General features: G+C 74.2%; 49 protein-coding genes and 3 pseudogenes (1 of these 52 running past the window's edge). 24 read left to right on the top strand and 28 right to left on the bottom strand.

Annotation, left to right across the window (positions count from 1 at the left end; all coding sequences use genetic code 11):
• On the bottom strand, positions 1-138 hold the 5' end (the start) of the coding sequence (locus AB0M18_RS19330) for a hypothetical protein (RefSeq protein WP_365759470.1). It extends 300 nt beyond the left edge of the window; 138 of the gene's 438 nt are visible here — the first part of the coding sequence; the start codon lies at positions 136-138; the stop codon falls past the left edge of the window.
• Positions 139-290: 152 nt separating this feature from the next.
• Here AB0M18_RS19330 and AB0M18_RS19325 point away from each other — a divergent pair, with 152 nt between their 5' ends.
• Positions 291-1,448, top strand: a complete 1,158-nt coding sequence (locus AB0M18_RS19325; RefSeq protein WP_365759468.1) for an ROK family transcriptional regulator — start codon at positions 291-293, stop codon at positions 1,446-1,448.
• 74 nt (positions 1,449-1,522) lie between these two features.
• On the opposite strand, the gene AB0M18_RS19320 is transcribed toward AB0M18_RS19325, so the two are convergent.
• A complete protein-coding gene (locus tag AB0M18_RS19320) occupies positions 1,523-2,263 on the bottom strand; it encodes a GntR family transcriptional regulator (RefSeq protein WP_365759466.1) in 741 nt (246 codons plus the stop codon).
• Positions 2,264-2,542: 279 nt separating this feature from the next.
• A complete protein-coding gene (gene sigJ / locus AB0M18_RS19315; RefSeq protein WP_365759741.1) occupies positions 2,543-3,424 on the bottom strand; it encodes an RNA polymerase sigma factor SigJ in 882 nt (293 codons plus the stop codon).
• A gap of 166 nt (positions 3,425-3,590) precedes the next feature.
• Here sigJ and AB0M18_RS19310 point away from each other — a divergent pair, with 166 nt between their 5' ends.
• Positions 3,591-4,433: an alpha/beta fold hydrolase gene (locus AB0M18_RS19310; protein WP_365759464.1), complete on the top strand. Its 843-nt coding sequence runs from the start codon at positions 3,591-3,593 to the stop codon at positions 4,431-4,433.
• A gap of 72 nt (positions 4,434-4,505) precedes the next feature.
• Here the strand turns inward: AB0M18_RS19310 and AB0M18_RS19305 are convergent.
• Positions 4,506-5,105, bottom strand: a pseudogene (locus AB0M18_RS19305) (EamA family transporter); the annotation flags it as partial.
• Positions 5,106-5,456: 351 nt separating this feature from the next.
• On the opposite strand from AB0M18_RS19305, the gene AB0M18_RS19300 reads away from it, so the two are divergent.
• From AB0M18_RS19300 to AB0M18_RS19280, 5 genes and pseudogenes are all read left to right on the top strand, one after another.
• Positions 5,457-6,869, top strand: a complete 1,413-nt coding sequence (locus AB0M18_RS19300) for a PLP-dependent aminotransferase family protein (protein ID WP_365759462.1) — start codon at positions 5,457-5,459, stop codon at positions 6,867-6,869.
• A 160-nt stretch (positions 6,870-7,029) separates the two neighbouring features.
• Positions 7,030-8,639, top strand: a pseudogene (locus AB0M18_RS19295) (alkaline phosphatase D family protein).
• Between the two features lie 120 nt (positions 8,640-8,759).
• Positions 8,760-10,160 (top strand): SWIM zinc finger family protein, encoded by a 1,401-nt coding sequence (locus AB0M18_RS19290; RefSeq protein WP_365759460.1) that lies wholly within the window; start codon positions 8,760-8,762, stop codon positions 10,158-10,160.
• Positions 10,161-10,189: 29 nt separating this feature from the next.
• Positions 10,190-12,874, top strand: coding sequence for a DUF6493 family protein (locus tag AB0M18_RS19285; protein ID WP_365759458.1), 2,685 nt, complete (start codon positions 10,190-10,192; stop codon positions 12,872-12,874).
• An 88-nt stretch (positions 12,875-12,962) separates the two neighbouring features.
• Positions 12,963-14,444: a GNAT family N-acetyltransferase gene (locus tag AB0M18_RS19280; protein ID WP_365759456.1), complete on the top strand. Its 1,482-nt coding sequence runs from the start codon at positions 12,963-12,965 to the stop codon at positions 14,442-14,444.
• Here AB0M18_RS19280 and AB0M18_RS19275 read toward each other — a convergent pair.
• Positions 14,380-15,591, bottom strand: coding sequence for a PLP-dependent transferase (locus AB0M18_RS19275; RefSeq protein ID WP_365759454.1), 1,212 nt, complete (start codon positions 15,589-15,591; stop codon positions 14,380-14,382). The genes AB0M18_RS19280 and AB0M18_RS19275 overlap by 65 nt on opposite strands.
• 66 nt (positions 15,592-15,657) lie before the next feature.
• Here AB0M18_RS19275 and AB0M18_RS19270 point away from each other — a divergent pair, with 66 nt between their 5' ends.
• From AB0M18_RS19270 to AB0M18_RS19260, 3 genes are all read left to right on the top strand, one after another.
• The gene (locus AB0M18_RS19270) at positions 15,658-16,155 is read left to right on the top strand and encodes an Lrp/AsnC family transcriptional regulator (RefSeq protein ID WP_365759452.1); all 498 of its coding nucleotides are present in this window, start codon (positions 15,658-15,660) and stop codon (positions 16,153-16,155) included.
• Between the two features lie 49 nt (positions 16,156-16,204).
• Positions 16,205-17,947 carry a DUF885 domain-containing protein gene (locus tag AB0M18_RS19265; RefSeq protein ID WP_365759450.1) on the top strand — a complete coding sequence of 581 codons (1,743 nt, stop codon included), beginning with the start codon at positions 16,205-16,207 and terminating at the stop codon, positions 17,945-17,947.
• Positions 17,948-18,031: 84 nt separating this feature from the next.
• Complete coding sequence (locus tag AB0M18_RS19260) at positions 18,032-18,481, top strand: Lrp/AsnC family transcriptional regulator (RefSeq protein ID WP_365759448.1); 450 nt, start codon at positions 18,032-18,034, stop codon at positions 18,479-18,481.
• Here the strand turns inward: AB0M18_RS19260 and AB0M18_RS19255 are convergent.
• The 3 genes from AB0M18_RS19255 to AB0M18_RS19245 form a co-directional block, all read right to left on the bottom strand.
• The gene (locus AB0M18_RS19255; protein WP_365759447.1) at positions 18,471-21,548 is read right to left on the bottom strand and encodes an SMC family ATPase; all 3,078 of its coding nucleotides are present in this window, start codon (positions 21,546-21,548) and stop codon (positions 18,471-18,473) included. The genes AB0M18_RS19260 and AB0M18_RS19255 overlap by 11 nt on opposite strands.
• A complete protein-coding gene (locus tag AB0M18_RS19250; protein WP_365759445.1) occupies positions 21,545-22,720 on the bottom strand; it encodes an exonuclease SbcCD subunit D in 1,176 nt (391 codons plus the stop codon). The genes AB0M18_RS19255 and AB0M18_RS19250 overlap by 4 nt, the downstream gene beginning before the upstream one ends.
• A 96-nt stretch (positions 22,721-22,816) precedes the next feature.
• Positions 22,817-23,443: a YigZ family protein gene (locus AB0M18_RS19245; protein WP_365759443.1), complete on the bottom strand. Its 627-nt coding sequence runs from the start codon at positions 23,441-23,443 to the stop codon at positions 22,817-22,819.
• A 155-nt stretch (positions 23,444-23,598) separates the two neighbouring features.
• Between AB0M18_RS19245 and AB0M18_RS19240 the strand changes: the two genes are divergently transcribed.
• Positions 23,599-24,006 carry a CoA-binding protein gene (locus tag AB0M18_RS19240; protein WP_365759739.1) on the top strand — a complete coding sequence of 136 codons (408 nt, stop codon included), beginning with the start codon at positions 23,599-23,601 and terminating at the stop codon, positions 24,004-24,006.
• A 70-nt stretch (positions 24,007-24,076) separates the two neighbouring features.
• Here AB0M18_RS19240 and AB0M18_RS19235 read toward each other — a convergent pair whose 3' ends face one another.
• Both AB0M18_RS19235 and AB0M18_RS19230 read right to left on the bottom strand, forming a co-directional pair.
• Positions 24,077-24,637 carry a YbaK/EbsC family protein gene (locus tag AB0M18_RS19235; RefSeq protein ID WP_365759441.1) on the bottom strand — a complete coding sequence of 187 codons (561 nt, stop codon included), beginning with the start codon at positions 24,635-24,637 and terminating at the stop codon, positions 24,077-24,079.
• 44 nt (positions 24,638-24,681) lie between these two features.
• Entirely contained in the window at positions 24,682-25,254 is a 573-nt protein-coding gene (locus AB0M18_RS19230; protein WP_365759439.1) for an XRE family transcriptional regulator, read from the bottom strand.
• A gap of 104 nt (positions 25,255-25,358) precedes the next feature.
• Here AB0M18_RS19230 and AB0M18_RS19225 point away from each other — a divergent pair, with 104 nt between their 5' ends.
• A complete protein-coding gene (locus tag AB0M18_RS19225) occupies positions 25,359-26,228 on the top strand; it encodes a DMT family transporter (RefSeq protein ID WP_365759737.1) in 870 nt (289 codons plus the stop codon).
• A gap of 146 nt (positions 26,229-26,374) precedes the next feature.
• Here the strand turns inward: AB0M18_RS19225 and AB0M18_RS19220 are convergent, their stop codons facing one another.
• Positions 26,375-27,142, bottom strand: a complete 768-nt coding sequence (locus AB0M18_RS19220) for an acyltransferase (RefSeq protein ID WP_365759437.1) — start codon at positions 27,140-27,142, stop codon at positions 26,375-26,377.
• 156 nt (positions 27,143-27,298) lie between these two features.
• On the opposite strand from AB0M18_RS19220, the gene AB0M18_RS19215 reads away from it, so the two are divergent.
• A complete protein-coding gene (locus AB0M18_RS19215) occupies positions 27,299-27,844 on the top strand; it encodes a gamma carbonic anhydrase family protein (protein ID WP_365759434.1) in 546 nt (181 codons plus the stop codon).
• A gap of 49 nt (positions 27,845-27,893) precedes the next feature.
• Here the strand turns inward: AB0M18_RS19215 and AB0M18_RS19210 are convergent, their stop codons facing one another.
• A complete protein-coding gene (locus AB0M18_RS19210) occupies positions 27,894-28,553 on the bottom strand; it encodes a DedA family protein (RefSeq protein ID WP_365759432.1) in 660 nt (219 codons plus the stop codon).
• A gap of 67 nt (positions 28,554-28,620) precedes the next feature.
• Complete coding sequence (locus AB0M18_RS19205; RefSeq protein ID WP_365759430.1) at positions 28,621-31,182, bottom strand: beta-glucosidase; 2,562 nt, start codon at positions 31,180-31,182, stop codon at positions 28,621-28,623.
• A 280-nt stretch (positions 31,183-31,462) separates the two neighbouring features.
• On the opposite strand from AB0M18_RS19205, the gene AB0M18_RS19200 reads away from it, so the two are divergent.
• Positions 31,463-32,416, top strand: coding sequence for a DUF4232 domain-containing protein (locus AB0M18_RS19200; RefSeq protein WP_365759428.1), 954 nt, complete (start codon positions 31,463-31,465; stop codon positions 32,414-32,416).
• A 120-nt stretch (positions 32,417-32,536) separates the two neighbouring features.
• Here the strand turns inward: AB0M18_RS19200 and AB0M18_RS19195 are convergent, their stop codons facing one another.
• A complete protein-coding gene (locus tag AB0M18_RS19195; RefSeq protein WP_365759426.1) occupies positions 32,537-32,998 on the bottom strand; it encodes a DUF4442 domain-containing protein in 462 nt (153 codons plus the stop codon).
• A gap of 94 nt (positions 32,999-33,092) precedes the next feature.
• Here AB0M18_RS19195 and AB0M18_RS19190 point away from each other — a divergent pair, with 94 nt between their 5' ends.
• Both AB0M18_RS19190 and AB0M18_RS19185 read left to right on the top strand, forming a co-directional pair.
• Positions 33,093-34,202, top strand: coding sequence for a hypothetical protein (locus AB0M18_RS19190; RefSeq protein ID WP_365759424.1), 1,110 nt, complete (start codon positions 33,093-33,095; stop codon positions 34,200-34,202).
• Entirely contained in the window at positions 34,199-35,551 is a 1,353-nt protein-coding gene (locus AB0M18_RS19185; RefSeq protein WP_365759422.1) for an MFS transporter, read from the top strand. The genes AB0M18_RS19190 and AB0M18_RS19185 overlap by 4 nt, the downstream gene beginning before the upstream one ends.
• Here the strand turns inward: AB0M18_RS19185 and AB0M18_RS19180 are convergent.
• From AB0M18_RS19180 to AB0M18_RS19165, 4 genes are all read right to left on the bottom strand, one after another.
• On the bottom strand, positions 35,513-36,358 hold the full coding sequence (locus AB0M18_RS19180; protein ID WP_365759420.1) for a fused MFS/spermidine synthase: 846 nt from the start codon (positions 36,356-36,358) through the stop codon (positions 35,513-35,515). The two genes, AB0M18_RS19185 and AB0M18_RS19180, sit on opposite strands and share 39 nt — an antisense overlap.
• Before the next feature lie 4 nt (positions 36,359-36,362).
• Entirely contained in the window at positions 36,363-37,235 is an 873-nt protein-coding gene (locus AB0M18_RS19175) for a patatin-like phospholipase family protein (RefSeq protein WP_365759418.1), read from the bottom strand.
• Positions 37,236-37,335: 100 nt separating this feature from the next.
• Complete coding sequence (gene tuf / locus AB0M18_RS19170) at positions 37,336-38,505, bottom strand: elongation factor Tu (RefSeq protein ID WP_365759416.1); 1,170 nt, start codon at positions 38,503-38,505, stop codon at positions 37,336-37,338.
• A 268-nt stretch (positions 38,506-38,773) separates the two neighbouring features.
• Entirely contained in the window at positions 38,774-39,475 is a 702-nt protein-coding gene (locus AB0M18_RS19165; protein WP_365759414.1) for a DNA alkylation repair protein, read from the bottom strand.
• 72 nt (positions 39,476-39,547) lie between these two features.
• Between AB0M18_RS19165 and AB0M18_RS19160 the strand changes: the two genes are divergently transcribed.
• Positions 39,548-40,288: a TVP38/TMEM64 family protein gene (locus AB0M18_RS19160; protein WP_365759412.1), complete on the top strand. Its 741-nt coding sequence runs from the start codon at positions 39,548-39,550 to the stop codon at positions 40,286-40,288.
• A 21-nt stretch (positions 40,289-40,309) separates the two neighbouring features.
• Here AB0M18_RS19160 and AB0M18_RS19155 read toward each other — a convergent pair.
• Positions 40,310-41,478 (bottom strand): annotated as a pseudogene (locus AB0M18_RS19155) (thiolase family protein).
• A gap of 130 nt (positions 41,479-41,608) precedes the next feature.
• Here AB0M18_RS19155 and AB0M18_RS19150 point away from each other — a divergent pair.
• From AB0M18_RS19150 to lnt, 4 genes are all read left to right on the top strand, one after another.
• Positions 41,609-42,070 (top strand): helix-turn-helix domain-containing protein, encoded by a 462-nt coding sequence (locus AB0M18_RS19150; protein ID WP_365759410.1) that lies wholly within the window; start codon positions 41,609-41,611, stop codon positions 42,068-42,070.
• A 122-nt stretch (positions 42,071-42,192) separates the two neighbouring features.
• Positions 42,193-43,068: an undecaprenyl-diphosphate phosphatase gene (locus AB0M18_RS19145; RefSeq protein ID WP_365759408.1), complete on the top strand. Its 876-nt coding sequence runs from the start codon at positions 42,193-42,195 to the stop codon at positions 43,066-43,068.
• A gap of 105 nt (positions 43,069-43,173) precedes the next feature.
• Entirely contained in the window at positions 43,174-43,611 is a 438-nt protein-coding gene (locus AB0M18_RS19140; protein ID WP_365759406.1) for a nuclear transport factor 2 family protein, read from the top strand.
• Between the two features lie 52 nt (positions 43,612-43,663).
• A complete protein-coding gene (gene lnt / locus AB0M18_RS19135) occupies positions 43,664-45,376 on the top strand; it encodes an apolipoprotein N-acyltransferase (RefSeq protein WP_365759404.1) in 1,713 nt (570 codons plus the stop codon).
• Here the strand turns inward: lnt and AB0M18_RS19130 are convergent.
• Entirely contained in the window at positions 45,300-46,205 is a 906-nt protein-coding gene (locus tag AB0M18_RS19130) for a Gfo/Idh/MocA family oxidoreductase (RefSeq protein WP_365759402.1), read from the bottom strand. The genes lnt and AB0M18_RS19130 overlap by 77 nt on opposite strands.
• Before the next feature lie 71 nt (positions 46,206-46,276).
• Entirely contained in the window at positions 46,277-47,575 is a 1,299-nt protein-coding gene (locus AB0M18_RS19125) for an FAD-dependent monooxygenase (RefSeq protein WP_365759400.1), read from the bottom strand.
• A 136-nt stretch (positions 47,576-47,711) separates the two neighbouring features.
• On the opposite strand from AB0M18_RS19125, the gene AB0M18_RS19120 reads away from it, so the two are divergent.
• From AB0M18_RS19120 to AB0M18_RS19110, 3 genes are all read left to right on the top strand, one after another.
• Entirely contained in the window at positions 47,712-48,335 is a 624-nt protein-coding gene (locus AB0M18_RS19120) for a TetR/AcrR family transcriptional regulator (RefSeq protein WP_365759398.1), read from the top strand.
• 41 nt (positions 48,336-48,376) lie between these two features.
• On the top strand, positions 48,377-48,907 hold the full coding sequence (locus tag AB0M18_RS19115) for a DinB family protein (protein WP_365759396.1): 531 nt from the start codon (positions 48,377-48,379) through the stop codon (positions 48,905-48,907).
• A 134-nt stretch (positions 48,908-49,041) separates the two neighbouring features.
• The gene (locus tag AB0M18_RS19110; protein WP_365759394.1) at positions 49,042-49,506 is read left to right on the top strand and encodes a hypothetical protein; all 465 of its coding nucleotides are present in this window, start codon (positions 49,042-49,044) and stop codon (positions 49,504-49,506) included.
• A 38-nt stretch (positions 49,507-49,544) separates the two neighbouring features.
• Here AB0M18_RS19110 and AB0M18_RS19105 read toward each other — a convergent pair whose 3' ends face one another.
• The 7 genes from AB0M18_RS19105 to AB0M18_RS19075 all read right to left on the bottom strand — a co-directional run bounded on the left by AB0M18_RS19105 (position 49,545) and on the right by AB0M18_RS19075 (position 55,699).
• The gene (locus AB0M18_RS19105) at positions 49,545-50,030 is read right to left on the bottom strand and encodes a hypothetical protein (RefSeq protein WP_365759392.1); all 486 of its coding nucleotides are present in this window, start codon (positions 50,028-50,030) and stop codon (positions 49,545-49,547) included.
• 95 nt (positions 50,031-50,125) lie between these two features.
• Entirely contained in the window at positions 50,126-50,809 is a 684-nt protein-coding gene (gene ung / locus AB0M18_RS19100; RefSeq protein ID WP_365759390.1) for a uracil-DNA glycosylase, read from the bottom strand.
• Positions 50,810-50,915: 106 nt separating this feature from the next.
• Entirely contained in the window at positions 50,916-52,496 is a 1,581-nt protein-coding gene (locus AB0M18_RS19095; protein ID WP_365759388.1) for an ABC transporter substrate-binding protein, read from the bottom strand.
• Positions 52,497-52,644: 148 nt separating this feature from the next.
• Positions 52,645-53,412 (bottom strand): SDR family oxidoreductase, encoded by a 768-nt coding sequence (locus AB0M18_RS19090; protein ID WP_365759386.1) that lies wholly within the window; start codon positions 53,410-53,412, stop codon positions 52,645-52,647.
• Between the two features lie 38 nt (positions 53,413-53,450).
• Complete coding sequence (fabG, locus tag AB0M18_RS19085) at positions 53,451-54,212, bottom strand: 3-oxoacyl-ACP reductase FabG (protein ID WP_365759384.1); 762 nt, start codon at positions 54,210-54,212, stop codon at positions 53,451-53,453.
• A gap of 267 nt (positions 54,213-54,479) precedes the next feature.
• Positions 54,480-54,863 (bottom strand): DUF3037 domain-containing protein, encoded by a 384-nt coding sequence (locus tag AB0M18_RS19080; RefSeq protein WP_365759382.1) that lies wholly within the window; start codon positions 54,861-54,863, stop codon positions 54,480-54,482.
• Positions 54,860-55,699, bottom strand: a complete 840-nt coding sequence (locus tag AB0M18_RS19075; protein WP_365759381.1) for a HipA family kinase — start codon at positions 55,697-55,699, stop codon at positions 54,860-54,862. Before AB0M18_RS19075 ends, AB0M18_RS19080 begins: the two co-directional genes overlap by 4 nt.
• Between the last annotated feature and the right edge of the window lie 314 nt (positions 55,700-56,013).

Here is a 56,013-nt window from a genome sequence, read left to right as displayed (position 1 = left end):
CCAGAACTCCTCGCTCGTGGCGAGCTCCACGAGGTGGTGGCCCGGGCCGCTGTCGCGGGACCCGGAACGCTCGGCGCGCGCCGGGAAGGCCCGGCCCACCAGCTCGTCGATCGCCACGAGGTGCTGTGCCCTGTCCATGAAGCCAGTAAAGCGCGCCCCACTGACAGTTGGCGGTCCGTCAGCCCGTCGTCGGCCGGCGACGCCCGGACCGGCCCGTGGTCGGCGCTCGCCGGGCCCCGGTCCATTGAGTACCATCCGGCCAAAGACGCGTACGAGCTGGGAGGACACGGGTGGGGCGGCTGACCGGCGGGGATCCGTCGCTGCTGCGGCGGATCAACTCCGCGGTGGTACTCCATGCGCTGCGGGGCTCCGACGCGCTCACGCTCACGGATCTGACCCGGATCACCGGTCTCTCCCGGCCCACGGTCGAGGGGGTGACCGAGGGGCTGATCGGGGCCGGTCTGGTCGTCGAGGCGGCGCCCGAGGAGGGCGAGACCCGGCGGCAGGGCCGGCCGGCCCGGAGGTTCCGCTTCCGGGCGGAGGCGGGACATCTCCTCGGCATCGAGATCGGTCCACACCGGGTCGCCGCGCTGATCTCCGGTCTCGACGGGCGGATCGTCGGCGCCGGCTCGCGCGAGGTGGCGGAGACCGCCCCCGAGGACGAGCGCCTGGACAAGGTGCGGGCCGTGGTGGCGGACGTGCTGCGCAGGACCGGGGTGCCCCGGTCCAATCTGCGGGCGGTGGGCGTCGGCACGCCGGGGATCGTCGAGGCGGACGGCACGGTCCGGCTCGGCACGGCGCTGCCGGGCTGGACGGGTCTCGCGCTGGGTGAGCGGCTGCGCCGCTCCTTCCGCTGCCCGGTGATCGTGGAGAACGACGCCAACGCGGCGGCGGTCGCCGAGCACTGGAAGGGCGCGGCCACCGACTCCGACGACATCGTGTTCGTGCTCGCGGGGCTGAGTCCGGGCGCCGGTTCGCTGATCGGCGGACGGCTGCACCGGGGTTACGGGGGCGCGGCCGGCGAGATCGGCGCGCTGCACCTGCTCGGCCGCGGCGTGACGCCGGAGCATCTGCTGTCGCTGACGGACGAGCCGCTGCACCCGCTGGACGAGCAGGCCGTGGCGGAGGTCTTCGCGCTCGCCCGGCACGGCGACGCGGCGGCGCAGGCGGCGGTCGAGCGGTTCATCCAGCGCCTGGTGCACGACGTGGCGGCGCTGGTGCTCGCGCTCGATCCGGAGCTGGTGGTGATCGGCGGCTGGGCGGCCGGTCTGGACGGGGTGCTGCAGCCGCTGCGCGAGGAGCTGGCCCGGTTCTGTCTGCGGCCGCCGCGCGTGGTGCTCTCGCTGCTCGGCGAGGCGGCGGTGGCCACGGGTGCGCTGCGGCGCGCCCTGGACCACGTGGAGGAGCAGCTGTTCGCGGTGGACGGCACGGTGTCCGCCCGGCGTTGAGACCGGCCTCACGCACAGACGAGGACGGCCCCGGGCGGTGCGCCCGGGGCCGTCCTCGTACGAGCGGGGGTTCGTCAGGAGGCCATGGCCAGGTCGCCGGAGTCGCCGAAGGTGAGGCGGCAGGTGTCGGCGCGGTAGGTGGCCACGGAGACGGCGGCGGTGCGGCCGCCGGAGAGGTAGCGGGTGGTGACGACGAGGACCGGGGAGCCGGGCAGGCGGTCCAGTTCCTTGGCGTCGTCGGCGCGGGCCGAGCCGAGTTCGACGGAGCGGTCCTGGCCGTCGAGGGCGAGCTGCCGCAGTTCGCGCAGCACGGCGCGGGCGTGGGCGGGTCCCTCGGGGGTGGCGCTCGCGTCGAGGCCGGGCACGGAACCGGCGGGCACGTAGAGGAGTTCGGCGGCGACGGGGGTCCCGTCGGTGACACGCAGCCGGCGAACGACGTGCACGGGCTCGCCGGGCTTGACGTCGAGGAGGCGCAGGACGGCGGCCGGTGCCGTGGCGGCGGCCGCGTCCACGGCCTGCCAGGTCTCCTCGCCGGCGCCGGGCCAGGCGTGCTGGGTGGTGGAGACGTCGACGCCGACGCGCGGCGGGGCGACGGTGGTGCCGACGCCGCGGCGGCGCTGCAGGCGGCCTTCGAGTTCGAGCTGCTCCAGGGCCTGCCGGAGGGTCGCGCGGGCGACGCCGAACCGGGCGGCCAGCTCGCGCTCGTTGGGCAGGATCTCACCGACCGCGAAGTCCGTGTCGAGGGCTTCGCTGATCACGGTCTTGAGGTGCCAGTACTTCGGCTCCGGTGCTGCTTCGAGCTGCGTGGTCCCCACCCTGATCCTCCGCACATTCGCCGTGTCCCGCGGCGTTTTCCGCGCCCTTGTTTATTAAAGGTTCCTGCACTAACTCTGCGACCATAAGACGCGGCACACCCTTGGTCAAGACCAATCCTCCGTCGGACGCCCCTGAATGTGACCCTCTGACCTAGATCGTTCACAGGACGTTCGCGTCCGCGTGAGGCCGGCGCAGCAAAGCACCCCGCCGCGGAACGTGAGGTTCCGGGGCGGGGCGGCCTCGTGGGCGGGTCGAGCGGGCAGCCGGACGACCGACTGTCAGTCGAGGGAGAGACCCTGGATTTTGTCCGGATTGCGCAGGATGTACATGCAGGCGATCCGGTCGTCCCTGACCTCCGTCTGGAGGATGGAGTCGACCTTGCCGCCGACGAGGGCGAGGAGCGCGGGCCCGCCGTTGATCTCCTCGAAGCGGAACTCGTAGGAGTCCCGCGCACCCTGGGCGACGGCGAGCAGGAAGCGCCCGACCTTGTCGGCGGTCTCGATGATCCGCAGCGGGCCCTTGGCCTTGCCGCCGCTGTCGCCGACCAGGCGCACGTCGGGCGCGAGCAGGGCGAGCAGTCCCTGAAGGTCGCCGTCGGCCGCGGCGGCGAGGAACCGCTCGGTGAGGTCACGGCGTTGCGCCGGGTCGACGTCGTAGCGCGGGCGGCCCTCGTCGACGTGTCTGCGGGCTCGGCCGGCGAGCTGGCGCACGGCGGCCTCGCTGCGGTCGAGGGTGGTGGCGATCTCGGCGAAGGGGAAGCCGAAGGCCTCGCGGAGCACGAACACCGCGCGCTCCAGCGGGGAGAGGGACTCCAGGACGACGAGCAGGGCGAGGGAGACGGAGTCGGCGAGCAGGGCGCGTTCGGCGGTGTCGGGCACGGCGGGCCCGAAGTCGGTGACGATCGGCTCGGGCAGCCAGGGGCCGACGTAGGACTCTCGGCGGGACTGGACGTGGCGGAGCCGGTCGATGGCGAGCCGGGTGGTGATCCGGACGAGGAAGGCGCGGGGTTCGCGGACCTGGGTGCGGTCGTCGGCGGTCCAGCGCAGCCAGGCCTCCTGCACCACGTCCTCGGCGTCGGCCGCGCGGCCTAGCATGCGGTAGGCGACGCCGGTGAGCACCGCGCGGTGCTCCTCGAAGACATCGGTGGGATCGGTCAGCATCTCGGTCGGCACGTCCCCATCCCAGCCCACGCCGTGTCGCGTGTCCAGTTCGGCCCGGTCCGGTCCGCCCGCGCCTCTTGAACTCGACTCTACTCACCGGTAATTCTTGCTGACAGGGAGTCTCGCAGATGTCCTGAGCAGAGTGTCGGTACGACAGGGAGCAGCCATGTCCGCACAGATCTCGTTCCCCGTGGAGTCCGCGGCCGGGCCGCGCACGGTCACCGTGACGTACGAGCGGCGGGGCACGGGCGAACCCCTGCTACTGCTCCACGGCATCGGCCATCTCTGGCAGGCCTGGGAGCCGGTCATCGACGTGCTCGCCACCGAGCGGGACGTGATCGCCGTCGACCTCCCGGGCTTCGGCGCCTCCCCGGCCCTGCCCGAGCCGCTCGCGTACGACCTGAGCACGGTGGTGCCGGTGCTCAACGCATTCTGCGCCGCGCTCGGGATCGAACGGCCGCACGTGGCGGGCAATTCGCTCGGCGGGCTGCTCGCCCTCGAGCTGGGCCGGGAGAAGCTGGTGCGGTCGGTCACGGCGCTCTCCCCCGCCGGCTTCTGGTCGGAGGCCGAGCGGCGCTACGCCTTCACCACGCTGCGCGCGATGCGGGGCGCCGCGCGGGCGATGCCGCTGCCGCTGATCGAGCGCCTGTCCCGCAGCGCGGCCGGCCGCACCGTCCTCACCAGCTCCATCTACGCCCGCCCGGCCCGGCTCTCACCCGAGTCGGCGGTCGCCGAGACGCTGTCCCTGCGCGCGGCCACCGGCTTCGAGCAGACCCTCGCGGCGGGCCGGTCCGTGCTGTTCCGCGAGGACGTCACCGCGCTGCCCGTCACGATCGCCTGGGGCAGCCGTGACCGGCTGCTGCTGCGCCGCCAGGGCGTCCGCGCCAAGCAGGTCATCCCGGGCGCCCGGCTGGTCCGGCTGCCCGGCTGCGGCCATGTGCCGATGAACGACGACCCCGCCCTGGTGGCCCGGGTGATCCTGGACGGCAGCGCCACCGCCGCGGCCTGACGCACCGTCGGTGCGGGCGGTGCGGTCGCTCCGCAGGCCCAGCCCGAAGAGTCCGGTGCCGAGCGCCGCCCCGGCCCCCACCAGGAGGCTGCCGACGGCCTGCGCCGGACCGAAGGTGCCCTCGCCGACGAGCACGGCGGTCAGCGCGGCCGCCACCGGGATGGCGCCGGTATAGAGAGTGGCGCGTTCCATACCGATCCGCTGGGCGCCCATGTAGAAGAGCACGAACCCGACGACGGTCGCGAGCACCGCCTGCCACACCAGCGCCCCGGCCTCCACGCCCGTCGGCATCCGCAGCGCCGCCGTGCCGTCGACGGCGAACCCGATCAGCGCGGCCTCGACGGCGCCGACCCCGCACACCACCGCCGTCAGGAGCTTGGGCCCGAGCAGCCGGAGGACCGGCACCGCGAGCACGGTGAAGCCCACCTCGCCCGCGAGGGCCGCCGCCGACCAGCCGAGCCCGGCCAGGTCCGTGCGGCCCCAGCCCTGCACCGTGAAGGCGCCGGCGGCGACGAGCACCGCCCCGTACAGCACCGGCCTGCTCGGCCGCCGGCCCTCGGTCAGCGGCACCAGGACGGCGACCACGACGGGCGCGCAGCCGACCAGGACGCCGGGGACGGCCGGCTCGGCGGTGCGCTCGGCGGCGAGGACCGCCAGATTGAAGCCGACCATGCCGACCGCCGCGAGCAGCGCGATCCGCAGCCACAGGCGCACGGTCAGGGCACGCAGCGGCCCGAGCGCGGCCCGGCCGCCGAGCAGCGGGAGCAGGAGCAGACAGGCGGCGCCGTAGCGCAGCGCCTGACCGCCGGCGTACGGATAGGAGCCGAGCAGGCTGTTGGCGGTGAAGGAGGCACCGACGAGGGCGTAGGCGACGGTGACGATCAGCACGCCGCGCAGGGAGTTCGCGTTCATGGTGTCGACGCTAGGAACCGGGGCGCCTTCTTTTGAGGTCCACTTGTCCGACGTCATCGGGGACCACTTCGCGAAGCTGCCCCGGACACCGCGACGAAAGGGGTACGGAGGATGCGCGGCCAACCGGCCTGGGAACTGTTGCTGCCCGCGGCGGCGGCTCCGGCGCGGCAGCGGGGGCGTTCGCTCCAGGAGGCGCTGCGGGAGGCCGTGCGCACCGGCCGGCTCGCGCCGGGGACGCGGCTGCCGTCGAGCCGGGCGCTCGCCGGTGACCTCGGGGTGTCCCGGGGCCTGGTGACGGAGGCGTACGAACAGCTCACGGCCGAGGGCTATCTGCGCAGCGACCGGGGGTCGGGCACCTGGGTGGGCGGGGCGGCGCGGGCCGCCGCGCCCGGTGTGCGGGACCTCGCGCCGCGCGCCCCGGGCGTACGCGTGGACTTCCGGCCGGGGACGCCGGACCTGTCGCTGTTCCCGCGCGCCGCGTGGGGCGCGGCGCAGCGGGCCGTGCTGTCGGAGCTGGCGCACCGGCGGCTCGGCTACCCGGATCCGCGCGGGCTGCCCGAGCTGCGGACGGCGCTCGCGGCGCTGCTCGCGCGGCGGCGCGGGGTGGTGGCGGATCCGGAGCGTCTGGTGGTGTGTTCGGGGGTGGCGCAGGCGGCCACGCTGCTCGGCCTGGCGCTACGCGCGCGTGGGCATGGCGCGGTGGGCGTGGAGGACCCGGGCAGCCCGGAGCACGGCCGGCTGTTCGCGGCGGCCGGTCTGGACACGGTGTGGCTGCCGGTGGACGCGGAGGGACTGGTGCCGGGGCCGCTGGCGGCGTCCGGGGTGCGGGCGGTGGTGGTGACGCCCTCGCACCAGTTCCCTTCGGGGATCTCGTACGCGGCCGGCCGGCGGGCCGAACTGCTCGACTGGGCACGGTCGGTGGACGGTTTCGTCTTCGAGGACGACTACGACGGCGACTTCCGCTACGACCGGGCGCCGGTCGGCGCGCTCCAGGGGCTCGATCCGGAGCGGGTGGTGTACGCGGGCTCGGTGAGCAAGTCGCTGGCGCCGGGGCTGCGGCTGGGCTGGCTGCTGCTCCCGGGTGAGCTGGTGGGCGAGGTGGTGGAGCGCAAGCGGACGATGGACCTCGGCAATCCGGTCATCGAGCAGGCCGTGCTTGCACGTCATGTGTCGGACGGCGGCTACGACCGGCAGCTGCGGCGCTGCCAGCGGGCCTACCGGGAGCGTCGGGACGCCCTGGTGGCCGCGCTGGAGCGGCACTTCCCCGGCACGGTGACCAGCGGCATCGCCGCCGGCCTGCACGTCATCGCGCGCCTTCCCGCCGGGTACGGGCCGACGCCGGCGTTCCTGGCCTCGGCGGAGGCGGCGGGGGTGGCCCTGCGGCCCCTGGAGGAGTACGGGACGGGGCGCCCGGCGGACGGGGCGGTGCGGCTGGTGATCGGATACGCGCATCTGGCGCCGACGGAGATCGCCCGCGGGGTGGCGCTGGTGGCGGGGGCCGTCGCGGGGGTCGGCAGGGGCTGAGCGTGCCGAACGTGCCTGCGGGAGCCCGGGATTGTTCACGCGAGGGTTGTTCACGCGGGGTTCGGCTGTGCGCCGTTCCCGGGCGTTAGGGATGGGGGTGCGGCCTCGGAGCCGTATGCGAGACGACGATCCCACTCCGCCCGTCCCTTGGAGGCGTTCGATGTCCCAGCCCACTCCCGGTCCGGCGGCCGGCGGCCCGGCGCCCGCGCGCCGTACCGTCCTGCGCGGTTCGCTCGCCGCGTCGGCGGCCGCCCTCACCGTCGGCGGCGGCGCGTTCGCGAGCCCGGCGTTCGCCCTGTCGGGCCGCCCGTCGGCCGCGTGGGGCGTGCAGACCGGCGATGTCACCGCGCACGCGGGCCTGGTGTGGGTCCGCTCGGACCGGCCCGCCCGCATGATCGTGGAGACCTCGGCGAGCGAATCGTTCCGCCGGGTGCACCGGCACCACGGCCCGCTGCTCGGCCCGGGCACGGACTTCACCGGCACCACCGCGCTGCGCGGTCTGCCGGCCGGCGAGCAGATCCACTTCCGGGTCACCCTCGCCGACCCGGACGACCCGCGCCGTACCGGCGAACCGGTCACCGGCACCTTCCGCACGGCGCCCGCGCGGCGCCGCGACGGGGTGCGGTTCCTGTGGTCCGGCGACATCGCCGGACAGGGCTGGGGCATCAACCCGGACATCGGCGGTTTCCGCGCGTACGAGGAGATGCGCCGGCTCGACCCGGACTTCTTCCTGTGCAGCGGCGACACCATCTACGCGGACGGCGTCATCCAGCCCTCCGTGACGCTGCCCGACGGGCGGATCTGGCGGAACGTCACCACGCCCGAGAAGTCCAAGGTCGCCGAGACCCTGGCCGAGTACCGGGGCAACTTCCGCTACAACCTGCTCGACCACAACGTCCGGGCCTTCAACGCCCAGGTGCCGTCGATCGTCCAGTGGGACGACCACGAGGTCCGCAACAACTGGTACCCGGGGCAGATCCTCGACGACGTCCGCTACACCGAGAAGGACGCCGACGTCCTGGCCGCCCGTGCCTCGCGCGCCTTCACCGAGTACTTCCCGGTGTCCACGCTGCACGCGCGCGTGGGCGAGAGCAGGGCCGAGGGCCGGATGCACCGGGTGGTGACCACGGCCCGCTGCTCGACGTGTTCGTGCTCGACATGCGCTCGTACCGCAACGCCAACTCGCCGGGCCGGCAGGCCGACGACACCACCGGCATCCTGGGCGCCGAGCAGCTGGAATGGCTGAAGCGGGAGCTGTCCCGGTCCCGGGCGGTGTGGAAGGTGCTGGCCGCCGACATGCCGCTGGGTCTGGTCGTCGCCGACGGCGCAACCGACTTCGAGGCGGTCTCCCAGGGCGACCCGGGAGCGCCGCTCGGGCGCGAGCTGCAGATCGCCGAGCTGCTGCGGTTCATCAAGCACCGGCGCATCACCGGCACGCTGTGGCTCACCGCCGACGTGCACTACACCTCCGCGCAGCACTACGCACCGGAGCGCGCGGCCTTCAAGGACTTCGCCCCGTTCTGGGAGTTCGTCTCGGGCCCGCTCGCGGCGGGCGGCTTCCCGGCCAACGCGCTGGACGGCACCTTCGGCCCGGACCGGGTCTTCGTCCGCGCCCCGGAGCGGGCGAACCTCTCGCCGATGGAGACCCCGCAGTACTTCGGCGAGGTCGCCGTCGACGGGGACAGCGGCGAGCTGACGGTGCGTCTGCGGGCCGAGGGCGGGCTCGTGCTGTTCAGCAAGGCGCTCCAGCCGGGGCGCGTGGGGCGGTAGGCCGGCAGGGCGGTAGGGCGGTAGGGCGGTAGGGCCGAGCGTCGGGGCCGGTGATGCCCCGGTACGGGGCGGGGGCCGCTGTCCGGTCGATTGTCAGTGGCGGGTCCTACGGTCTTTCACATGACGCGATCCGTACAGGCGCTGGCCTACGCACGCCCGTCCGCCCTGGAGCCCGTGGACTCCGGGCGGCTGCTCGGACTGGAGACCTCGGGCGGCCTCACGCCGCACGGCGCCGAGGCCCGCCCCCGGTTCTTCTCCGGGTTCCTCACCTCGCCGCAGGTCGCCGCGCGCGGGCTGCTCGCCGTGGCCGACGTGGCGGCGGCGCGCTACTACCAGCGGATGAGACCGGGTTCGCTGGACCCGGTGGTGACGGGCAACGGAGACCGGCTGCGCTTCGAGTCGTTCTCGGGCTGCGGCGGGGTGTACGCGCGTCTCGACGTCCTGAGCGCGGGTCTCGACGGGGCGGAGACCGGGCACGGCACGACGAACGTCGACGTGAACAACCCGCTGCGGGAGGCCCTGTCACGGCTGACCGGCGGCGACCCGCTCCATCTTCGGGTCGGCCCGGAGGAGTTGGCGGTGACCACCCTGGACGGTCCCGTCGTCGAGAAGAAGGTGCCGCTGCCGGACCGCTGGCTGCGCGGCTTCGCCGAGGCCCAGGTCTCGTCCGCCGGCTTCGACCTGCGGGCCGACCTGTCCGGGGCGGAGGCGGTGCGCTTCCTGCGCTCGCTGCCGCGCTCCCAGGCACGCGGCCGGGGCCCGATGTGGGTGGTGCAGCAGGGCCGGACGCTGCGTCCGACCACCCGCCCGGTGCCGGGCGCGGTCTGCCTCGCGGGCCCCGACCGGCTCATCGCCCTGGAGCGGGTGCTGCGGCACGCGACGGCGCTGCGGGTGTACGGGCCGGTGCCGGACGGCGCGGCCGCGCCGAGCGCCTGGGAGGTGGAGCTGCCGGGCATGCGCCTCACCCTGACCCTCTCCCCCGACCCGGCGCGGGGTTTCTCCGGCGAGGGCGGCGTCCTGGAGGCGCTGGCCACGGAGGAGGCGGCACAGGACGCCGAGCTGGTCTCGGTGCTGCTCGCCTGGGAGCCGCGCATCGACCTCGCGGACCTGGCCGAGCAGTCGGGCCTGCCCGTGGACCGGGTACGGGCGGCGCTGACCCGGCTCGGCACGGCCGGCCGGGTCGGCTACGACGTCGCCGAGGCGGCCTATTTCCACCGCGAACTCCCCTACGACGCCGACCGCGCCGAGCGCCACAACCCGCGGCTGCTCTCCGCCCGCGCGCTGCTCGCCGAGGGGGCGGTCACTCTCGACGGCGAGCTCGCGACGGTGGCGTCCGGCGAGCGCCGCTACCAGGTCCGGGAGGCGGCGAAAGGACGGCTGACCTGCACCTGTACCTGGTGGGCGGACTACCGCGGCCGGCGCGGCCCGTGCAAGCACGCGCTGGCGGTGCGGATGGCGCGGCGCGGGGCGACGGTCGGGGCCACGGGGACGGCAGAGGCGGTCGTGGAGGGCGTGCGATGACGACCGGGACGGAATGGGGGACGGGGAGCATGACGGGGACGATGGCCATGACCGCGGTGGAGACCGCGACGGAAAAGCTGCTCGCGGCCGTGCGGGCGGGACGGCACAGTGAAGTTCCCGCGCTCCTGGAGCCGCTGGACGCCGCCGCGCGCAAGAAGGTGCTGCCCCGGCTGAAGGAGCTGCGCACCGAGGTGCGCAGCTGGAGTTGGGACCGGTGGAACGCGCAGACGGAGGCCCGCCGGGCGCTGCGGGTCGCGGGCGCCGGCTGCCACACGGGCGCGGCCGCGGCGGCGACCTGGATCGGCTCGCGCGATCTGACCGGCTGGGGCCAGCACACCGTGGACGGCGTCCTGGACGTCCTGGCGGACCGGGACCCGGCCTGGCTCGCGGACGTCGCGGGCCGGCTCGCCGACCGCCCGGGCATCGCCGACGACGAGTACCGCCTGGTGCACACCCTGGTGGTGCGCTCCGGCTGCCCGGTGCCGACCACCGAGAGCTATCTGCTCGGCTGGACCCGGACGCTGACGGACCACCGGCTGGTGGCGCGGCTGCGCGAGGACCCGCAGACGCCGGTGCTGCTGCCGCACGTCCTGGCGCTGACCGAGACCCCGGACCGGCTGACCTGGTCGGTCGGACCCGACGCGCCCACGCACTGGCCGACGGCACTGAAGACCCTCGCCGACGAGGGCGTGCTCGACCGGGCGGTCCTGGTCGACGGCTGCGTGTCCCGGCTGCTGCGCGGCGGCCGGGCCCGTGACCTGCGCTTCCCGCTGGCGCTGCTGCAGGAGCTCGGCACCACTGACGAGGAGCGGCGGGCGCGCATCCCGGACTGGCTGGGCATGGCGGCGGACGGACCGTCCCCGGTGGCCGGGCACGCCCAGGAGATCCTGGCCGAGCTCGCGCTCGACGGCGGCCTCACGGTCACGGAGCTGGCGGAGATGTCGGGCTCGGTGCTGTTCCGCAGCGAGAAGAAGCTGGTGCGGGCGCAGCTGACACTGGTCGGCAAGGTGCTGCGGCGTGAGCCGGGCGCTGCGGCGGAGCTCCTTCCGGTGGTCACGGACGCCTTCGGACACGAGGACACCGCGCTCCAGGAGCGGGCGCTCGCCCTGGTGGGCCGCCATCTGAAGCACGTGGACGAGGGGGTCCGGTCCGAGCTGTCCGGCGCCGTCGACCTGTTGAGCCCGGTGCACCGGCGGGCCGCTGCCGAGCTGTTCGGCGTGGCGGCCGTGCCCGACGAGGCACCGTACGAGGAGGTCCTGCCGCCGGTGCCGGAGCGGCGGATGGTGGCGCCTCCGGCCGGGACGGTGGCCGAGCTGGTGGCGGACCTGGTCTCGTTGGAGCGGCGGCCGTACGACGCGCCGGAGGAGTTCGAACGGGCCCTGGACGGTCTCGTACGGCACGCGCACCGGGACCGGGAGGCGCTGAGGGAGGCGGTGCGGGAGGCGTTCGCGGGGGCGTACTGGCTGGAGAACGGGCGCCACACCTCCGAGCACGGATCGCAGGGTCTGCTCACGGTGCTCGCCACGCTGTTGGGCCTGGTGCGGCCCGGTCAGCTCGACGCCGCCCGGAGGCGCGCGTCCGGCTCTCCGTCCTGTGCCCACAAGGCCATGGGGTGGGTGATCGACGCGCGGGTCTGGGAGACGGCGTGGCTGGTGATCACGGAGAAGCCGGTGCCGTTCCTGCTCGCCGCGCCGACCTGGCACACCGGTGGGATCGATCCGGCGGTCCTCGTGGAGCGGCTGCGTGAGTACCGGGACGCCGGGCTCGATCCGCTGCCCCTGGATCTGGCGCAGGCGCTGCTCCGCGTCCGCAAGGGCGATCCGGCGACGGCCGACGCGGCCGCCGAGGCGGCGGCGCTCGGCACCCGCGCGGGTGCCCGGCTGGCGGAGTGGCTGACCGGGGAGGAGTCCCTGGCTCCCGGCCTGCGCTTCCTGGCCCGGGGCGCGGACGACCGGTCCGGTCGTTGGTGGCTCGCCGACCGGCTGGTGGTGGCGGTGCGGGAGCGGCGCGCGATACGGGACGATTTCCCGGCCGCCTTCCACTGGCTCGGTTCGTCGGTGACAGAGCTTTCGCGCGGCTGCAACCACTGGCACGGCTCGGGGCGGCGTCCACTGTGGCCGGCCATTCTCCCGGACGACCGCGAGACCCTCGCGGCCTGGCTGCTGCCGTCGCTGGCGAGTGGAGCGGAGTGGGAGGAGCGGGGTGTCGCCCAGGGGCTCACCGCCCTCGCCGAGGCCGACGGCCCCGTCGGTCCCGCCGTCCACCTCGCGCTCGCCGTGGGGCTCGGGTGCCGGCACGCCGAGGACCGGCTGACCGCCGTCGACGCGCTGCTCGTGCTCGCGTCGCGCGGCGAGCTGGACGCGGCGCTGCTCGGGGCGCGGCTCGCGGAGCTGCTGGCCGAGGGGTCGGTGAAGGCGAACCGGCTGGCGGACGCGGCCCGTACGGCGGCGGCGACCGGGGCGTACGGGACGGTGCGCGACGTGCTGCTCGCGGTGCTGCCCTCGGTGCTCGGCGCGGCGAAGCCGGCGCGCGGGGCCGGGGAGCTGCTCGCGGTGGCGGCGGAGTGTGCGGAGCGGGCCGGCGGGTCCGGGGAGGTGCCCGGGCTCGCGGAGCTCGCGGCGCGCCGGGGCACGACGCAGCTGGTGACGCAGGCGCGTCGACTCGCGGTCACACTCGGACAGCAGACCGATCAGACCCGGTCGAAAAGTGCTTGAAATCGCCACCAATGCCCCGGATCGGCGCTTAACCCGTCAGTCACAAGGCGTTCGTGATCACGCAACACCGCTGGGTCACAGTGAGGTCATGACGCCCGAAATGACGCACCGGAAGAACGCCCGCCGCCTCCACCACTGGCGGCACGACCTGATCGAGCTGGCCGCCCTGTTCACCGCCGTGGTGGTGGCCGACTCGATCGCCAAGACCGTGGTGAAGGGCCCCGACGGCCCGTATCTGCTGGTGTTCTCGGCGATCGCGCTGGTCGCCACGGCCGCCTTCCACACCTGGTGGGCCCGGCGGCACAGCCATGCGCCGCCCGCCGACGATCCCGGCGGCAGCGGGGTGGCTTCCCCGCCGCCGCCGGACGCGGTTTCCGGCAGTGCCCCCACCCCCGTGGGGGACTCCGCCGGAACGGCCATGAGCCTGTGGCGGCTGCGGACCACGGTCCGCGACGCCCCGGGCAGCCTGGCCGCGCTGTGCGCGGTGCTCGCCCGGCACGGGGTCGACATCCTGACCCTGCAGACGCACCCGCTGGCCGAGGGCACGGTGGACGAGTTCCTGCTCCGCGCGCCCGCCGGCCTGGAGGCGGGCGCCCTGACCCGGGAGATCGCGGCGGCCGGCGGCACCGACACCTGGACCGAGCGGGCCGACGCCCACGACCTGGTCGACACCCCGACCCGGGTGCTCGGCCTGGCCACCCGCACCGCGCTCGACGCGGCCGAACTGCCCCTGGCCCTGCGCCAGCTGCTCGGCCGCTGCACCCTGCGTTCCGTACCGCCGGTCTCCCTCAGCGGCCGCCCGACCGGTGACCACGCCCCGGTGGAGGGAGTCCTGGAGGAGACCTCGATGCGGCTGCGCGACCCGAACGGCGGGACGCTGGTGATCGAGCGGCCGTATCTGCCGTTCACACCCACCGAGTTCGCCCGGGCCCGCGCCCTGGTGGAGCTCGACGCCCGGCTCGGGCCGCGGCTCCCGCGCGGCCGGGACGTGCTGACCCTGCCCGAAGGCAACGACATCACGGTGCGCCGCGCCGACCAGCGCGACCTGGCCGCCGCGCGGGCCATGCACGACCGCTGCTCCGACCGGACCCTGGCACTGCGCTACCACGGCCCGGTCGGCGACGCCGACCGCTACCTCGACCATCTGCTGAGCCCCCGGTTCGGCCGCACCCTGGCCGTGCAGACGGCCTCCGGCCGGGTCGTCGCCCTGGGGCACCTGCTCTGGGACGGCGACGAGACCGAGGTCGCCCTGCTCGTCGAGGACGAGTGGCAGCGGCGCGGCATCGGCTCCGAACTCCTCGGCCGCCTGGTGGTGCTCGCCGAGGAGGCCGGCTGCGACAGCGTCTACGCGGTGACCCAGTCCTCCAACACCGGCATGGTGGCCGCCATGCGGGCGCTGAACCTGCCCCTCGACTACCAGATCGAGGAAGGCACCCTGGTCATCACCGCCCGCCTGGCCGGCCGCCCGGCGAGCGCCGCCGGCCCCCGGGCGGAGGCCGACGCCGCTACGCCCGCTCGGCCCGCTCCGGATGCCGCAGACTCTCCGACGGGGTGGCGGACCCGGCGCTGAGCGCCTGCGTGAGGTCCCGCCACAGGTCCTCGACGTCCTCCAGGCCCACGGACATGCGCAGCAGCCGGTCGCTGATGCCGCCGGTGCGCCGGTCCGAGGGATCGACGATCCGGTGGCTGATCGAGGCCGGGTGCTGGATGAGCGAGTCGACGCTGCCGAGGCTGACCGCCGGCGTGATGAGCCGTACCGCGCCGATCACGTCGTGCGGGTCGCCGTACACCTCGAAGGCGATCATCGCCCCGCCGATCCTCGGATAGTGCACACGCGCGATCCGCGGGTCGGCGGCCAGCCGCCGGACCAGGTCGGCGGCGGTCGCCGAGGCGGCCCGTACCCGTACCGGGAGCGTGGACAGGCCGCGCAGCAGCAGGTAGCCGGCGAGCGGGTGCAGCACGCCGCCGGTCGCGAAGCGGACCTGGCGCAGGGTGCGGGCGAACTCCTCGTCGCAGGCGACGACGCCGCCCATGACGTCGCCGTGGCCGCCGAGGTACTTGGTCGCGCTGTGCAGCACGATCCGCGCGCCGAGCTCGGCGGGGCGCTGGAGCACCGGGGTGGCGAAGGTGTTGTCGACGAGCAGCGGCACCTCGCCGCAGGAGTGGGCCAGAGCCCGGATGTCGACCTCGGCGAGGGTGGGGTTGGCGGGCGTCTCGACCATGACCAGGCCGGTGTCGGGACGGATCGCGTCCGCGACCCCGGCCGGGTCGGTCCAGGTGACCTCGGTGCCGAGCAGTCCGGCGTTGAGCAGGTGGTCGCTGCAGCCGTAGAGCGGGCGGACCGCCACCACGTGCCGCAGTCCCTGGCTCGCGCGGGCGAGCAGCACGGCGCTGAGCGCCGCCATGCCGCTGGCGAAGGCGACCGCGGAGTCCGTCCCCTCCAGGCGGGCGAGGGCGGTCTCGAAGCGCCCGGTGGTGGGGTTGTCCAGGCGGGCGTAGACCGGCGGGCCGTCCGGGAGGACGCCGGTGGTGGCGAACGCGTCGATCCGGGCGGCCTCGGCCCGGGCGTCGCGGGACGGGTAGGTGGTGGACAGGTCGAGCGGCGGGGCGTGCAGGCCGAGCTCGGCGAGGTCGTCGCGGCCGGCGTGCACGGCTTCGGTGGCGAGCGCCCGGGTGGGGGCGGACTCGGCGGAGGACGCGTGAGCGTTCCTGGTCATGTCCATGCGGCGCACTGTGAACGAATACGGGTGGGTAGCGGGAAATCGCCGTGCTACGTTCGGCCAATGGCCGATTCTGTCGTACTGGACGCGGTCGATCTGCACATTCTTCGCCTGCTGCAGAACGACGCCCGGAGCACCTACCGGGAGCTCGCCGCCGAGGTGGGGGTGGCTCCGTCCACCTGTCTGGACCGGGTGGCGCGGCTGCGCCGCACCGGAGTGATCCTCGGACACCGGCTACAGCTGAATCCGGCCAAACTCGGCCGGGGCCTGGAGGCGCTGCTGCTCGTCCAGGTGCGCCCGCACCGCCGGGAACTCATCGGCCCGTTCGTCGAACGGGTCCGTGCCCTGCCGGAGTCCCGGGCGCTCTTCCATCTCACCGGTCCCGACGACTACCTGGTCCACGTGGCCGTGGCCGACCCCGCCGACCTGCAACGACTCGTTCTGGACGCGTTCACCTCGCAGCGCGAGGTGGCCCGGGTGGAGACCCGGCTGATCTTCCAGCAGTGGGAGTGCGGGCCGCTGCTGCCGCCCGTCCCCGGCGCTCATTTGTCAGCCGACTGAGATCGATTGAGGGTGACGCGGACACCGTGCACGCGCCAGGATTGGCCCCATGCCAGAGTCTTCCAGCACCGCTCTCCCCCGCCAGGTCGCCGACGACTACGTCGACGCGCTCATCGAACTCGACCCGATCACCGGCACGTTCCTGGGAGTCCGCGAGAGCGCGGGGCGCCTCCCCGACTTCTCCCCCGCCGGCCAGGAGGCCCTCGCCGACCTGGCGCGGCGCACGCTCGAACGACTCGACACGGCGGAGCGGCAGGACGGCGCCCAGGACGAGGCGGAGCAGCGCTGCGGCCGGCTGCTGCGCGAGCGGCTGACCGCCCAGCTCCAGGTGCACGAGGCGGACGAGGGGCTGTGCGCGGTGAGCAATCTGCGCTCGCCGGCGCACAGCGTGCGCATCTCCTTCACCATGCTGCCGACGGCGACCGAGGCCGACTGGACGGCCGCCGCCGCCCGGCTGCGGGCCGTGCCGGCCGCCCTGGAGGGCTACCGCACCTCGCTCGCACTGGGCCTCGAACGCGGCATGCGGGGCGGCCCCCGGGCCACGGCCACCTTCGTCGGACAGCTCACCGAGTGGTCGGCCGGCGGCGGCACCGGCCCGGACGGCGCGCCGCGCGGCTGGTTCAGCGGCTTCGCGGCCGGCGTGGCCGATGCGGCCGATGCGGCCGGCGAGGGCGCGCTGCCGGACGGGCTGCGGGCCGAGCTGACGGCGGCGGGCGCGGCGGCCGACGAGGCCGTGCTCGCGCTGCGGGACTGGATGCGCGACGTGTACGGGCCGGCGGTCGCGGACGCCCCGGACACGGTGGGCCGCGAGCGCTACCGCCGCTGGGCCCGTTTCTTCAACGGCACCGACCTGGACCTCGACCAGGCCTACGCGTACGGCTGGTCCGAATACCACCGCCTGCTCGCCGAGATGCGCCACGAGGCGGACCGGATCCTGCCCGGCTCCGACCCGTGGGAGGCGCTGGCCCACCTCGACGAGCACGGTGCGCACATCGAGGGTGTGGACGCGGTACGGGACTGGCTGCAGGGCCTGATGGACGAGGCGATCGACGCGCTGGACGGCACGCACTTCGAACTCGCCGACCGGGTGCGGCGGGTGGAGTCCCGGATCGCCCCGCCGGGCGGCGCGGCCGCCCCGTACTACACCGGCCCGTCGGAGGACTTCTCGCGCCCCGGCCGCACCTGGCTGCCGGTCGACGGACAGCACCGCTTCCCGGTGTACGACCTGGTGTCGACCTGGTACCACGAGGGCGTGCCGGGGCATCACCTGCAGATCGCCCAGTGGGTGCACGTGGCCGACCGGCTGTCCCGCTACCAGGCGACGATCGGCAAGGTCAGCGCCAACACCGAGGGCTGGGCGCTCTACGCCGAGCGGCTGATGGACGAACTCGGCTTCCTGGGCGACGCGGAGAAGCGGCTCGGCTATCTCGACGCGCAGATGATGCGGGCCTGCCGGGTGATCGTGGACATCGGCATGCACCTGGGCCTCGAGATCCCGGAGGACTCGACGTTCCACCCGGGCGAGCGGTGGACGCCGGCGCTCGCGCAGGAGTTCTTCCAGCGGCACAGCAGTCGGCCGCCGGCCTTCGTGGAGAGCGAGATGACCCGCTATCTGTCGGTCCCGGCCCAGGCCATCGGCTACAAGCTGGGCGAGCGGGCCTGGCTGCTCGGCCGGGCCAACGCCCGCGCCAAGCACGGCGACGCGTTCGACGCGAAGGCCTGGCACATGGCGGCCCTGTCGCAGGGCCCGCTGGGCCTCGACGACCTGGTGGACGAGATCTCCCGGCTCTGAGCGCGGGAGGGGCGCGGCAGCCGCACTGTGAGATACCCCCGGGAGGACTTGAACTCCCGGGGGTTTCCCTGCAAGGTCACGCCCATGACCAGCGGATACATCCCGGATGCCACGGACTGGCGGATCCTCGGCGCCCTCCAGGACCAGGGCCGGGCCAGCTTCGCCGAACTCGCCCGGGCCGTGTCCATGTCCGCGTCGGCGGTGACCGAGCGGGTGCGGCGCCTGGAGGAGGCCGGGGTGATCGCCGGCTACACGGCGATCGTCGACCAGGAGCGGCTCGGGCTGCCGATCCTCGCCTTCGTCCGTTTGCGCTACCCCAACGGCAACTACAAGCCCTTCCACGACCTGATCGCCGCCACCCCCGAGGTCTTGGAGGCGCACCATGTGACGGGCGACGACTGCTTCGTCCTGAAGGTCGCCGCCCGGTCCATGCGGCACCTGGAGGAGATCTCCGGGAAGATCGGCGCGCTCGGCTCGGTCACGACGAGCGTCGTCTACTCCTCACCGCTGCCGCGCCGCCCGATCAGCCGCTGAGCGCGTCGCCGCCGGTGCGCAGCCGCACCGCCGAGCCGTGCCGCGCCTTGGTGACCTCCAGCTGGGCCGGGATGCGGCGGCGCAGGTCGCCGACATGGCTGACGATGCCGACGCTGCGGTCCCGTTCCCGGAGCGAGTCCAGGACGTCGAGGACCTCGTCGAGGGTCTGGTCGTCCAGGCTGCCGAAGCCCTCGTCGATGAAGAGGGTGTCGAGGCGGACACCGCCGGCCTCGTCGGTGACGACGTCGGCGAGGCCGAGCGCCAGCGCGAGCGAGGCGAAGAAGGTCTCGCCGCCGGACAGCGTCGCGGTGTCCCGCTCGTTGCCCGTCCAGGCGTCCACCACATGCAGCCCGAGACCGGCCCGCCGGCCGCCGCTGCGGGCGTCGGAGTGCACCAGCGTGTAGCGCCCGGAGGACATCCGCTGCAGCCGGGCCGTGGCGGCGGCGGCGACCTGCTCCAGGCGGGCCGCGAGCACATACGACTCCAGGCGCATCTTCCGCTCGTTCTCGGCGGAGGTCCCGGCGGTCAGTCCCGCGAGCCGCGCCACCCGCTCGTACTCCTCGCGCAGCGGCCCGAGCCGCCGCACCTCCTCGTCGGCCCGCCCGGACAGCCGGTCCAGGGCCTCGCACCGCTCCGTTACGACGGAGAGCGCGGTGGCGGCCTCGCGCAGCGCCCGCTCGGCGCGGGTGTGCGCGGCGCCGGCGGCATCCGGGTCGGCCGGCGGAAGCGCGGCGGCGGCCGCGGTGGCCTCCTCGCCGAGCCGGTCGGCGACGACCGCGGCCTCCGACCGCCAGGCGTCGACGCGCTGCTGCAGGGTGCGCCGGACGGGCTCGTCGAGCAGCGCGGCGGCGGCCTCCGCCGGGTTCGCGAACCCGGCCCGGAAGGCGGCGTCGGCGAGCCGGTCGTCGGCCTCCTTCAGCCCGCGCGCGGCGACCTCGGCGCTCCGCACCGCCTCGGCGGCCCCGGTCAGCAGCCCGATCCGCCGCTCGAGCAGCGTGGCGTACTCGGCCACACTGCCCGACTCCCCCCGCGAGGCCGCCACTTCGGCCTCCAGCTCCGCCTGCTGCCGCTCCAGCGCCTCCCGGTGCGACGTCCGCGCCGCCACCCGCCGCTCAGCCTCCCGCTGCCCGGCCACCCGCTCCTCGTACTCCCGCTCGGCCGAGGCGAGCGCCTCCCGCGCGACATGCGTCTGCCCGGCGAGCGCGTGCGCCTCGGCATGGGCGCGGGAGAGCTCGTCGACGATGCGGGCGAGGTCGGCGACGGTGGGTTCGGGGGACGTGGGCGCGGTGCCGCCGGGCGCCGTGGCGGCGTCGCCGACAGCCTCCGCCCCCGCCAGCACCTCCTGCCGCGCCGCCTCCCATGCCTCCGTCGTCGCCGCCACGCCCGTCTCCGCGGCCGTACGGGCCTCGTCGGCGCGTGTGTAGGCGGCGTAGGCCGCGTCTTCGGCGGTGCGGTCGACATGGTCGGCGGTGGTGCGGGCCGGGGCGGGGTGGGTGGCGGAGCCGCAGACCTGGCAGGGGGCGCCGGGGGTGAGGGCGGCGGCGAGTTCGGCCGCGATGCCGCGCAGGCGGCGGGACTTGACGTCGAGCCAGTGTTCGTGGGCGTCGTTGCGGAGCTCGCGGGCGGCGGTCAGGTGGTCGCGGGCCGTGGCGAGGTCGGCGGCGAGGGTGTCGCGGCGGCGGGCGGCGGAGAGGCGGCGGCGGGCCGGTTCGAGACGGCCGGCGAGCTGTTCGGCGCGGGCGGTGGCGTCCTGGGCGGCCTCGGCGTGCCGTTTGAGCGCGTCGCGGCGGGTCTCCCAGTCGGCCAGCCAGGCGGCGGCGTCCTGGAGGAAGTCCTCGTCGGCGCGGGCCTCGCGGTCCAGGACGGCGCGCTCGGCGGCGAGTTCGGCGCCGCGCTGTTCGGCGCGGCGGGCCGCCTCCAGGCCGCCGAGTTCCTCGCGGAGCCGTCGCTCGACGGCGGAGAGCTGTTCGGTGCCGGCCTCGGCGAGCTCGGTCGGCAGCACGGCGCGGGCCCGGTCGCGGGCGGCGTCGGCGGTGCGGTGGGTGCGCTCGGCGTCCTCGCGCAGGGTGAGCGCGGGGGCGACGCGGTCGGCCTTGAGGGAGCGGTCGAGGGCCTCCTGCCACTGGTCGCACTGGGGGCGGCGGGCGGCGAGCTCGTCCTGGCGGCGCAGCGCGTCGGCGTGCCGGGCCTGGCGGTCGGCGAGCTCGCGGGCCTCCTCGAACGCGGCGCGGGCGCCGGCCTGGCGCTCCTCGGCGGCGGCGAGCCGGAGCCGGGCGATGTCGAGGGCCTCGCGGGCCTCGCTGCGGGCGAGCGCGGCGCGGGTCTGGACGGCCTCGGCGAGGCCGGGTTCGCCGGGGCGCTCCTCGACGGGGGCGGCCGCGGGCGACTCGGGGCCGGCGGCCTCGGCCATCCGGTGGGCGAGCGCGAGCAGCCGCTCGTCACCGGCGCCGACCTCCCGCTCGGCGGCCTTGCGCAGCTCGGCGAGCCGGTCCTCGACGGCCGCGAAGCGGCGGGTGTCGAAGAGCCGGCCGAGGAGCTTGCCGCGGGCCTCGGCGTCGGCGCGCAGGAAGCGCGCGAAGTCGCCCTGGGGCAGCAGCACGACCTGGCAGAACTGGTCCCGGCTCATGCCGAGGAGCTGGGTGATCTCCTCGCCGATCTCCTGGTGGGAGCGGCTGAGCCCCTTCCAGGTGCCGGTGTCGGCGTCGTACTCGCGCAGCGTGCTCTGGGCCTTCTCGGTCGTGAAGCCGCCGCCGCGCTTCTTGGGGCGCAGCTGCGCCGGGCTCCTGGTGATCTCCAGGCGCCGCTCCCCCACGGTGAGTTCGAGCGTGACCTCGGTGGTGGTGCCGCTCGGCGCGTGGTCGCTGCGGAGCACGGACCCGGGGCTCTGGCGGGCGCCGGGGACGGAGCCGTACAGCGCGAAGCAGACGGCGTCGAGGACGGAGGTCTTGCCGGCGCCGGTGGGTCCGTGGAGCAGGAAGAGGCCGGCCGACGACAGGGTGTCGAAGTCGATCTCCTGGGCGGTGCCGAACGGGCCGAAGGCGGTGACGACGAGGCGGTGGAGTCTCACCGGCCCACCTCGCGCTCGCGGCGGGCCGAGTCGACCCGGACGTCGTCGAAGGCGCCGTACAGCACGCCGCGTTCCGCGCTGTCCGGGCCGGCGCCGCCGCGTACATGGGCCACGAAGTCCTCCGCGATCTGCTGGTCGCTGCGGTCGCGCAGCCGGGTGGCGTAGGAGAGCGCGGGGTCGTCTTCGGTGCGCTCGGGGTCGAAGACCAGGTGGAGGGTGTGCGGGAAGCGCTCGCCGAGCCGGGCCATGGGTTCGGCGGGCCGCGCCGGGTCGGTGAGGGTGGCCTCGATCCAGGAGTCCTCGTGGCGGGCGAGCTCCGGGTCGGCCAGCAGGTCTTCGAGGCGGCCGCGGATCCGGGCGAGCGGGCGCGGTACGGGGCAGTCGATCCGCTCGGCGGTGTCCATGGCGCCGTCCGGGCCGAGGTCGATCAGCCACATGGTCTTGCGGTGGTCGGTCTCGGAGAAGGAGTAGGCGAGCGGGGAGCCGGAGTAGCGCACCCGCTCGGTGAGGGTCTGGCTGCCGTGGAGGTGGCCGAGGGCCACGTAGTCGACGCCGTCGAAGACTCCGGCGGGCACGGCGGCGACGCCGCCGACGGTGATGTCGCGCTCGCTGTCGCTGACCTCGCCGCCAGCCACGAAGGCGTGCGCGAGGACGACGGAGCGGGTGGCTTCGGGGCGGGTGGCGAGGTCGGCGCGGACCCGGTCCATGGCGGCGGAGAGCACCGCCTCGTGTCCTGCCCTGGCGGCGCCGAACTGCTCGCGCACCAGGGCCGGTTCGAGGTAGGGCAGGCCGTAGAGGGCGACGTCGCCGTGGGCGTCGGCGAGCAGCACCGGCGTGCCCGCCCCGGCGGGGTCGGTGCGCAGGTGGATGCCGGCGCGCTCGATGAGGCCGGCGCCGACGCCGAGGCGGCGGGCCGAGTCGTGGTTCCCGGAGATCATCACGGTGGGCACGCCCGCGTCGGCGAGGCGGTGCAGGGCGGTGTCGAAGAGTTCGACGGCGGTGAGCGGGGGCACGGCGCGGTCGTAGACGTCGCCGGCGACGAGCACCGCGTCCACCTCGCGCTCGCGCACCGTCGCCACCAGGTGGTCGAGGAACGCGGCCTGGGCGTCGAGCAGGGCGACCCGGTGGAACGAACGCCCCAGGTGCCAGTCCGACGTGTGCAGAAGCCTCATGATCCCTGAGCGTATCGGTGGGGTGTGACAGACCCGGCCGGAACGGCGGAAGAGGTACGGAGCCGGCCTCGGCCGACGTGCCTGTGCGGGTGCCGGTCAGGCATCGCCGTACGCCTCGCCGCCGAGTTCGAGGCTCGCCTCGCCGGCGGTGGCGTCGGCGAGCCAGGCCGTGAAGTCCGTCACGTCCGCGTCGGGGAGCCCGATCTCGATGGTGACGGCGGCTCCGTAGGTGACCTCGCGCACCGAGCGGCCGGTGGACCGCAGGTCGTTCTGCAGCTTGCCGGCCCGCTGGTGGTCGACGGTCACGGTGGCGAGCCGGTAGCGGCGCCGGGTGATCGTGCCGAGGGCGTCCAGGGCCTCGCCGACCACGCCGCCGTAGGCGCGGATGAGGCCGCCGGCGCCGAGTTTCACGCCGCCGTAGTAGCGGGTGACGACGGCGACGACGTAGCGCATGTCACGGCGCAGCAGCATCTGGAGCATGGGCACGCCCGCGGTGCCGCCGGGTTCGCCGTCGTCGGAGGCCTTCTGCACGGAGGCGTCGGCGCCGATGACGTACGCGAAGCAGTTGTGGGTGGCGGTGGGGTGTTCGCGGCGGATCCGCGCGACGAACTCCTGGGCCTCCTCCTCGGTGGCGACGGGCGCGAGCGCGCAGATGAAGCGCGATCGGTTGATCTCGGACTCGTGGACGCCCTCGCCGGCGAGCGTGCGGTACTGCTCCTGCATCCCGCCAGCCTATGCGCCCGGCGGGCGCCTCCCGCGCACGCCCCGGTCCGCGCGGAACGCCGGAGGGGGCGGGAATGACCGAGGGTCACGGTGTGTTCACCATCGACGACCGGATCGTTTCACGGAAAGGGCAGTGTGTGATGAGCGTCGAGTCCATGACCACCGAGGCGGAGACCGTGCGCCGCATCCTCACCGAGAGCGGCGACACATGGGCGGTGGTGGGCCTGTCCAACAACCGGATGCGCGCGGCGTACGGAGTGGCCCAGACCCTCCAGCGCTTCGGCAAGCGGATCGTGCCGGTGCACCCGAAGGCGGAGACGGTGCACGGGGAGCAGGGGTACGCGTCGCTGGCGGACATCCCGTTCCCGGTCGACGTCGTCGACGTGTTCGTGAACAGCGAGCTCGCGGGCGCCGTCGCCGACCAGGCCGTCGAGATCGGCGCCAAGGCGGTGTGGTTCCAGCTCGACGTGATAGACGAGGCCGCCTACGAGCGCACCCGGGCGGCCGGTCTCGACATGGTGATGCACCGCTGTCCCGCGATCGAGATCCCGAAGCTCGGCTGACCCGCCCGGTGCGCGCCCTTCGGCCCCCGCCCTCTCATCCCCGGCGGCGAGCTCGTCCGGCCCCGGCCCGTCAGCCCTCGACGCCGAGGCCTTCGAGGACGACGGCGCCGGGGAGTTCGGCGAAGGCCTTGCCGGGGACGATGAGCTTGCCGCGGCGGCGGCCGCTGCCGATCAGCACCCACGGGGTGTCGACGACGGTGGCGTCGACCAGGACCGGCCAGTCGGCCGGGAGGCCGATGGGGGTGATGCCGCCGTACTCCATGCCGGTGTCGCCGGTGGCGGTCTCCATGGGCGCGAAGCGCACCTTGCGGGAGCCGAGTTCCTTGCGGACCACGCCGTTGACGTCGATCCGGGTCGCGGAGCGGACCACGCACGCGGCCAGGGTGGTGGTGTCGCCGCGCTTTCCGGCGACGATCACACAGTTCGCGGACTCCTCCAGGAGGCGCGGTCCGTAGTGCTCGACGAACACGGCGGTGTCGGCCACGTCCGGGTCGGTGTCCACGTAGAGGAGCTGGTCGGCCGGCACGGCGCCGGTCCAGGCGCGGACCGCCGCGGCGACGGGGGCGGTGAGCAGGTCGAGGCAGTCGGGAGCGGGGCGGACGTCGTCGAAGGTGCCGATGGGAGCGCGCATGCCCGGCACCGTAACAAGTGCGCGCCGGGGCACGGGCGTTCGTCTCAGCGTACGGGCGGGATGGAGACGGCCATCGTCATCTCGACCGTCTCGGTGCCCTCGTTGCGGTAGGCGTGCGGCACATTGCTCTCGAAGACGGCGGAGGTGCCTGCCGGGATGAGGTGGTCCTCGCCGTCCACTTCGAGGGTGAGGGTGCCGGCGGTGACGTGCAGGAGTTCCGTGGTGCCGTCGGGGTGCGGGTCGGAGGCGCTGCCGTCGCCGGGCATGAGGGTCCAGTGCCACAGCTCCAGCGGGCCGCGGGCCTCGGTGCCGGCGAGCAGGGTGGTGTGGCTGCCGGTGGAGGTGGACCACATACGGACGGCCTGTTCCGGTGGCACGAGCCGGACGTGCGGGCCCTGCTCGTAGTCGAGCAGCGTGGTGATCGAGACACCGAGTGCGTCGGCGAGCTTGACCGTGGTGCCGACGCTGGGGTTGGTGCGGGCCTGCTCGATCTGGATGATCATGCCGCGGCTGACTCCGGCCCGGGCGGCGAGCGCGTCCAGGGTGAAGCCGCGCTCGTTGCGCCAGCGCCTCAGGTTGCGGGCGAGCGACTGGGTGAGCTGGTCGAGGTCCGACACGTACCGTCCAATATGATGAATGACAGAGTCCAACAGGTTGTACTACCGTGTGGTGCACCCCATTGTTCACCGCACTGTACTGCGAGGCACTCCCGATGACCGCACTGACGGCGCTGTTCGCCCTGGGCACCAGTCTGCTCTGGGGCCTCGCCGACTTCGGCGGCGGTCTGCTGACCCGCCGCTTCCCCGCCCTGACCGTGGTCGTGGTCTCGCAGTCGATCGCCGTCGTCGTCCTCGGCGCCGTGGTGCTCGCCACCGGCGCGTTCGACGAGGCCGGTCCCCTGCTCTGGTACGCGGTGGCGGCAGGCGTGGTCGGACCCGTCGCGATGCTCGCCTTCTACAAGGCGCTGGCGCTCGGCCCGATGGGCGTGGTCTCCCCGCTGGGCTCGCTCGGCGTGGTGGTCCCGGTCGGGGTGGGCCTGCTGCTCGGCGACCGGCCCGGCCTGCTGCAGTTCGCGGGCATCGCCGTGGCCGTCGTCGGCGTGGTCCTCGCGGGCGGCCCCGAACTGCGGGGCGCGCCGGTGCAGCGGCAGGCGGTGCTGCTCACCCTGCTGGCGGCCTTCGGCTTCGGTGCCGTGATGGCGCTGATCTCCGAGGCGTCCACCACCGTCACCGGCCTCTTCCTCGCGCTGTTCGTGCAGCGCGTCACCAATGTCGTGGTCGGCGGCGCTGCCCTGTGGGTGTCCGTCCGACGCGGCGGCCGGGCACTGCCCGGGGACGGCGGCGGCCTGCGGGCGATCGCCGTCTCGCTGCCCGCGCTCGCCTTCGTCGGACTCGCGGACGTCGCGGCGAACGGCACGTACGCGCTGGCCGCGCAGCGGGGCCCGGTCACGGTGGCCGCGGTGCTCGCGTCCCTCTACCCGGTGGTGACGGCGCTCGCCGCGCGCGGCGTGCTGAAGGAACGGCTGCGGGCGGTGCAGGCGGCGGGCGCGGGCCTGGCCCTGGTCGGCACGGTCCTGCTCGCCACGGGCTGAGGCGCGAAGCGCCGGGACCCTGAAGCACGGCGAGGCCGGAAGGGCGGGGAGCCGGGACCCGGAAGCACGTCGAGGCGGAAGCGCGGGGAGGCCGGGGCCGGATGCACGGCAGCGCCGGGGCCCGGAAGCACAGCGCGGGCCGGGGCTCAGCTCTCCAGGTTCGCCAGCTCGTCCAGTTCGTCGAGGCCCAGGCCCGCGAGCGCGGCGAGCTGCTCGGACGTGATGCCCTCGGGCAGCGGCCGGGGCGCGGGGGTGCGCAGCGGCGGCTGCCAGCCCTTCTCGGGGTCGTAGGAGCGGACCACCTTGGCCGGGGCGCCGGCCACCACCGCGTGGTCGGGCACCTCGCCGCGTACGACCGCGCCGGCGGCGACCACGACGTTCCGGCCGATCCGGGCGCCGGGCAGGATCACGGCGCCGGTGCCGAGCCAGCAGCCGGGGCCTATGCGGACCGGCTCGGAGCGCGGCCACTGACGGCCGATCGGCACGTCGGGGTCGTCGTAACTGTGGTTGGTCGAGGTGATGTAGACGTACGGCCCGCAGTAGGTGTCGGAGCCGATGCTGATCGGCGCGTCGGCGATGACATGGCTGCCGCGGCCGAGGACGACGCCGTCGCCGAGGGTCAGCACGGTGTCCGTGCCGAGGTCGAGGTCCGGCAGCATGCCGGCGGTCAGGGTGACCTGCTCGGCGATGATGCAGCAGGCGCCGATCTCGATCCACTGCTCGCCGAAGACGGTGCCCTGCGGGAACGCGAGCCGGGTGCCCTCGCCGAGGGCGCGGAAGCGCAGCCGTCCCGGGTGCTCGGCGGTGACCGCCCCCGCCTGCTGGATCCGGCGCCATCCGCCCTGCAGGGCGCGGGCGACCACACGGCGCCGCCAGGCGGTCAGAGAGGAGAACGTGTTTCGGTTCCGGGGCACCCGGACACCGTAGTCGGCGGTGTCGTCGCTGATCAGTGCGGTGCGCTGTGATGTCCGTCATGGGCCGCGGGATGTCCGTCATGGGCCGCGGCTACGCTTCGCGGGACGGCGCGACCGACCGGACGAACGACTGAAGAGCGAAGCAGGAGCGAGACGATGGCAGAGACGACGGACGTGTCCGGGGCGTTGATCCGGGGCGTGGGCGGCAAGGAGCCGGTGGTCGACCCGACGGCCTTCACGGCGCCGACCTCGGTGGTGCTCGGCGAGGTCACCCTCGGGCCGCGCGCCAGCGTCTGGTACCACACGGTGCTGCGGGCGGACTGCGGGCCGATCGAGGTCGGCGAGGACGCGAACGTGCAGGACAACTGCACCGTGCACGTCGACCCGGGCTTCCCGGTGAAGATCGGCGCGCGGGTGACCATCGGTCACAACGCCACCGTGCACGGCTGCACCATCGAGGACGACGTGCTGGTCGGCATGGGCGCCACGGTCCTCAACGGGGCCCGGATCGGCGCCGGTTCGCTGATCGCGGCGCAGGCGCTGGTCCCCCAGGGCATGGAGGTGCCGCCCGGTTCGCTGGTCGCGGGCGTGCCCGCGAAGGTGCGGCGGCCCCTGACCGAGGAGGAGCAGGCGGGCATCCGCCTGAACGCGGAGATGTACCTGCACCTCGCCAAGGCCCACGCCGAGGCGTTCGGCGACTAGCGAGGCAGGGCGGGGGCGGGGGCCGCAAGGCCCCCCGGGCCGCCGGCCGCTACTCGGCGGCGGCGCTCACCGTGCCGGCCGCCTCCGACCGGGCCTGGGCGGCCGCGGCCGCCTTCTTGGCGCGGTTCTTGATGATCAGCATCGAGGCGAGCCCGATCAGCACGGCGAGCACCAGACCGAGCCAGGAGAAGCGCTTGAGCCAGGCCTCGGCGACGATGCCCACGGAGTAGATGACGGCCGTGGTGCCGCCGGCCCAGAGGATGCCGCCGAAGACGTTGGCGATCAGGAACTTCCAGTACGGCATGCGCAGGACGCCCGCGAGCGGGCCGGCGAAGATCCGCAGCAGGGCGACGAAGCGGCCGAAGAAGACCGCCCACATGCCCCACTTCTCGAAGGAGCGCTCGGCGAGCCCGATGTTGGCCTCGCTGAAGTGCTTGGGGAACTTCTTCCCGAGCCTGGTGAGCAGCGGCCGGCCGCCCTTGCGGCCGATCGCGTAGCCGATGGAGTCGCCGACGATCGCGCCGACGCTGGCGCAGGCGCCCAGGACGTACGGATTGATGTCGCCGTGCTGGGAGGCGAGCAGCGCCGAGCTCACGAGGACGATCTCGCCGGGCAGCGGGATGCCCAGGCTCTCGACCCCGATCACCACCCCGACCAGTGCGTAGACGGCGACCGCGGGGATCGTCTCCAGCCATTCCTGGACGTGCACGCGGATTCCTCTCCCGTTGGGTGGCGATGGGGTCTGGGCAGCCTACCCCGGCGGTGGTGCGAGACCCCTAAGCCCGGATGGCGGCCCGGGCGCGGAGCGGGAGGTTCCGGGACGAGCGGCCGACGTGGATCTCGCGGCGGCCGGTGCCGAGGACCCAGTCGTGCCGGGCGCTGTCCCAGGAGGAGAGGGTACGGGCGGTGACGCGCACCGTGATCCGGCGGTGCTCGCCGGGGGCGAGGGTGAGGCGCCGGTAGCCGGCGAGGATCCGGCGGGGCTGGTCGATGCCGAGGGCCGCGAGGTCGGGCGAGGGCCCGGCGTAGACCTGGGCCACGTCGACACCCGCACGGGTGCCGGTGTTGACGACGCTGAAGGTGACGTCGAGTCCGCCGGCGGCCGGGACGACGACCAGTCCCGCGTACCGGAAGGTCGTGTACGACAGGCCGTGGCCGAACGGGAAGAGCGGGGTGACGTCCTGCGCGTCGTACCAGCGGTGGCCTACGTGGACGCCCTCGCCGTACTCCTCCACGCCGCCCTGCCCGGGGTAGCGGCTCGGGTCCCCGGCGGTGGGGTGGGCGTCCTCGGTGCGCGGGAAGGTCTGGGTGAGCCGGCCGCCCGGGTCGGCGTCGCCGAACAGCACGGCGGCGGTCGCGGGGCCGCCCTCCTGGCCGGGGTAGTACATCTGCAGCACGGCGCCGGTGGTCTCCAGCCACGGCATGGTGACGGCGGACGAGGTGTTCAGCACCACGGTGGTCCGGGGGTTGACGGCGGTCACGGCCTCGATCAGGGCCTCCTGGCCGCCGGGCAGCGCGAGACCGGTGCGGTCGCGGCCCTCGGTCGCGTCCTCGTAGGCGAAGAGCACCACGCTGCCGGCGGCGCGCGCGGCGGCGACGGCGGCGTCCCGGTCGGCGGTCCGGGTGGCGGTGTTGGCGGCGCGCAGCCGGAAGCGCTGGCCGCCCGTGCCGCCGTGGGCGGTGACGGCGAGCCGGTGGGTGCCCGCCGCGAGCCGCAGGTCTGCGCTGTGCAGGGCCAGTCCGTCGGGGGCACGGCCGCCGAGCCCGCCGGTGAAGTACTCGGCGACGCCCGCCTTGAACGGGAAGAGTTCGGCACCGTCGAGGAGCACGGTGGGGCGCCTGCCGCTGTAGTGGACGAAGAGGCTCCAGTCCTGGTCGGCGGTGGTGGTGAAGGTGCCCTCGTAGCGCCAGGTCTCTCCGGCGGCGACGCCGACCTCCTCGAAGGCGCGGGCGGGTTCGAGGCTCGCGCCGGCGGTGGGCAGCGACGTGCCGAAGACGTCCTCGCCGAGCGCGTACGTGACCGTGGCACCGGCGCCGGCGCGGGCCCGCAGGGCGTCGAGCGGGCTGGTGGCGGCGTCCGGGACGACATGGGCGCTGCCGCCTCCGCCGACGAAGGGCACGGAGCCGGTGGGGCCGATCACGGCGATCGAGCGGGCGGCCGGGCCGGTGAGCGGCAGGGTCCGGTTCGCGTTGCGGAGCAGGGTGGCGCCGGCGGTGGCGACCCGGAGGGCGAGCCGCGCGCCGGCGCTCGCGTCGCGCGCGGGCCGTGCGGCGGGCACGTCGAGGAGCCCGAAGCGCTCCCGTACGGTCAGGACGCGGCGGACGGCGGTGTCGACGACGGCCTGGTCGATCCGCCCGTCGCGCACGGCGGCGCGCAGGGCGGCGCCGTAGTGGGCGCCGCGCGGCATCTCCATGTCGCAGCCGGCGGTGAGGGCGGGCACGGTGGAGTGGACGGCGCCCCAGTCGCTCATGACCCAGCCGTCGAATCCCCACCGGTCGCGCAGGATGTCGCTCAGCAGGACCCGGCTCTCGGTGGCGTGCAGGCCGTCGACCTTGTTGTACGCGGCCATGACGGCGCCCACGCCGGCGGTGACGGCGGCCTCGAAGCCGCGCAGTTCGGTCTCGTGCAGGGTCTGTTCGCCGGCGCGGACGTCGACGGACAGGCGGTCGCGTTCCTGGTTGTTGAGCGCGAGGTGCTTGACGGTGGCGACCAGGCCCTCGGCCTGGATGCCGCGGATCTCCTCGGCGACGAGGTCGGCGGAGAGCAGCGGATCCTCGGAGAAGGTCTCGAAGTTGCGCCCGGCGTACGGGGTGCGGATGAGGTTGACCATCGGCGAGAGCAGCACGTCCTGGCCGAGCGCGCGCCCCTCGTGGCCGATGACCCGGCCGTAGGCGCGGGCGAGTCCGGGGTCGAAGGCGGCGGCGAGCATCACGGGCGCGGGCAGCGCGGTGGCGGTCCTCGGGAGCCGGACGCCGGCGGGACCGTCGGCGAGCCGCAGCGGCGGGATGCCGAGCCGGGGCACGCCGGGGACGTAGCCGGCCTGGCCGAGCCGTTCGGGGTCGGCGGCACCGTGCAGCAGGGCGGTCTTCTCGTCGAGGGTGAGGCGGGCGAGGAGGCCCTCGACCCGGCCCTCGGCTCGGTCCTCGCCCCGGCCCGCCGGCCCGCGCGCCGGGCGGCGGCCGGGCGCGGCGCCGGCGGTGGGGACGCCACCGGGCGGGGCGAGGGTGAGGGCGGCGGCGCCCGCGAGCGCGAGCAGCAGGCGCCGCCGGGAGAGCCGGCGGCGCGGAACGGGAGCGGCGGAGGTGTCCGGTCGGGCCGGGGTGGGAACGTGGGGCACGGCGCGCTCCTTCGTACCGGCATGATTCCGTTGATCATGCGCTGGTCGCACTATGCGTGACGGTCCGTCGGATTCCGTTTCGACGTGCCGACCATGAGGATGTGTCGAGGTGTCGAGGTGTCGAAGTGCAGACGCACAGACGCACAGACGCGCAGACGCGCAGACGTGTGGCCGTGTGGCCGTGCGGCGCCGTGCCGGGGGCGCTCCTTGTGACACCCCTGTGACCGGAAGTGTGGCTTCCCTCACAGGCGCGCGATGTCCGCCCTGGTGGGATGACCGGATGACGAAGCGCACCACCGCCCTGCCGGTCCTCGCCGCGACCGCCCTGCTGCTCGCCGCCTGCGGGCCTCAGCCCGCGGGCCTCGGGGGCGTCGAGACGGGCGGGCGCGCGCCGGGGGCGCCGTCGGCGAGGCCGGTGGACGACCCGGGCGAGGACGGCGTACGGATCACCTCGCTGACCCTGCCGCCGCCCTCGCCCTCGCCCTCGTCCCCGTCGTCGGCGGCCGGCGGCCCGGTCACCGCCGGCCGGCTCCCCGCGGACTCGGGGATCTCCGCCGCGTACGAGGTCACCAACACGGGCTCCGAGACCCTGACCTACACGGCGGTCTTCACCTTCACGGACTCGGCGGGCGGGGCGATGTCCAGCCGGACCGTGACCGTGCGGGACGTCGGTCCGGGAAGGACGGTGCGGGGGACGGTACGGGCCGGGGAACTGCCGCCTGGCACACCGCGGGTGACGGGGGCGAAGGTCCTCAAGGTGACCAAGGTCCCGGCGGGCGAGGACGGCGCCTGTCCCCCGTCCGGCGTGCGGGTCTACGCCGACCAGGGCGACGCGGCGATGGGACTGCGCGTCGTGGGCCTGCACCTGGAGAACTGCGGCACGCGCGACTACACCGTGGAGGGCTATCCGCTCCTGGAGCTCCTGGACTCCGGCATGAAGCCGGTCGACGGCATCACGGTCCTGAAGGGCAGCGGGCAGATCACCACCGGCGCCGGCCCGGACGAGCCGCCGCGGCGGGTCGTGCTGCGACCCACCGAGGCGGCGACCGCGAGCCTGGTCTGGCGCAACACCACGGAGGCGGGCACGGCGGTGACCGTGCCCCACGTACGGGTCCGGGCGAAGGCGGGCGCCGATCCGGTGACGGTGACGCCGGACCTCGACCTCGGCACGACGGGCCGGCTCGGGGTCAGGCCGTGGAGGAAGGCGGAACGCCCGGGCGCGTCCGCGGGCTGACGGCCCCGGTCGCCACGGGCGCCGCGGGGAACGTCAGGGGATCACTTCCACAGACACTGCCACAGACCCCGGCGGGTCATTTCCCCAGACCGCGGGGGTCACCTCCCTGACCCCTGCGACTCACTTCCCCTGGCCGTTGGGCCGCAGGGTCCACAGGACCGTCATCTCGCCGGTGACGGCGCCGTCCTCGCGGGTGATCGCGATGTGGACGGGGAACTCGGGGCGGGCGCCCGCGTCGAGCTCGGCGACGACCTCGGCGGCCGGGCGGCCCAGGGTCGCGGTGGCGGTGACGACGCCCATGGCGAGCTTCTTGTAGGCGATGTCGGCGTTCACGGCGAGCGGGACGGCGCGGCCCAGCTGGTCGCCGAAGGCGGCCAGGACGATGGCGCCGCTGGCGGACTCGGCGAGGGTGAACATGGCGCCGGCGTGCGGGCCGCCGACGTGGTTGTGGTAGTCCGGCTGGTCCGGCAGGCGCACGACGGCGCGCTCGGCGGTGGTCTCCAGGAACTCCAGGTTGAGGGTCCTGGCCATGGGCACCGTGGCGGCGAGCATCTCGCCGACGGTCATCTGGTCTGCGCTCATGGGCCGTGATGTTACCCACGAGTAGCAGTCTTCGCCATCCCCGCACGGGGGTGGCCGTAGCCCCGCACCCGCCGCCCCTCTATCGTTACGGCCCATGTGGCCAGGACAGCAGCCGCCCGGGGGCGAGCAGAACCCGCAGGACCAGAGTCAGAACCCGTACGCGCAGCCGGGACAGCAGCCGGGCGCACAGCCGGGTGCCCAGCCCGGCTACGGACAGCCGAATCCGTACCAGCAGCCGACCGCGCCGCAGCCGGCGTACGGACAGCAGCCCAACCCGTACGCGCAGCCCGGTCAGCAGCCCGGCTACGGGCAGCCGAATCCGTACCAGCAGCCCACCGTGGCGCAGTACGCGATGCCCGGCCCGGCGCAGCCCGGCGGCGGTGACGGCGGCAAGAAGAAGCAGACGACGATCGTGGCGATCGTCGCCGCCGTCGCGGTGCTCGCGGCGGCGGGCGTGACCGCCTTCCTCGTCGTCGGCAAGGACGACGGCAAGAAGGACGAGGCGCAGGACCCGAAGGCCTCGCAGTCGTCGAGCGCCACGCCGGGCGGCTCCGCCTCGGCGCCGCCGATCGACAACCCGCGCGACGGCGCCGACCACCAGCCGACGATCCCCGGCTGGAAGGTCGCCTACAACCCGAAGTACGGCACCCTGTTCGACGTGCCGCCGGACTGGGAGGTCTCGAAGCCGGGTATGGTCACCGGCTTCGAGGACGAGAAGAAGGGCGACGGCTCCCCCGTCGTCGTCATGTCCGCGCCGGCGTACCTCCAGACCAACTGGTGCGCGCTCGACACGGACAAGAACGGCACCGAGGAGACCTGGGGCCTCAGCACCGCCGGCACGAAGGGCGCCCAGGGCGCCAAGGACACCGCGGAGGCGGCGTACAACGCGGCCGGCACCTGGGTCTGGGCGGGCTATGCCCAGCACATGCCCAAGGGCACCATCAAGATCACCAAGGCCGTGCCGTACACCACCGCGTCCGGCCTGCAGGGCAGCATGGCGACGGCCGTCGCCCCCGGCATCAAGAAGCGCAACAAGTGCGAGTCGGACGGCAAGTCCGTCGCCTTCGCCTTCAAGACCGCCAAGGGCGACTTCTCCACCTTCGTGCTGTACGGGGCGGACGGCGTGAAGGACGAGCTGTCGGACGAGACCATCAAGAAGATCGTCTCCACGGTGCGCCTCGCTCCCGAGTCCCCGGAGTCGTGATCCGCCTTCGCACTCCCGGCTGGGCGGGCCGGAACTACCTGCTGCTGACCGCCGCCGCGATCGTCACCAACCTGGGCACCCACGGTGCCCTGATCGCGGCGGCGTTCGCCGTCATCCAGTCCGGCGGCGACGGCGGCGACGTGGGCCTGGTGGCGATGGCCCGCACCCTCCCGCTCGTGCTCTTCCTGCTCATCGGCGGCGCGGTCGCCGACCGGGTGCCCCGGCACCGGGTGATGGTCGCCGCGAACGCCCTCAACTGCGTCTCGCAGGCGGTGTTCGCGGTTCTCGTCCTCACCGGCGAGGCCCGGCTGTGGCACATGATGCTGCTGACCGCGCTGTGCGGCACCGGGCAGGCGTTCTTCAACCCGGCCGCCGAGGCCATGCTGATGTCCAGCGTGGACGGCGAGCAGGCCGGCCGCGCCTTCGCCCTCTTCCGGATGGCGATGAACGGCGCGGGCATCGGCGGCGCAGCGCTCGGCGGCGCGCTGATCGCCGCCGTCGGACCGGGCTGGGTGCTCGCCGTCGACGCCGGCGCCTTCGCCGTCGCGGGCGCGTTGCGCGCCTTCCTCGACGTGCGGCACATCCCCGAGCGGGCGCCGGGCGGCGGGCTCCTCGCCGATCTGCGGGAGGGCTGGAGCGAGTTCGCCGGCCGTCCGTGGCTGTGGTCGATCGTCGCCCAGTTCGCCGTCGTGGTCGCGCTGGTCGGCGCGGCCGAGTCGGTGTACGGACCGCTGGTCGCCCGCGACGAGCTGGGCGGCGCCCGGCCGTGGGGCCTCGCGCTCGCCGCGTTCGGCGTCGGCACGCTGGCCGGCGCGCTCCTGATGGCCCGTTGGAAACCGCGCCGGATGCTGCTCGTCGGCACCCTGTGCGTCTTCCCCATCGCGCTGCCCTCGGCGGCGCTCGCGGTACCGCTCGACGTGGTCGGGCTCGGGGCGGCGATGTTCGTCAGCGGCGTCGCGATCGAGGTGTTCGGCGTGTCCTGGATGACGGCGCTGCACCAGGAGATCCCCGAGGACAAGCTGTCGCGGGTCTCGGCCTACGACTGGTTCGGCTCCACGGCGATGCTGCCGCTCTCCACGGCCCTCGCCGGACCGGCGGAGACCGTCTTCGGCCGCGGCACCGCGCTGTGGGGGTCGGCGGCGCTGATCGTCCTGGTCACGGGTCTGGTGCTGCTGGTGCCGGACGTACGGAACCTGACGCGCCGTACGAAGCAGGTGACGGCCGGGACGGCCGCCGGAGGTGCTGCGGCTCCGGACGCGGCCCCGGACGCCGCTCCGGCCCCGGGTGAGGCCCCGGCCCCGGCTGCGGCCTCAGCCGATGCCGAAGGCGCCGTCCGGGGGAACGGGTGACGGCACGGCGTCCGCGTCGTACACCGGCGCCGCGCCCCTGATGAACCGGACGATGTCCTCGCCCGACTCCACCCGCGCCGGGAACGGATCGGCCGCGGTACGGCGGGCGAGGCCCGCGAGGTCCGGCTCCCGGTCGGAGGCGACGAGGACGACGTTGCCGAAGCGCCGCCCGCGCAGCACGGCCGGTTCGGCGACGAGCGCGAGCTCGGGGAACACGGCGGCGAAGGTGGCGAGCTGGCCGCGCAGGAAGTCGAAGGGCGCGCCGTCGGCGAGGTTCGCCGCGTAGACGCCGCCCGGGCGCAGCACCCGGCGGGCCTCCCGGGCGTACTCGACCGAGGTGAGGTGCGCGGGGACCCGCGAACCGCCGAACACGTCGGCGATCAGCAGGTCGGCCGAGTCCGCCGGCTCGTCCGCCAGCCACGCGCGGGCGTCCGCGCCGTGCACGGCGATGCCGGAGTCGGGCGGCAGCGGCAGGTGCTCGGCGACCAGGTCGAGCAGCCCCCGGTCGGCCTCGGCGACCCGCTGCCGGGAGCCGGGCCGGGTGGCCGCCACGTAGCGCGGCAGGGTCAGGGCCCCGCCGCCCAGGTGCACGACGTCGAGCGGGGCGCCCTCGTCGGCGACCAGGTCCACGACGTGGGCGAGCCGCTGGGCGTACTCGAACTCCAGGTGGGCCGGGTCGTCGAGGTCGACGTACGACTGGGGCGCGCCGTCGACGGTCAGCAGCCAGCCGCGCTCGGTGTCCACGTCGGGCATGAGGCGGGCGGTGCCGCCGTCGACGTCGCGGATGACGGGAATCTGGTCGTTCACCCGCTCATTGTGCCCACAGCGCGATGACGGCGTTCGCGTGGGCCGCCGCCTGGGCCCGTCCGGCCCGTGCGGCCGGCCCGCGGCGGGTCAGGTCGAACCGGTCGCGGCCGAAGGCCCGCTTCGACCCGGCGTCGGGCGTGATCACCTCGACCCGGGCCCCGGCGGCCGCGAGCGCGGCGCCCTGCCGGGCCGGGGAGTGCAGGGCCTTGTTGCCGGCGGCGCTGGGCGCGATGATCACGACCCGCTCGTACCCGGCGGCGAGCTGCGCGTTGGCGGTGGAGTGCAGACCGCCGTCGATCCAGCGGCGCCCGGCGAGCTCGACCACCGGCCATACGCCGGGGATGGCGCAGCTGGCGGTCACGGCGTCGACGAGGGGCACGCCGGCGTCCTTGTCGAACGCGGTGAGCGCGCCGCTGTCGGCGTCCACGGCGGTGACGAGGAGCCGCCGCTCCTCCGGCCACTTCGCCTCGCCCCCGAGCCGGGCGGCGACCACGTCCCGCCGGGCCTCGGGCGGGACGGTGTCGGCGGCGGTGTCGGCGGCGGTGGCGAGCCTGCCGAGCTTGCGCCCGTACTCCTCGGGCGTGCGCGAGCCGAGCACGGCGAGCGCGTAGCGCAGGATCTGCCCGGGCCGCAGCCGCGCGGGCAGTTCACCGCCCGCCTCCCCGAACTGCCTCTCGTACAGCTCCCCGAGCCCCGTCCCGCCGGCGACCGACTGCGCCCCGACGACCGCCCCCGCCGAACTCCCGACGACCAGATCGGCGCCGGTCAGGTCCACCCCCGCCTCGGCGAGCCCCCACAACACCCCGATCTCCCACCCGGCCCCGGTCAGTCCACCCGCGCCCAGAACCAGTGCCGTCCGCCTCGCCGTGTCGGTCATGGGACGAGTCTGGCGGAGGTGGCGGGACGGGGATCCGGCGGGGGCCGGAAGCAGTTCTTCCGGCCCCCGCCGATCCCGTACGGCCGTCGGAGGCCTTCCCTCAGAGCACCTCCGTCACCGTTCCCGCGCCCACCGTGCGACCGCCCTCGCGGATCGCGAAGCCGAGGCCGGGCTCCAGGGGGAGGTCGCGGCCGAGTTCGACGGTCATGGTGAGCGTGTCGCCGGGGCGGGCGGTGGCGGTGGTGCCGAGGTCGACGGTGCCGACGACGTCGGCTGTGCGGAGGTAGAACTGGGGGCGGTAGCCGGTGGTGATCGGGGTGGCGCGGCCACCCTCGCGGGTGGAGAGCACGTACACGCGCGCCGTGAAGCGGCGGCGTGGGACGACGGTGCCCGGCGCGGCGACGACATGGCCGCGCCGGACGGCGCCGCGCGGGACGCCGCGGAGGAGGAGGGCGACGTTGTCGCCGGCCTGGGCCGACTCCATGGAGCGGCCGAAGGTCTCCACGCCGGTGACCACGGTCTCGGCCTCCGGGCCGAGGACCGTGACGCGGTCGCCGACCCTGACCGTGCCGCGCTCGACGGCGCCGGTGACGACGGTGCCGCGCCCGGTGATGGTGAGCACGCTCTCCACCGGCAGCAGGAACGGCGCCTCCACATAGCGCACCGGCACCGGCACGTACGTGTCGACCGCGTCGAGCAGCGCCTCCACGGACGCCGTCCAGCGCGGGTCGCCCTCCAGGGCGCGCAGCCCGGAGACCCGGACGACGGGCACCGCGTCGCCGCCGTAGCCGTGCGCGGTGAGCAGCTCCCGTACCTCCAGCTCGACCAGGTCCGTCAGCTCGTCGTCCGCGCCGTCGGCCTTGTTGAGCGCGACGACGATGTGGTCGACGCCGACCTGACGGGCCAGCAGGACGTGCTCGGCGGTCTGCGGCATGATGCCGTCGAGCGCGGACACGACGAGGATCGCCCCGTCGAGCTGCGCCGCGCCGGTGATCATGTTCTTGACGTAGTCGGCGTGGCCGGGCATGTCGACGTGCGCGTAGTGACGGGTGTCCGTCTCGTACTCGACGTGCGCCGCGTTGATGGTGATCCCGCGCCGGGCCTCCTCGGGGGCCCGGTCGATCCGGTCGAAGGCCACGTAGCGGGTGGCCCCGCGCTCGCTGAGGACCTTGGTGATGGCGGCGGTGAGGGTGGTCTTGCCGTGGTCGACGTGGCCCATGGTGCCGATGTTGAGGTGCGGCTTGGTGCGGGCGTAGACCTGCTTGGACATGACGATGTCGCTCGATTCCCTGCTCGAAGCGTGAGTGGGGACCCCGGGGCCGAACCGACCCTCCCCCTGTGGGGTCCGCCGGACGGTCCGGGAAGGGTCAGCTTCGGTCGCCGCCGGGCAGCGCGTGGACGGCAGCCTTCGGCGCGTCCGCGACTGCGGACGGCGCTGCGGGGAAGGCGTACCGGGACATGCGTCCGATGATGGCCGGTCGGGCTCCCGCCGTCGAACGAATTTCGGCGACGGGTTCCGGTGCGGCCGGGGGCTGTTGTCAGAGGTTCTTGAGCGCCTCGCGCACCGACAGCGGCGAGAGCCGCGAGGTGTTCTGCGCGACGAAGGCGCGGACCTCGCCCGGCGCCGTCTTGGCGTATTCGCGCAGCGCCCAGCCGATCGCCTTGCGGATGAAGAAGTCGGGGTGGCCGGAGCGGAGCAGGCAGTAGGAGAAGAGGCGGTCGGCGTCGGTGTCCGCCTTGTAGCGGAGCTGGTGGAGGAGGGCGGTGCGGGCCACCCACAGGTCCTCGTCGGCGATCCACTCGTCCATCGTCTCGGCGAGCGCCGGGTCGGCCGCGACCAGGCCGCCGACCACGTGCGCGGCGAGGTGGTCGACGGTGTCCCACCAGGAGACGGTGGTGACGAGGGTGCGGGCCACCGGCAGGAAGCCGGAGGAGCAGCGCTTGACGTGGCGGCGCAGGTAGTCGACGGCGAAGTAGTGGTACTCGCGCTCGGGCAGTGCGAAGCAGCGCAGCGCGACGGCGGTGCAGTCGGTCTCGGCGGGGGCGGGCAGGCCGTCGAGGACGGTACGGGCGAGGGCCCGCCGCTCGGGGGTGCGGATGCCGAGGAAGGGCGCGACGCCCTTCATGTACGCGATCATCTCCTGCGCCCGGAAGGGGTCGCCGGCCGGCGGGTAGACCTCGGTGAGGCGGGTGAGCACCGTGTCGGCGAGGGCGCTCTCGGGGACGGCGGTCGTGGTCACCGCCTCACTCTAGAAGCCCCGGGGGGCGCACGCTGCGGCGATCAACGCCCGGTGTCGGTTACGCTCCCGGCCATGCTCCTCTCGCCCAAGGCCCGGCTGGCGTATCTCGCCCTGATCCTGCTCACCGCGGGCGGGTCGGTGCTGCTGTTCGAGCCGCAGCGGCTGCTGTCCGCGGGCTGGCCGCCGCAGCTGAGCGGCGCGGGCGCGGTGCTGGTCTTCGGGCTCGCGTACGGGGTGTGCACGGCGTCCCTGGTGCCGCGGCCGATCCTGAATCTGGCCGCCGGGGCGCTCTTCGGCACCCAGGCGGGCTTCGCCGCGGCGCTCGGCGGCACGGTCCTGGGCGCGGGTCTTTCGTTCGCGCTCGGCCGGGCGCTCGGCCAGGAGGCGCTGCGGCCCTATGTACGGGGCCGGTGGCTGAAGGCGGCGGACGGCCAGCTGAGCCGGCACGGTTTCCGGTCGATGCTGGCGATCCGCCTCTTCCCCGGGATGCCGTTCGTGGTGGCGAACTACGCGGCGGCCGTGTCCCGGATGCGGTGCCTCCCGTTCCTCCTGGCGACCGCGCTCGGCTCCGTACCGAACACGGTCGCGTACGTGATCGCGGGCAGCGAGGCGACCTCCCCGACCTCTCCCGCCTTCCTGATCTCGACGGGCTTCATCGTCCTGTCGGCGGCGGTCGCCGCGGTGGTGGGCTGGCGCAAGCGGCACCACCTCCGGGCGGCGGCCTCGGGCGGGGGTGCGGCCGACCCGGCCCTACGGGAGCCGGAGCGGGAGCCGAATCGGGAGCGGGGGGAACGGCAGCCGGTGTCGGCCTGAGCCGCACCCCCGGAACGGGCGCTACAGGGCTTCGACGATCATCGCGTTGGCCAGGCCGCCCGCCTCGCACATCGCCTGGAGGCCGTAGCGGCCGCCGCGCGCCCGCAGGGCGTGCACCAGGGTGGTGGTGAGCCGGGTGCCGCTCGCGCCGAGCGGGTGCCCGAGGGCGATGGCGCCGCCGTGCACGTTGACCTTGGCCGGGTCGGCGCCGGTCTCCTGCTGCCAGGCGAGGACGACGCTCGCGAAGGCCTCGTTGATCTCGAAGAGGTCGATGTCCGCGAGGTCCAGGCCGGCCCGGCGCAGCACCTTCTCGGTGGCGGGGATGACGCCGGTGAGCATGAGCAGCGGGTCGGAGCCGGTGACGGCGAAGGAGTGGAGCCGGGCGAGCGGGCGCAGGCCGAGGGCGCGGGCGGTCTCGGCGGCCATGACGAGGACGGCGGAGGCGCCGTCGTTGACCGGGCTGCTGTTGCCGGCGGTGACGGACCAGTCGATCTGGGGGAAGCGCTCGGCGAAGCCGGGGTCCTCGAAGGAGGGCCGCAGCCCGGCGAGGATCTCGGGGGTGGTGGCGGGGCGCACGGACTCGTCGCGGCGCACGTCCCGTACGGCACGACCTGGTCGTCGAAGAGTCCGTCGGCCCAGCCGCGCGCCGCCTTGGCGTGCGAGGCGGCGGCGAACTCGTCCATGGCGGCGCGGGTCAGCGACCACTTGGCGGCGATGAGCTCGGCGCTGATGCCCTGTGGGACGAGGCCGTCGGGGTAGCGGGCGGCGACGCCGGGGCCGAAGGGGTCGGCGCCGGGCGGCACGTTGGACCACATCGGGACGCGGCTCATCGACTCGACTCCGCAGGCCACGACGATGTCGTACGCGCCGGACATGACGCCCTGGGCGGCGAAGTGCACGGCCTGCTGGGAGGAACCGCACTGCCGGTCGACGGTCGTGGCGGGCACGGTCTCGGGGAGGCCGGCGCCCAGCCAGGCGTAGCGGGTGGTGTTCATGGCCTGCTCGCCGACCTGGTCGACGGTGCCGCCGATGACGTCGTCGACCCGGGCGGGGTCGATCCCGGCCCGGTCGATCAGGGCGCGCAGGGTGTGGGAGAGGAGGGCGACGGGGTGGACGTCGGCGAGGGATCCGCCGGGCTTGCCCTTCCCGATGGGCGTTCGGACTGCTTCGACGATGACGGCGTCGCGCATGACACGGCTCCTGGGATGCGGGGTTCCTGGGGTGCAAGGTTGGAAAACTGGACCAACACTTGTCGGTAACATAGCCCAGTGGGTTGGATTTTCAAACCCTCCCCTGCGTCGCTGCCTTAGGCTTGGGCCCATGAAGGCCGCCCCCCGCCCCTGCTCCATCGCCGACACGCTCGCGCTGGTCGGCGAGAAGTACTCCCTCCTCGTGCTGCGCGAGATCTCCCTCGGCGTCCGCCGCTTCGACCGCATCGCCCGCAACACGGGCGCCCCGCGCGACATCCTCACCGCCCGGCTCAAGCGGCTCGTCGAGGCAGGGATCCTGGAGAAGGTCGCCTACAGCGAGCGCCCGAAGCGCTACGAGTACCGGGCGACGCCGTCCGGCGAGGACCTGGCGCCGGTGCTGCTGACCCTGATGGCGTGGGGCGACCGCCATCTCAACCCCGACGCCCGGCCGGTGCTCCTGGAGCACGGCTGCGGCGAGGTCCTCGACCCCCGGGTGGTCTGCGGGCACTGCGGCACCGCGCCGGAACCCGCCGACCTCAAGCACCACATGCAGGCCCCGGGCTGGACCACGACGGGCCCGGTGGAGGGCTGAACGCCGCCCCCGGACGTCCGCCCGCCGGCGCCACGGCCCCGTGGCGGGCGCGTCATCTCGGGACGGTACGCTGCGCACCGACCTTATGACCGCACAAGTACATTCGGGACGGCCCTGGCCCCATGAGTTGGTTCGAATCATTCATCCTCGGACTCGTCCAGGGGCTTACCGAGTTCCTTCCCATCTCCTCCAGCGCGCACCTGCGGCTCACCGCCGCCTTCGCCGGCTGGGAGGACCCGGGCGCCGCGTTCACGGCCATCACCCAGATCGGCACCGAGAGCGCCGTCATCATCTACTTCCGCAAGGACATCGGGCGGATCATCTCGGCCTGGTTCCGCTCGCTCTTCGACAAGGCGATGCGCTCCGACCACGACGCGCAGATGGGCTGGCTGGTCATCGTCGGCTCGATCCCGATCGGTGTCCTCGGCGTCACGCTCAAGGACCAGATCGAGGGCCCGTTCCGTGATCTGCGGCTCACCGCCACCACGCTGATCGTCATGGGCATCGTGCTCGGGGTGGCCGACCGGCTCGCGGCCCGCGACGAGCTGGGCGGCCGGCACCGGGCCGCGCGCGAGCGCAAGTCGCTGGCGGAGCTCGGCGTGCGGGACGGCCTGATCTACGGCGTCTGCCAGGCGATGGCGCTGATCCCGGGCGTCTCGCGCTCCGGCGCCACCATCTCCGGCGGTCTGCTCATGGGCTACACCCGTGAGGCCGCCGCCCGCTACTCCTTCCTGCTCGCCATCCCCGCGGTGGTCGCCTCCGGCGGCCTGGAGCTCAAGGACGCGGCCGAGGGCGGCCACGTCTCCTGGGGCCCGACGGTCTTCGCCACGATCATCGCGTTCGTGGTGGGCTACGCGGTGATCGCGTGGTTCATGAAGTTCATCTCCACGAAGTCCTTCATGCCGTTCGTGATCTACCGGATCGCGCTGGGCATCCTGCTGATCGTGCTGGTCGCCACCGGTGTGCTCAGCCCGCACGCCGGCGAGTCCGCGGGCTGACCGCACCCGACCGTCACGCGAAGGCGGAAGACACGGCCGAGGGCCCGTACAGCGGAAGCCGTACGGGCCCTTGGCCTCTCGCGTCCGCTGCCCGACACTGAGGCGATGACGCAGCGCGTGGACCTGGCAGGCGTGATGGACCGGCTCGCCCTCGACGACCTGGTCACCGGTTACGCCGTGGCCGTGGACGACTCCGACTGGACCGCGTACCGGGGGCTGTTCACCCCGGACGGGCGCGCCGACTACAGCGGCTCGGGCGGGATCGAGGGGCCGGCCGCGGAGGTCGCCGCATGGCTGGCCGGAACGATGCGGCTCTTCCCCGTACGGCAGCACCTCATCGTCAACCGCCGGTTCCGGGTGGCGGACGCGGGGGGCTTTCCGGGTGACACGGCCGGCGTGCGCGCCGACTACGTGAACCCGATGCGCTTCGAGTCGGGCGAGGATTTCGTGTGCGGCGGGCGGTACGACTTCACCGCGCTCCGTACGGACGCCGGCTGGCGGCTGCGGGGCGTGGTGGTCGAGGAGAGGTGGCGCCGCAGGTGAGGCCCGCCGGGACCGGCGCGCGCACACTGGAGGCGACACCTGGAGGCAGGGCATGCGGATCCCGTTCGCCCACCGGCCGGAGACGGCCGGGACGGCGGCGCCCGGAGCGGGCACGGACGCCGGAACCACCCCTGGCGCCGATCCCGGCACCGGCGCGGGCCCCGGTACCGCGGCCGTGGCTCCGCCCCGCGGCCGCCTCCACGGGCTCGGCCGGTCCGGGTTCGCCTTCCTCCTCGGGGCGCTGCCCGCGCTCGCCTTCCCCGAGCCCGGCCTGTGGTGGTGGGCGTATCTGGCTCTCGTCCCCTGGCTGCTGCTGATCCGCACGGCGCCCGACCAGCGCCGGGCCGGTCTGGACGGCTGGTGCGGCGGCATCGGGTTCATGGTGGCCGTGCACCACTGGCTGCTGCCCAGCCTGCACGTCTTCCTCCTGGTGATCGCCGCACTGCTCGGGCTCCTCTGGCTGCCCTGGGGGCGCCTGGTGCGGTCGATGCTGGGCGGGACGCCGTCGCCGCGCCGGGCCGCGGCCGCGCTGCTCGTCGTACCGTCCGGCTGGCTGCTCGTCGAGCTGGTCCGCTCCTGGCAGGGCCTCGGCGGGCCCTGGGGGCTGCTCGGGGCCGGCCAGTGGCAGGTGCAGGCCGGGCTGCGGCTCGCCTCGGTCGGCGGGGTGTGGCTGGTGACCCTGCTCGTGGTGGCCGTGAACACGGCCGTCGCCCTGTTCCTCTCCGTACCCTCGCTGCGCCGCACGGCCGTGGCCGGGCTGCTGTGCTGCGCCCTGCTCGTGGGTCTCGCGTGGTGGGCCGGCGCGCCCTCGCGCGGCACGGGCACGGTGCGGATCGCGGTGGTGCAGCCCGGGCTGATCCCCCCTCCGGGCCAGCGCTTCGACCGGGGCGAGGAGCTGACCAGGACGCTGGCCGGGCAGCGCCTCGACCTGGTGGTGTGGGGCGAGAGCAGCGTCGGCATGGACCTGGCGGCCCGGCCGGACCTCACGGCACGGCTGACCACGCTCGCCCGGACCGTGGACGCGCCGATCCTGGTGAACGTGGACGCGCGCCGCTCGGACCGGCCGGGGATCTTCAAGAGCGCGATCCTGGTCGGGCGGGACGGGCCGACGGGCGAGCGGTACGACAAGATGCGGCTCGTGCCGTTCGGCGAGTACATCCCCGCCCGGCCGGTGCTCGGCTGGGCGACCTCGGTGGGCAAGGCGGCCGTCGAGGACCGGCGGCGCGGTACGGCGCCGGTGGTGATGACGCTGCCGGAGTCGGCCGGGCCCGGGCCTTCGGGGCTGCGGATCGGGCCGCTGATCTGCTTCGAGACCGCCTTCCCCGACATGAGCCGGCAGCTCGCCCGGGACGGCGCGGACGTCCTTGTCGCCCAGTCGTCGACCTCGACCTTCCAGCACTCCTGGGCGCCGGCGCAGCACGCCTCGCTGGGCGCGCTGCGGGCGGCGGAGACGGGCCGTCCGACGGTGCACGCGACGCTGACCGGGATCAGCGCCGTGTACGGGCCGGACGGGCGGCGGATCGGCCCGGAGCTCGGCACCGCCGACAGCACGACGGCCGTCTACGCGCTGCCGCTCGGTGGGGGTCCCACGCTGTACGAGCGGCTGGGCGACTGGGCGGTGTACGGGGCCTTCGCCGTGATCGTCCTGGCCTTCCTCGGCGGGCGGCCGTGGCGGCGCCCGCCGGTGCTCAGGAGGCCTGGGCGAGCACCTGGCGCACCACGTACTCGCACAGCTCGTGGGTCCGCAGGGCGTCCCGGGCGCTGAGCGTCCGGCCCGCGCGCACGGCGTCGAGGAAGGCGTGCACTGCCTGCTCGATGCCGCGCTGCCGGGCCACCGGCACCCAGTCCCCGCGCCGCCGCACGCTGGGCTGGCCCTTGTGGTCGACGACCTCGGCGAGGTTGAGGACCTGGCGCTTGGAGTCCTGTCCGGAGACCTCCAGGATCTCCTCGGTGGAGCCGTTCAGGCGGTTCATCATGCCGATGGCGGTGAAGCCGTCGCCGGAGAGCTGGAGCACCACGTGGTGCAGCAGCCCGTCGCGGACCCGGGCGCGCACGTCCGTGTGCTCGACCTCGCCGGGCAGCAGGAAGCGCAGGGTGTCGACGACGTGGATGAAGTCGTCGAGGACGAAGGTGCGCGGGTCCTCGGGCAGTCCGATGCGGTTCTTCTGCATGAGGATCAGTTCGCGCGGGTGCTCCGCGCACTGGGCGTAGCCGGGGGCGAGGCGGCGGTTGAAGCCGACGGCGAGGCCGACCCCGCGCTTCTCGGCGAGCTCGACCAGGCGCTCGGAGTCGGCGTATTCGTACGCGAGCGGCTTGTCGACGTAGGTGGGTACGCCGGCCTCCAGGAGCCGGGTGACGATCTCCGCGTGGGCGGTGGTGGCGGCGTGCACGAAGGCGGCGTCGAGGCCGGCGGAGAGCAGCGAGTCGAGGCCGGTGTGGCGGCGTTCGGCGGGCAGGTGGTAGGTGTCGCCGAGTTCGTCGAGGGTGGCGCGGCTGCGGGTCTGGAGGTGGAGATCGACCCCGGGGAGGGCGGCCAGGACCGGCAGGTAGGCCTTGCGGGCGATGTCGCCCAGGCCGATGCAGCCAACCTTCACGGGGGTGTCTCCTTGCCGTCGTCGCCTCGTCCCGCGCCGCGCGGCGGTCGGGCCGCGCGGCGCGGGTCAGCTTACGCGGGGCGGCCGTGGGCCGTGCTCCCGGCCGAATCGCCGGAGGGGCCGCCGGCCTGACGTTCTGTCGGACTCCCGGCCGGACGCCCGGTGTCCGGGCGTCCGGTGTCCGGGCGTCCGGCGTCCGGGCCTCCGTCGGTGGGCGGGCGCCAGTCGGCGATGCCGTCGAAGCCGCGCAGCACGAGGCCGGGGCCGAAGCGGGAGACGGCGGTCACGGCCGCGTCCCTGAGGGCGACCGCAGGCCGGGCGGAGAGCAGGGCGAGCCGGCCGGTGCGGGCGGCCTTGCGGACGAGTGCGGTGGTACGGGGCAGCCGGTCGGCGGTGTACGCGGCGAGGGCGTCCGGCACCTGCCGCCCGGCGCCGATGTGGTGGGCGAGGACGATCGCGTCCTCGATCGCCTGGTTGCCGCCCTGGCCGAGGGTGGGCTGCATGGCGTGGGCGGCGTCGCCGAGAAGGGCGGTGCGGCCCTGGTGGAAGGCGGGCAGCGGGTCGATGAGGTGGTGTACGTCGTGGCGCAGGACGGCGCTCTCCTCGGTGGCGGCGAGGATCGCGGGCACGGGGTGGTGCCAGCCGCCGAACAGGCGCTCCAGCACGGCCTTCTCGCCGTCCGGCGCGTGCGCGCCCTCGGGCGCGGCGGCCATGGCATAGGCGTAGACCCGCCCGTCCTTGAGCGGCTGGCTGCCCCAGAGGCGGCCGGGTCCCCAGGTCTCGTGCGGGGCGAAGGGCCGTTCGGGCGCGGGGATGACGGTGCGCCAGGTGGTGTGGCCGGAGTAGCGGGGACCGGGGTGGGCGGGGAACAGGGCGGCCCGGGTGGCGGAGCGGATGCCGTCGGCGGCGACGACGAGTTCGGCCTCAAGCTCGCCGTCGGGAGTGGTGACGCGGGCGGGCCGGGCCGCGTCACCGGGGTGGGCGAGGGCGGCGGGAGCGGCGGTGCGGACGGTGCCGTCGGGCAGGGCGGCGGTGAGCAGCCCGATCAGGGTGGCGCGGTGCAGCAGGACGAGGGGGTCGCCGAAGCGGGCGGCGGCGGCCCGGGCGTCGGTGCGGGCGAGCCAGCGTCCGTCCGGGCGGCGCATGCCGCCGTCGCCCTGCCAGGCGGCGAGCTCGCGGACGGGTGCGCCGAGGCCGATGACGTCGAGGGCGCGCAGGGCGTTGGGGGCGAGGCCGATCCCGGCGCCGACGGGTGCGAGGTCGGCGGCGCGTTCGAGGACGGTGACGTCCCAGCCTCGGGCGCACAGGGCGACGGCGGTGGTGAGACCGCCGATGCCGGCTCCGACGACGACGGCGCGGTGCTGTTCCATGACTCCCCCTCGGAGGGACGGCGGGCGGCTCGGCACGAGCACCCGCACTACAAGTGTAGTGAGATCGCGCCCTCACCGTACTACAGCTGTAGTTCGAGGGGGAGGTGGGGCCGCGCGGGTCGCATAGGTTGTCCTCATGACCGCTGCCCCCGCCCCGGCCCCGGCCCCCGACGCCCCGCCCACCCGCGCCGAGCGGATCGGCGACGCCGCGCTCGATCTGCTCGTGGAGCGTGGGATGCGCGGGCTCACCCACCGCGCCGTCGACGAGCGGGCCGGACTCCCCCAGGGCTCCACCTCCAACCACGCCCGCACCCGCCAGGCGCTCCTGGAGACCGCCGTACGCCGCCAGGTCGAGCGCGAGTCGGGCGTCCTCGCCCCGCACGAGCTGCCCGGGCCCGGCGCAGGTCCGGAGGTCCTGGTCGACACGCTCGCGCTCGCGCTGCACCGCTATCTGACGGACCACCGATCACTGCTCGTCTCCCGCTACGAGCTCGCCCTGGAGGCGACCCGGCGGCCCGAGCTGCGGTCCTTCTTCGACTCCGCCGGCGCCGTCTTCCACGGCCCCGTGATCGCGATGATGCGTGCGGCCGGCTCCCCCGCGCCCGAGCGGCACGCGCTCTCCCTGATCGCCTGGTGCGAGGGCCTGATGTTCTCCTGCGCGGCCGGCTCCTTCCACGCGGCCGTGCCCAGCCGGGCCGAACTGCGCACCGGCTTCGACGAGTTGCTACGGGGCATGCTGGGCGGGCCGCCGCCACGCTGATCCGGTGGCATCCGGCCGGGCCGTCCGCGACGATGCCCGACATGACGAACGATCACACCGCGGTACCCGAGCGCGTCCACCCGGCCACCGCCACCGGCGAGCGCCAGGCCCTGGAGCAGTGGCTCGAGTTCCACCGCGCGACCCTCGCGACGAAGTGCGCGGGCCTCACCGACGCGCAGCTCCGCACCGTCTCCGTACCGCCCTCCGAGCTCAATCTGCTCGGCCTGGTCCGGCACATGGCCGAGGCCGAGCGCGGCTGGTTCCGCAAGGTGTTCGGCGGCGAGGAGACCCCGTGGCTCTACGCCACCGACGAGGACTTCGACCGGAGCCTCCACACGACCGACGACGACGGCTACGAGGAGGCGCACGCCACCTGGCAGGCGGAGATCGCCCATGCCCGGAAGCTGACCGAGGGGCGCGACCTCGACGACCTCGCCGCGGGCACGCACGACCGCACCGGCGACCTCATCAACCTGCGCTGGATCTATCTCCACATGATCGAGGAGTACGCCCGCCACAACGGCCACGCGGACCTGATCCGCGAGCGCGTCGACGGCGCCACCGGCGCCTGACCGCATCAGGCCCCGGACCGGCCCCGGGCCCGGCCCTCCGGGCGCGGTCAGCGCGGGCCGGGGTGATCACTCGTGCGGGGCATTCCCCGCGAGTAGGGGCGCGCGGCAGCCGTCCCGACCTGCACAGTTGCCCGGTGCATGGAACCCGAACCCCAGTGACGCTGCTCGCCGGCGTGGCCATGGCCGCCGCCCTGACGGGCTGTGTCGCCGTCGAGTCGCCGCCCGCGGCCCCCGCGCCCGCCGCCTCCGCCGGCAGCGCCGCCTCCCCCGACGGCCAGGACGTGGCCCCGCAGATCATGCAGGGGCCCGCCCGCGAGGCCCTGGAGGCGGCGATGCCCGATCCCCCCGAGCCGCAGGCGGCGGTGGAGCGGCGCCGCACCGACGGCCCGTCCGCCCCCGCCCGGCCGCGCCGCACCGAACACCCGCGCCCCTCCGCCGTACCCCAGCAGCAGCGCCCGCGGACCCCCGACGTGCGTCTGCCGAAGGTGCCGGACGTCCCACGCGACCGGGCCGGTGTGTGCGCGCTCGGGCAGTCCTACGGAGGGTGGAGCCCGGACAGCCCGCAGGCACGGCTCTGCCGGAGCACGTACGGGCGCTGAGCAGGCTGGGCCGCACGGCCCAGGGCGTGTCTTCCGGATCAGGCCGGGCCCGGAAAGCCGCCCCGCAGTCGCAGTTCGAGGCGGTCGATAGCGGCCCGCACCCCGTTGCCGTAGCCGTCGTCGTCCAGGGCCTCGGCGGCGGCGCGGGCCCGGTCCAGATGGATCCGCGCGGCGTCGGGGCGGGCCAGCTTCACGTAGTCGGCGGCGAGATTGAGGTGGAGCGAGGGGTGGAGGGCCCGCAGCGCGACCGTCGAGTCGTGGCGGGCGAGCCGGTCCTCGTCGAGGTTCTCGGCGGCGGTCAGGGCGCGCAGGTCCCAGGCCAGCTCGACGTCCGGGTCGTCCTGTGCGTCGGCCATGTAGTGGGCGAGGGTGCAGCGGTGCAGCGGGTCCCCGTCGGGGCCGAGCTGGTCCCAGATCGCGCCGAAGCGATTGCGGGCCTCCTCCCGGTCGCCGCCGTGGAGCAGCATGACCGCCTGCCCGATCCTGGTCATGACGGCGTCGTCCGCCACCTGCTGCCCGGTCATCACGGCCTCCCCGTGTTCGGTCCCGCTCCGAGCCTGCCGGATCCGGCACCGAGGTGTGCCCTCGGCGCGCCGGATCCGGGCCGGCTCCGCGGGGGTCAGCCGAGGTTCGGGATGCGCCAGTCGATCGGCTCGTGGCCCTGCGCGGCGACGGCCGCGTCGATCTGGGTGAAGGGCTGCGAACCGAAGAACTTCTTCGCCGAAAGCGGCGAGGGGTGGGCGCCCTTCACGACCACGTGCCTCTCCTCGTCGATGAGGGGCAGCTTCTTCTGCGCGTAGTTGCCCCACAGGACGAAGACCGCCGGGTCGGGGCGGTCGGCGACAGCGCGGATGACGGCGTCGGTGAACTTCTCCCAGCCCTTGCCCTTGTGCGAGTTGGCCTCGCCGGCGCGGACCGTGAGCACCGCGTTGAGCAGCAGGACACCCTGCTGAGCCCACGGCATCAGATAGCCGTTGTCGGGGATGGGGTGGCCGAGCTCGGCCTGCATCTCCTTGTAGATGTTGCGCAGCGAGGGCGGGGTCTTGACGCCCGGCCGGACGGAGAAGCACAGGCCGTGGCCCTGGCCCTCGCCGTGGTACGGGTCCTGGCCCAGGATCAGGACCTTGACCTGGTCGAACGGGGTGGCTTCGAGGGCGGCGAAGACCTGATCGCGCGGCGGGTAGACCGGCCCCCTGGCCCGCTCCTCCTCGACGAACTCGGTCAGCTCCTTGAAGTAGGGCTGCGCCAGCTCTTCGCCGAGGACGCCGCGCCAGGACTCGGGCAGCAGGTCGGTGTCGGTCACGTCGGGAACCTCCGGTGGGCGTTCGTCTGATCGACACGAGAACCTACCGGGCCCCACTGACAACACCGTCCGCCGCCCGGGCCTTCGGGCGTCTTCCGGCCGCTTCCTACCAGCTGGTGCGCCGGCTGAGCTCCCACATCTGCATGACGGTCTGCGGGTCGAGGGCCCGCTCGCCGCCCGCGATGTCCTCGCTCGCGGCGATGTAGAGCTTGCCCTGCCACAGCGGCAGCAGCCGGACGTCCTGCACCATGATCTCCTGCGCCTCGGTGAACTCGTCCGTGACGCCCGCGCGGTCGCTCTCGCGCCGGGACTTGGGCAGGAGCTCGTCGGTGATCCGCGGGCTGACGTACGGCGTGCCGAGGACGTTCTTCTTGCCCACGAAGGGGGCGATGAAGTTGTCCGCGTCCGGGAAGTCGGGGAACCAGCCGCGGCCGAAGACCGGGTACTGGCCCTTCTGGTAGGCGGCCTGGAACTCCTTCCACGGCTTGCCGTGGAGGGTGATCTCGAACAGCCCGGAGGCCTCCAGCTGGCGCTTGAGCTCGGCGAACTCGGGCGCGGTGGCGGATCCGTAACGGTCGGTGGCGTACCAGAAGTCCAGCTTCACCGGATCGGTGATGCCGGCCTCGCGGAGGATGGCCTTGGCCTTGGCCTCGTCGGGCGAGCCGAAGCGGTCGAAGAACTTGGTGGTGTGGCCGGCGATGCCCTTGGGGACCATCGAGTACAGCGGCTCGGCGGTGCCCTGGTAGACCTTGTTGACCAGTTCGTCGCGGTTGACCAGCTGGGCGATGGCCCGGCGGACGGCCGGCTTGGCGACCGAGGGGTCCTTGGCGTTGAAGACCAGGTAGCGGATGTCGGCGCCGGTGGACTCGACGAGCTGGAGGTGCTGGTTCTCCGGCTTGTCCTCCTGGAGGGCGACCACCTCCTCGGCGGTCAGACCGCGGTAGGTGGCGTCGATCTCCTTGTTCTTGAGGGCGGTGACCATCGGCTCGGACTCCTTGAAGTACCGGATGGTCACGCCGCCGTTCTTGCGGTCGGCGAAGCCCTTGTAGCTGGGGTTGCGGGTGAGCTCGGCCTTGTCGCCCTCGCTGTAGGAGTCGAGGACGTACGGGCCGGAGCCGACCAGCTTGCCGTCCTCGCGGAGCTTGTCCGCGGAGTACTCGGCCGGGTCGACGATCGACATGGCCGGGGTGGCGAGGATGAAGGGGAAGGTGGCGTCGGGCTTGTTGAGCCGGAAGACGACGGTCTGCGGGTCGGTGACGTCGATCTTGGAGAGCGAGCCGAGCATGCCGTTCGGTCCGCCGTCGACGTTGATCGTGCGGATCCGCTCGATCGAGTACTTCACCGCCTCGGCGTCCAGCTTGTGGCCGTTCGAGAAGGTGAGCCCGTCATGGATCCGGCACTCGTAGACCCGGCTCGACGAGCCCTGCTTGAAGGCGCAGTCGGCGGCGTCCGGCTGCGGAAGCGTGCTTCCGGTCGGAAAGGCCACGAGCGTCTGGAAGACATTCCGGAAAAGCTCCCAGGAATTGTCCCAGGCGGCCGCCGGATCGAGGGTGCTGGGAGAACTCGTCGTCCCCACGACGATTCTCTGGTCCGCTGCGGATTCACCGTCCGAAAACACACCGCATCCGGACAGGAGGGATATGGACGCAAGGGCTGCAGCGGCCTGCAGACTGGTCCGGTTGAACACGTGCACGCTCCTCGTTCAGCCTGGGGTCGGCCGACCATACCGCAGCACCCCGCCAGGTCAATGTTCGACCCTGGCGGGGCACTTGAGGCATTCGATGGATAACCGGGGCCAAACCGGTCAAGAATTCAGCGAAGTGTCCGGATATCGGTCACTCGACACCGGCGTTCAGGAAAAGACCGCCGTCGACGACGAGCGTCTGACCAGTGATCCAGTCCGACTGCGACGAGGTGAGGAAGGCGGCGGCGCCGCCGATGTCCTCGGGCTGGCCGAGCCGGCCGAGCGCGTACCGGGCGGCCGCCTCGGCCTCCCGGCCCTCGTACAGGGCCGCCGCGAACTTCGTCTTCACGACGGCGGGCGCGATCGCGTTGACACGCACCAGCGGCGCGAATTCGTGCGCCAGCTGGAGGGTCAGATTGATCATCGCGGCCTTGCTGATTCCGTAGGCGCCGATGAACGGCGAGGCGGAGACGCCGGCGATCGAGGCGATGTTCACGATCGCCCCGCCGTGCTCCTTCTGCCACGCGCGATAGGTCTGCTGGGCGAAGCCGAGCGCCGAGACCACATTCGTCTCGAAGACCTTGCGGGCGACGTTCAGGTCGAGCTCGGCGATGGGGCCGAAGACCGGGTTGGTGCCCGCGTTGTTGATCAGGAAGTCGACCCGTCCGAAGGCCTCCATGGTGGCCTCGACCGCGGCGGCCTGATGGGCCTCGTCGTGGGCCTTGCCGGGTACGGCGATGACGCGGTCGGCGCCGAGCCGCTCCACGGCCTCCTTCAGGGCCTCCTCGCCGCGGCCGGTGATGCAGACCCGGTCGCCGCGGGCGACCAGGGCCTCGGCAACCCCGTAGCCGATGCCCCGGCTCGCGCCGGTGACGAGGGCGACCTTGCCCGAGAGCTCGGGCAGCTCCTTGCTGCTCATGCGACTGTTCCTCTCGCCTGCTTCTCTCGCCCCGCGCGTCAGTTGAGCGGGCCGCCGGCCACGTACATGACCTGGCCGGAGACGAAGCCGGCGTCGTCGCCCGCGAAGAAGGCGATCGCGTTGGCGACGTCCTCGGGGCGGCCGACCCGCTGCACCGGGATCATGGAGGCGGCGGCGGCCTGGAAGTCCTCGAAGCCCATGCCGACGCGCTCGGCGGTCTGCGCGGTCATCTCGGTGACGATGAAGCCCGGGGCGACGGCGTTGGCGGTGATGCCGAACTTGCCGAGCTCCTTGGCGAGGGTCTTGGTCAGGCCCTGCAGACCGGCCTTGACGGCGGAGTAGTTGGCCTGGCCGCGGTTGCCCAGGGCCGAGGACGAGGAGAGCGAGACGATCCGGCCGAAGCCCGCGTCCACCATGTGCTTCTGACAGGCCTTGGCCATCAGGAACGCGCCCTTGAGATGCACGTTCATCACGATGTCCCAGTCCGACTCGGACATCTTGAACAGCAGGTTGTCGCGGAGCACGCCGGCGTTGTTGACGAGGATGGTGGGCGGGCCGAGCTCGGCGGCGACCCGCGCGACGGCCGCCTCCACCTGGGCGGCGTCGGAGACGTCGCAGCCGACGGCGAGCGCGGTGCCGCCCGCGGCCGTGATCTTCTCGACGGTGTCCTTGCAGGCCGCCTCGTCGAGGTCGAGTACGGCGACGGCGCGGCCCTCGGCCGCCAGCCGGATCGCGGTGGCGGCGCCGATGCCCCGCGCCGCACCGGTGACGACGGCTACCCGCTGCTCGGTGGTGGACATGCTTGTTCTCCTCGCCCTTGGCTCGTCCCTGGATGCGGTGCCTACCCCGCGGCCCGCCCGTCCTCACCCGGTGACCCTCGTTCCGGGAGGTGAGCGACCGCTTAGTATTGCCCGCAGACGAGACGCTAGAAGCCCTGGCACCCGGTGTCAACGCCCCACCGGGTGCACCGGATCACGCGGCGCGCGCCTTGACCCGGCCGGGCCCCTTCCCCCGCCGGGGAGGGGCTACGGCCGCTGTCCGGCGCGCTCCGGCGCGTCCTGGCGCGGTCAGCGGACGAGCAGGTCGAGCAGCCGTTCCACCTCGGCCTCCGGGTCGGCGGTCAGGCCGGTGTGCACGGGACCGGGCTGGACCACCGTGGAGCGGGGCGCGATCAGCCAGCGGAAGCGCCGGCCCGCGTCGTCCCCGGACGCCTGGCCGGCGGCCTCGCCGCCCGCGCAGACGCCCTCGACGGCGTGCAGCGCGGCCCGTACGCCGGTCACGTCGGCGCCCGGGTCGAGCGCGGCCAGCTTGGCCTCGTCCAGATGGGTGCGGGCGGCCACGAAGGACCGGGCGCGGCAGTAGACGACCACGCCCGCGTTGAAGCACTCGCCGCGCTCGACGCGCGGCACCACGCGCAGCAGCGCGTACTCGAAGACGTCGCGGTCGGTCACGTGGTGCTGTCCTTCTGGGTGGGGCGCGGGGCGAGGCGGTCGGCGAGCCAGCCCGGGGGCTGCTGGGGGCGGCGCTCGGTGCGCGGCCCGAGGGTGATCCGCTCGTGGATGGTCGCGGCGCGCGGCAGCAGCGCCTCCACGTAGGCGGCGCGCAGGGCGTCGGTGCTGTCGAAGCCGGGCTCGTCGACCAGCCACTCGTCGGGCACGTCGGCCGCGACCTCGGTGAGCAGCTCGCGGGTGACGAGCGGGGCCAGCTCGGCGGCAGCGGCGGCGACATCGGGCGAGAACGGCGCGAGGGCGTGGTCGGAGGCGTCGTACGGCTTCGCGGCGGAGGCCTGGGCGCCGGGCCAGTTGTGGTGCCAGATCATGGTGGCGCCGTGGTCGATCAGCCACAGGTCGCCGTGCCAGACAAGCATGTTCGGGTTGCGCCAGGACCGGTCGACGTTGTTGATGACGGCGTCGAACCAGACGACCTTCCCGGCCTCCTTCGGGTCGACCTCGTACGCGAGCGGGTCGAAGCCGAGCGAGCCGGGCAGGAAGTCCATCCCGAGGTTCAGGCCGCCACTCGCCTTGAGCAGCTCCTGCACCTCCTGGTCGGGCTCGGAGAGACCGATCACCGGGTCGAGCTGGATGGTGACGAGCTCCGGCACCCGCAGGCCGAGCCGCCGGGCCAGCTGCCCGCAGATCACCTCCGCGACGAGGGTCTTGCGCCCCTGCCCGGCGCCGGTGAACTTCATGACGTACGTGCCGAGATCGTCGGCCTCGACGATCCCGGGGAGCGAGCCGCCCTCACGCAAGGGCGTGACATAGCGGGTCGCTGTCACTTCGGTAAGCATCCCCCCAGGCTATCCGGGGCACCGCCCGCCCCCGCTCCGGTTTTCGCGCGGCAGGGCTGAGGCCTCGCGGGCGCGGCGGAGCCGGGCCCGGCCGGGCTCGCCTCGGAGTCGGCGCGCCGGCCGGGCCCGGCCAAGTCACCCGCTGGGACAGTACGGGGCGGGAGGGACGTCCTCGCCCCGTGGCGGGCGTTCGCGGGTGGGCCACCACCGCCGACGAGAGGGCGCCGACACCCACTGCCAGGCTTTCGCCTCCTCGGCACGTGGCGGGAAGACGCCGGCCTTGCCCAAGGCCGGCTTCCAGACGGCGTTGCCGA

Source organism: Streptomyces sp. NPDC051909 (assembly GCF_040681095.1).
Classification (GTDB): Bacteria; Actinomycetota; Actinomycetes; order Streptomycetales; family Streptomycetaceae; genus Streptomyces.
The sequence above is the reverse complement of the archived record's forward strand: the minus strand, read 5'-3'. Positions and strand labels throughout refer to the sequence as shown.

Excerpts from the sequence above, each read along its gene's own strand:
- AB0M18_RS19310 (WP_365759464.1), top strand. The coding sequence starts at position 3,591 with ATGTCCGCACAGATCTCGTTCCCCGTGGAGTCCGCGGCCGGGCCGCGC.
- AB0M18_RS19075 (WP_365759381.1), bottom strand. The coding sequence starts at position 55,699 with ATGCTTACCGAAGTGACAGCGACCCGCTATGTCACGCCCTTGCGTGAG.
- AB0M18_RS19195 (WP_365759426.1), bottom strand. The coding sequence starts at position 32,998 with ATGAGCGCAGACCAGATGACCGTCGGCGAGATGCTCGCCGCCACGGTG.
- AB0M18_RS19240 (WP_365759739.1), top strand. The coding sequence starts at position 23,599 with ATGACCACCGAGGCGGAGACCGTGCGCCGCATCCTCACCGAGAGCGGC.
- AB0M18_RS19175 (WP_365759418.1), bottom strand. The coding sequence starts at position 37,235 with ATGACCGACACGGCGAGGCGGACGGCACTGGTTCTGGGCGCGGGTGGA.
- AB0M18_RS19300 (WP_365759462.1), top strand. The coding sequence starts at position 5,457 with ATGCGCGGCCAACCGGCCTGGGAACTGTTGCTGCCCGCGGCGGCGGCT.
- AB0M18_RS19290 (WP_365759460.1), top strand. The coding sequence starts at position 8,760 with ATGACGCGATCCGTACAGGCGCTGGCCTACGCACGCCCGTCCGCCCTG.
- fabG (WP_365759384.1), bottom strand. The coding sequence starts at position 54,212 with ATGTCCACCACCGAGCAGCGGGTAGCCGTCGTCACCGGTGCGGCGCGG.
- AB0M18_RS19280 (WP_365759456.1), top strand. The coding sequence starts at position 12,963 with ATGACGCCCGAAATGACGCACCGGAAGAACGCCCGCCGCCTCCACCAC.
- AB0M18_RS19190 (WP_365759424.1), top strand. The coding sequence starts at position 33,093 with ATGTGGCCAGGACAGCAGCCGCCCGGGGGCGAGCAGAACCCGCAGGAC.
- AB0M18_RS19125 (WP_365759400.1), bottom strand. The coding sequence starts at position 47,575 with ATGGAACAGCACCGCGCCGTCGTCGTCGGAGCCGGCATCGGCGGTCTC.
- AB0M18_RS19090 (WP_365759386.1), bottom strand. The coding sequence starts at position 53,412 with ATGAGCAGCAAGGAGCTGCCCGAGCTCTCGGGCAAGGTCGCCCTCGTC.
- AB0M18_RS19200 (WP_365759428.1), top strand. The coding sequence starts at position 31,463 with ATGACGAAGCGCACCACCGCCCTGCCGGTCCTCGCCGCGACCGCCCTG.
- sigJ (WP_365759741.1), bottom strand. The coding sequence starts at position 3,424 with ATGCTGACCGATCCCACCGATGTCTTCGAGGAGCACCGCGCGGTGCTC.
- AB0M18_RS19150 (WP_365759410.1), top strand. The coding sequence starts at position 41,609 with ATGAAGGCCGCCCCCCGCCCCTGCTCCATCGCCGACACGCTCGCGCTG.
- tuf (WP_365759416.1), bottom strand. The coding sequence starts at position 38,505 with ATGTCCAAGCAGGTCTACGCCCGCACCAAGCCGCACCTCAACATCGGC.
- AB0M18_RS19235 (WP_365759441.1), bottom strand. The coding sequence starts at position 24,637 with ATGCGCGCTCCCATCGGCACCTTCGACGACGTCCGCCCCGCTCCCGAC.
- AB0M18_RS19140 (WP_365759406.1), top strand. The coding sequence starts at position 43,174 with ATGACGCAGCGCGTGGACCTGGCAGGCGTGATGGACCGGCTCGCCCTC.
- AB0M18_RS19105 (WP_365759392.1), bottom strand. The coding sequence starts at position 50,030 with ATGACCGGGCAGCAGGTGGCGGACGACGCCGTCATGACCAGGATCGGG.
- AB0M18_RS19250 (WP_365759445.1), bottom strand. The coding sequence starts at position 22,720 with ATGAGGCTTCTGCACACGTCGGACTGGCACCTGGGGCGTTCGTTCCAC.
- lnt (WP_365759404.1), top strand. The coding sequence starts at position 43,664 with ATGCGGATCCCGTTCGCCCACCGGCCGGAGACGGCCGGGACGGCGGCG.
- AB0M18_RS19285 (WP_365759458.1), top strand. The coding sequence starts at position 10,190 with ATGACGGGGACGATGGCCATGACCGCGGTGGAGACCGCGACGGAAAAG.
- AB0M18_RS19160 (WP_365759412.1), top strand. The coding sequence starts at position 39,548 with ATGCTCCTCTCGCCCAAGGCCCGGCTGGCGTATCTCGCCCTGATCCTG.
- AB0M18_RS19265 (WP_365759450.1), top strand. The coding sequence starts at position 16,205 with ATGCCAGAGTCTTCCAGCACCGCTCTCCCCCGCCAGGTCGCCGACGAC.
- AB0M18_RS19120 (WP_365759398.1), top strand. The coding sequence starts at position 47,712 with ATGACCGCTGCCCCCGCCCCGGCCCCGGCCCCCGACGCCCCGCCCACC.
- AB0M18_RS19270 (WP_365759452.1), top strand. The coding sequence starts at position 15,658 with ATGGCCGATTCTGTCGTACTGGACGCGGTCGATCTGCACATTCTTCGC.
- AB0M18_RS19260 (WP_365759448.1), top strand. The coding sequence starts at position 18,032 with ATGACCAGCGGATACATCCCGGATGCCACGGACTGGCGGATCCTCGGC.
- AB0M18_RS19215 (WP_365759434.1), top strand. The coding sequence starts at position 27,299 with ATGGCAGAGACGACGGACGTGTCCGGGGCGTTGATCCGGGGCGTGGGC.
- AB0M18_RS19115 (WP_365759396.1), top strand. The coding sequence starts at position 48,377 with ATGACGAACGATCACACCGCGGTACCCGAGCGCGTCCACCCGGCCACC.
- AB0M18_RS19275 (WP_365759454.1), bottom strand. The coding sequence starts at position 15,591 with ATGACCAGGAACGCTCACGCGTCCTCCGCCGAGTCCGCCCCCACCCGG.
- AB0M18_RS19145 (WP_365759408.1), top strand. The coding sequence starts at position 42,193 with ATGAGTTGGTTCGAATCATTCATCCTCGGACTCGTCCAGGGGCTTACC.
- AB0M18_RS19245 (WP_365759443.1), bottom strand. The coding sequence starts at position 23,443 with ATGCAGGAGCAGTACCGCACGCTCGCCGGCGAGGGCGTCCACGAGTCC.